The sequence below is a fragment of the Pseudomonas sp. 9.3L genome (assembly GCF_058536285.1).
Genome location: NZ_JBZUBK010000001.1, coordinates 4424616 through 4480004, shown reverse-complemented (window position 1 = coordinate 4480004; position 55389 = coordinate 4424616). Strand labels below are relative to the sequence as shown.

At 58.8% G+C, this 55389-nt stretch carries 56 protein-coding genes and 2 pseudogenes (1 of these 58 cut by a window edge); 20 read left to right on the top strand and 38 right to left on the bottom strand.

What is annotated here, in order from left to right; translation table 11 throughout:
- The first annotated feature begins 82 nt into the window (after window positions 1-82).
- Together AC4LE2_RS20815 and AC4LE2_RS20810 are read left to right on the top strand one after the other, a co-directional pair.
- Entirely contained in the window at window positions 83-994 is a 912-nt protein-coding gene (locus AC4LE2_RS20815; protein ID WP_491827949.1) for a response regulator, read from the top strand.
- 70 nt (window positions 995-1064) lie between these two features.
- Window positions 1065-1961: a peptidoglycan DD-metalloendopeptidase family protein gene (locus AC4LE2_RS20810; protein ID WP_491827948.1), complete on the top strand. Its 897-nt coding sequence runs from the start codon at window positions 1065-1067 to the stop codon at window positions 1959-1961.
- Window positions 1962-1964: 3 nt separating this feature from the next.
- Here AC4LE2_RS20810 and AC4LE2_RS20805 read toward each other — a convergent pair whose 3' ends face one another.
- The 5 genes from AC4LE2_RS20805 to AC4LE2_RS20785 all read right to left on the bottom strand — a co-directional run bounded on the left by AC4LE2_RS20805 (window position 1965) and on the right by AC4LE2_RS20785 (window position 7114).
- The gene (locus AC4LE2_RS20805; RefSeq protein ID WP_491827947.1) at window positions 1965-3305 is read right to left on the bottom strand and encodes a hemolysin family protein; all 1341 of its coding nucleotides are present in this window, start codon (window positions 3303-3305) and stop codon (window positions 1965-1967) included.
- Window positions 3306-3439: 134 nt separating this feature from the next.
- Window positions 3440-4753, bottom strand: coding sequence for a phosphate regulon sensor histidine kinase PhoR (phoR, locus tag AC4LE2_RS20800; protein ID WP_491827946.1), 1314 nt, complete (start codon window positions 4751-4753; stop codon window positions 3440-3442).
- Between the two features lie 31 nt (window positions 4754-4784).
- The gene (gene phoB / locus AC4LE2_RS20795) at window positions 4785-5474 is read right to left on the bottom strand and encodes a phosphate regulon transcriptional regulator PhoB (RefSeq protein WP_491827945.1); all 690 of its coding nucleotides are present in this window, start codon (window positions 5472-5474) and stop codon (window positions 4785-4787) included.
- Window positions 5475-5624: 150 nt separating this feature from the next.
- Window positions 5625-6515 (bottom strand): 4-hydroxybenzoate octaprenyltransferase, encoded by an 891-nt coding sequence (gene ubiA, locus AC4LE2_RS20790; RefSeq protein WP_491827944.1) that lies wholly within the window; start codon window positions 6513-6515, stop codon window positions 5625-5627.
- Window positions 6515-7114, bottom strand: coding sequence for a chorismate--pyruvate lyase family protein (locus tag AC4LE2_RS20785; protein WP_491827943.1), 600 nt, complete (start codon window positions 7112-7114; stop codon window positions 6515-6517). The genes ubiA and AC4LE2_RS20785 overlap by 1 nt, the downstream gene beginning before the upstream one ends.
- Window positions 7115-7169: 55 nt before the next feature.
- Between AC4LE2_RS20785 and AC4LE2_RS20780 the strand changes: the two genes are divergently transcribed.
- Together AC4LE2_RS20780 and AC4LE2_RS20775 are read left to right on the top strand one after the other, a co-directional pair.
- Entirely contained in the window at window positions 7170-7337 is a 168-nt protein-coding gene (locus AC4LE2_RS20780; protein WP_491827942.1) for a rubredoxin, read from the top strand.
- A 215-nt stretch (window positions 7338-7552) separates the two neighbouring features.
- Window positions 7553-7822, top strand: a complete 270-nt coding sequence (locus AC4LE2_RS20775; RefSeq protein ID WP_491827941.1) for an HU family DNA-binding protein — start codon at window positions 7553-7555, stop codon at window positions 7820-7822.
- Window positions 7823-7910: 88 nt separating this feature from the next.
- On the opposite strand, the gene AC4LE2_RS20770 is transcribed toward AC4LE2_RS20775, so the two are convergent.
- The 6 genes from AC4LE2_RS20770 to exbB all read right to left on the bottom strand — a co-directional run bounded on the left by AC4LE2_RS20770 (window position 7911) and on the right by exbB (window position 14560).
- Window positions 7911-9311, bottom strand: a complete 1401-nt coding sequence (locus AC4LE2_RS20770; protein WP_491827940.1) for an aminoacyl-tRNA deacylase and HDOD domain-containing protein — start codon at window positions 9309-9311, stop codon at window positions 7911-7913.
- 74 nt (window positions 9312-9385) lie between these two features.
- On the bottom strand, window positions 9386-11461 hold the full coding sequence (gene recG / locus AC4LE2_RS20765; RefSeq protein WP_491827939.1) for an ATP-dependent DNA helicase RecG: 2076 nt from the start codon (window positions 11459-11461) through the stop codon (window positions 9386-9388).
- Entirely contained in the window at window positions 11458-12393 is a 936-nt protein-coding gene (locus tag AC4LE2_RS20760) for a hydrogen peroxide-inducible genes activator (protein WP_491827938.1), read from the bottom strand. Before AC4LE2_RS20760 ends, recG begins: the two co-directional genes overlap by 4 nt.
- An 86-nt stretch (window positions 12394-12479) precedes the next feature.
- Entirely contained in the window at window positions 12480-13208 is a 729-nt protein-coding gene (locus tag AC4LE2_RS20755) for an energy transducer TonB (protein WP_491827937.1), read from the bottom strand.
- Complete coding sequence (exbD, locus tag AC4LE2_RS20750; protein WP_491827936.1) at window positions 13205-13630, bottom strand: TonB system transport protein ExbD; 426 nt, start codon at window positions 13628-13630, stop codon at window positions 13205-13207. Before exbD ends, AC4LE2_RS20755 begins: the two co-directional genes overlap by 4 nt.
- A 3-nt stretch (window positions 13631-13633) precedes the next feature.
- On the bottom strand, window positions 13634-14560 hold the full coding sequence (gene exbB, locus AC4LE2_RS20745; protein ID WP_491827935.1) for a tonB-system energizer ExbB: 927 nt from the start codon (window positions 14558-14560) through the stop codon (window positions 13634-13636).
- Between the two features lie 155 nt (window positions 14561-14715).
- On the opposite strand from exbB, the gene AC4LE2_RS20740 reads away from it, so the two are divergent.
- Entirely contained in the window at window positions 14716-15570 is an 855-nt protein-coding gene (locus AC4LE2_RS20740; protein ID WP_491827934.1) for an SDR family oxidoreductase, read from the top strand.
- Here AC4LE2_RS20740 and AC4LE2_RS20735 read toward each other — a convergent pair.
- The 6 genes from AC4LE2_RS20735 to AC4LE2_RS20710 all read right to left on the bottom strand — a co-directional run bounded on the left by AC4LE2_RS20735 (window position 15567) and on the right by AC4LE2_RS20710 (window position 20832).
- Entirely contained in the window at window positions 15567-16298 is a 732-nt protein-coding gene (locus tag AC4LE2_RS20735) for a hypothetical protein (RefSeq protein ID WP_491827933.1), read from the bottom strand. The genes AC4LE2_RS20740 and AC4LE2_RS20735 overlap by 4 nt on opposite strands.
- A gap of 51 nt (window positions 16299-16349) precedes the next feature.
- Window positions 16350-16730 (bottom strand): RidA family protein, encoded by a 381-nt coding sequence (locus tag AC4LE2_RS20730; RefSeq protein WP_491827932.1) that lies wholly within the window; start codon window positions 16728-16730, stop codon window positions 16350-16352.
- 32 nt (window positions 16731-16762) lie between these two features.
- Window positions 16763-18871, bottom strand: a complete 2109-nt coding sequence (gene spoT, locus AC4LE2_RS20725) for a bifunctional GTP diphosphokinase/guanosine-3',5'-bis pyrophosphate 3'-pyrophosphohydrolase (protein WP_491828196.1) — start codon at window positions 18869-18871, stop codon at window positions 16763-16765.
- Between the two features lie 57 nt (window positions 18872-18928).
- On the bottom strand, window positions 18929-19192 hold the full coding sequence (gene rpoZ, locus AC4LE2_RS20720) for a DNA-directed RNA polymerase subunit omega (protein ID WP_483832794.1): 264 nt from the start codon (window positions 19190-19192) through the stop codon (window positions 18929-18931).
- Between the two features lie 146 nt (window positions 19193-19338).
- Window positions 19339-19959, bottom strand: coding sequence for a guanylate kinase (gene gmk / locus AC4LE2_RS20715; RefSeq protein WP_491827931.1), 621 nt, complete (start codon window positions 19957-19959; stop codon window positions 19339-19341).
- A gap of 9 nt (window positions 19960-19968) precedes the next feature.
- Complete coding sequence (locus AC4LE2_RS20710; RefSeq protein WP_491827930.1) at window positions 19969-20832, bottom strand: YicC/YloC family endoribonuclease; 864 nt, start codon at window positions 20830-20832, stop codon at window positions 19969-19971.
- A 209-nt stretch (window positions 20833-21041) separates the two neighbouring features.
- Here AC4LE2_RS20710 and rph point away from each other — a divergent pair, with 209 nt between their 5' ends.
- Window positions 21042-21764, top strand: coding sequence for a ribonuclease PH (gene rph / locus AC4LE2_RS20705; RefSeq protein ID WP_491827929.1), 723 nt, complete (start codon window positions 21042-21044; stop codon window positions 21762-21764).
- Window positions 21765-21874: 110 nt separating this feature from the next.
- On the opposite strand, the gene crc is transcribed toward rph, so the two are convergent.
- Window positions 21875-22654: a catabolite repression control protein Crc gene (gene crc / locus AC4LE2_RS20700; protein WP_491827928.1), complete on the bottom strand. Its 780-nt coding sequence runs from the start codon at window positions 22652-22654 to the stop codon at window positions 21875-21877.
- An 81-nt stretch (window positions 22655-22735) separates the two neighbouring features.
- On the opposite strand from crc, the gene pyrE reads away from it, so the two are divergent.
- Window positions 22736-23377 carry an orotate phosphoribosyltransferase gene (pyrE, locus tag AC4LE2_RS20695; RefSeq protein ID WP_491827927.1) on the top strand — a complete coding sequence of 214 codons (642 nt, stop codon included), beginning with the start codon at window positions 22736-22738 and terminating at the stop codon, window positions 23375-23377.
- A gap of 2 nt (window positions 23378-23379) precedes the next feature.
- Window positions 23380-23973 (top strand): DUF4124 domain-containing protein, encoded by a 594-nt coding sequence (locus AC4LE2_RS20690; RefSeq protein WP_491827926.1) that lies wholly within the window; start codon window positions 23380-23382, stop codon window positions 23971-23973.
- Between the two features lie 146 nt (window positions 23974-24119).
- Here the strand turns inward: AC4LE2_RS20690 and argB are convergent, their stop codons facing one another.
- Genes argB through coaBC form a run of 4 tightly spaced genes read right to left on the bottom strand, consistent with a single transcriptional unit; the run spans window position 24120 to window position 29370 of the window.
- Window positions 24120-25016 (bottom strand): acetylglutamate kinase, encoded by an 897-nt coding sequence (gene argB / locus AC4LE2_RS20685; protein ID WP_491827925.1) that lies wholly within the window; start codon window positions 25014-25016, stop codon window positions 24120-24122.
- Between the two features lie 17 nt (window positions 25017-25033).
- Entirely contained in the window at window positions 25034-27658 is a 2625-nt protein-coding gene (locus AC4LE2_RS20680) for a phosphomannomutase/phosphoglucomutase (RefSeq protein WP_491827924.1), read from the bottom strand.
- Window positions 27659-27699: 41 nt separating this feature from the next.
- Window positions 27700-28155 carry a dUTP diphosphatase gene (gene dut, locus AC4LE2_RS20675; RefSeq protein WP_491827923.1) on the bottom strand — a complete coding sequence of 152 codons (456 nt, stop codon included), beginning with the start codon at window positions 28153-28155 and terminating at the stop codon, window positions 27700-27702.
- Window positions 28156-28161: 6 nt separating this feature from the next.
- A complete protein-coding gene (gene coaBC, locus AC4LE2_RS20670; RefSeq protein WP_491827922.1) occupies window positions 28162-29370 on the bottom strand; it encodes a bifunctional phosphopantothenoylcysteine decarboxylase/phosphopantothenate--cysteine ligase CoaBC in 1209 nt (402 codons plus the stop codon).
- 227 nt (window positions 29371-29597) lie between these two features.
- Between coaBC and radC the strand changes: the two genes are divergently transcribed.
- Window positions 29598-30272 (top strand): RadC family protein, encoded by a 675-nt coding sequence (radC, locus tag AC4LE2_RS20665; RefSeq protein WP_491827921.1) that lies wholly within the window; start codon window positions 29598-29600, stop codon window positions 30270-30272.
- Between the two features lie 62 nt (window positions 30273-30334).
- Here radC and AC4LE2_RS20660 read toward each other — a convergent pair whose 3' ends face one another.
- A complete protein-coding gene (locus AC4LE2_RS20660) occupies window positions 30335-31921 on the bottom strand; it encodes an ABC transporter substrate-binding protein (RefSeq protein WP_491827920.1) in 1587 nt (528 codons plus the stop codon).
- A gap of 377 nt (window positions 31922-32298) precedes the next feature.
- Here AC4LE2_RS20660 and rpmB point away from each other — a divergent pair, with 377 nt between their 5' ends.
- Together rpmB and rpmG are read left to right on the top strand one after the other, a co-directional pair.
- Window positions 32299-32535 carry a 50S ribosomal protein L28 gene (rpmB, locus tag AC4LE2_RS20655; RefSeq protein ID WP_168083421.1) on the top strand — a complete coding sequence of 79 codons (237 nt, stop codon included), beginning with the start codon at window positions 32299-32301 and terminating at the stop codon, window positions 32533-32535.
- A gap of 11 nt (window positions 32536-32546) precedes the next feature.
- Window positions 32547-32702: a 50S ribosomal protein L33 gene (gene rpmG / locus AC4LE2_RS20650; protein WP_003464575.1), complete on the top strand. Its 156-nt coding sequence runs from the start codon at window positions 32547-32549 to the stop codon at window positions 32700-32702.
- A 66-nt stretch (window positions 32703-32768) separates the two neighbouring features.
- On the opposite strand, the gene AC4LE2_RS20645 is transcribed toward rpmG, so the two are convergent.
- Both AC4LE2_RS20645 and AC4LE2_RS20640 read right to left on the bottom strand, forming a co-directional pair.
- Window positions 32769-32972 (bottom strand): hypothetical protein, encoded by a 204-nt coding sequence (locus AC4LE2_RS20645; RefSeq protein WP_491827919.1) that lies wholly within the window; start codon window positions 32970-32972, stop codon window positions 32769-32771.
- Window positions 32973-33047: 75 nt separating this feature from the next.
- Window positions 33048-33410, bottom strand: a complete 363-nt coding sequence (locus AC4LE2_RS20640) for a cupin domain-containing protein (RefSeq protein WP_491827918.1) — start codon at window positions 33408-33410, stop codon at window positions 33048-33050.
- A 178-nt stretch (window positions 33411-33588) separates the two neighbouring features.
- On the opposite strand from AC4LE2_RS20640, the gene AC4LE2_RS20635 reads away from it, so the two are divergent.
- Both AC4LE2_RS20635 and AC4LE2_RS20630 read left to right on the top strand, forming a co-directional pair.
- Window positions 33589-35085 carry an aldehyde dehydrogenase gene (locus tag AC4LE2_RS20635; RefSeq protein WP_491827917.1) on the top strand — a complete coding sequence of 499 codons (1497 nt, stop codon included), beginning with the start codon at window positions 33589-33591 and terminating at the stop codon, window positions 35083-35085.
- Window positions 35086-35157: 72 nt separating this feature from the next.
- Window positions 35158-35313 (top strand): annotated as a pseudogene (locus tag AC4LE2_RS20630) (MFS transporter); the annotation flags it as partial.
- Window positions 35314-35324: 11 nt separating this feature from the next.
- Here AC4LE2_RS20630 and AC4LE2_RS20625 read toward each other — a convergent pair.
- Window positions 35325-36878 carry a phospholipase D family protein gene (locus AC4LE2_RS20625; protein WP_491827916.1) on the bottom strand — a complete coding sequence of 518 codons (1554 nt, stop codon included), beginning with the start codon at window positions 36876-36878 and terminating at the stop codon, window positions 35325-35327.
- Between the two features lie 55 nt (window positions 36879-36933).
- Window positions 36934-38364: an aminotransferase-like domain-containing protein gene (locus AC4LE2_RS20620; protein WP_491827915.1), complete on the bottom strand. Its 1431-nt coding sequence runs from the start codon at window positions 38362-38364 to the stop codon at window positions 36934-36936.
- A gap of 184 nt (window positions 38365-38548) precedes the next feature.
- Between AC4LE2_RS20620 and AC4LE2_RS20615 the strand changes: the two genes are divergently transcribed.
- The gene (locus tag AC4LE2_RS20615; protein WP_491827914.1) at window positions 38549-38752 is read left to right on the top strand and encodes a DUF1127 domain-containing protein; all 204 of its coding nucleotides are present in this window, start codon (window positions 38549-38551) and stop codon (window positions 38750-38752) included.
- A gap of 41 nt (window positions 38753-38793) precedes the next feature.
- On the opposite strand, the gene AC4LE2_RS20610 is transcribed toward AC4LE2_RS20615, so the two are convergent.
- The gene (locus tag AC4LE2_RS20610) at window positions 38794-40107 is read right to left on the bottom strand and encodes an NAD(P)/FAD-dependent oxidoreductase (protein ID WP_491827913.1); all 1314 of its coding nucleotides are present in this window, start codon (window positions 40105-40107) and stop codon (window positions 38794-38796) included.
- A gap of 90 nt (window positions 40108-40197) precedes the next feature.
- Complete coding sequence (locus AC4LE2_RS20605) at window positions 40198-40686, bottom strand: Lrp/AsnC ligand binding domain-containing protein (protein WP_491827912.1); 489 nt, start codon at window positions 40684-40686, stop codon at window positions 40198-40200.
- Between the two features lie 154 nt (window positions 40687-40840).
- Here AC4LE2_RS20605 and dadA point away from each other — a divergent pair, with 154 nt between their 5' ends.
- The 5 genes and pseudogenes from dadA to AC4LE2_RS20580 form a co-directional block, all read left to right on the top strand.
- Window positions 40841-42142: a D-amino acid dehydrogenase gene (gene dadA / locus AC4LE2_RS20600; RefSeq protein ID WP_491827911.1), complete on the top strand. Its 1302-nt coding sequence runs from the start codon at window positions 40841-40843 to the stop codon at window positions 42140-42142.
- Window positions 42143-42222: 80 nt separating this feature from the next.
- Complete coding sequence (gene alr / locus AC4LE2_RS20595; RefSeq protein ID WP_491827910.1) at window positions 42223-43293, top strand: alanine racemase; 1071 nt, start codon at window positions 42223-42225, stop codon at window positions 43291-43293.
- 106 nt (window positions 43294-43399) lie between these two features.
- Window positions 43400-43948: a cupin domain-containing protein gene (locus AC4LE2_RS20590; protein ID WP_491827909.1), complete on the top strand. Its 549-nt coding sequence runs from the start codon at window positions 43400-43402 to the stop codon at window positions 43946-43948.
- Window positions 43949-44079: 131 nt separating this feature from the next.
- Complete coding sequence (locus AC4LE2_RS20585; RefSeq protein WP_491827908.1) at window positions 44080-45984, top strand: acetyl-CoA hydrolase/transferase C-terminal domain-containing protein; 1905 nt, start codon at window positions 44080-44082, stop codon at window positions 45982-45984.
- Window positions 45985-46022: 38 nt separating this feature from the next.
- Window positions 46023-46268: pseudogene (locus tag AC4LE2_RS20580) on the top strand (IS30 family transposase); the annotation flags it as partial.
- Window positions 46269-46308: 40 nt separating this feature from the next.
- On the opposite strand, the gene AC4LE2_RS20575 reads toward AC4LE2_RS20580, so the two are convergent.
- The 7 genes from AC4LE2_RS20575 to AC4LE2_RS20545 all read right to left on the bottom strand — a co-directional run bounded on the left by AC4LE2_RS20575 (window position 46309) and on the right by AC4LE2_RS20545 (window position 53466).
- Window positions 46309-48771 (bottom strand): type III effector HrpK domain-containing protein, encoded by a 2463-nt coding sequence (locus AC4LE2_RS20575; RefSeq protein WP_491827907.1) that lies wholly within the window; start codon window positions 48769-48771, stop codon window positions 46309-46311.
- 109 nt (window positions 48772-48880) lie between these two features.
- Window positions 48881-50011 carry a DUF1501 domain-containing protein gene (locus tag AC4LE2_RS20570; RefSeq protein WP_491827906.1) on the bottom strand — a complete coding sequence of 377 codons (1131 nt, stop codon included), beginning with the start codon at window positions 50009-50011 and terminating at the stop codon, window positions 48881-48883.
- Between the two features lie 14 nt (window positions 50012-50025).
- Window positions 50026-51330 (bottom strand): DUF1800 domain-containing protein, encoded by a 1305-nt coding sequence (locus tag AC4LE2_RS20565; RefSeq protein ID WP_491827905.1) that lies wholly within the window; start codon window positions 51328-51330, stop codon window positions 50026-50028.
- A gap of 319 nt (window positions 51331-51649) precedes the next feature.
- Entirely contained in the window at window positions 51650-52114 is a 465-nt protein-coding gene (locus AC4LE2_RS20560) for a periplasmic heavy metal sensor (RefSeq protein WP_491827904.1), read from the bottom strand.
- Complete coding sequence (locus tag AC4LE2_RS20555) at window positions 52111-52533, bottom strand: hypothetical protein (RefSeq protein ID WP_491827903.1); 423 nt, start codon at window positions 52531-52533, stop codon at window positions 52111-52113. The genes AC4LE2_RS20560 and AC4LE2_RS20555 overlap by 4 nt, the downstream gene beginning before the upstream one ends.
- On the bottom strand, window positions 52530-53105 hold the full coding sequence (locus tag AC4LE2_RS20550) for an RNA polymerase sigma factor (RefSeq protein ID WP_491828195.1): 576 nt from the start codon (window positions 53103-53105) through the stop codon (window positions 52530-52532). Before AC4LE2_RS20550 ends, AC4LE2_RS20555 begins: the two co-directional genes overlap by 4 nt.
- 73 nt (window positions 53106-53178) lie before the next feature.
- Complete coding sequence (locus tag AC4LE2_RS20545) at window positions 53179-53466, bottom strand: YXWGXW repeat-containing protein (protein ID WP_491827902.1); 288 nt, start codon at window positions 53464-53466, stop codon at window positions 53179-53181.
- Window positions 53467-53616: 150 nt separating this feature from the next.
- On the opposite strand from AC4LE2_RS20545, the gene AC4LE2_RS20540 reads away from it, so the two are divergent.
- Window positions 53617-53952 carry a DUF2845 domain-containing protein gene (locus tag AC4LE2_RS20540; protein WP_491827901.1) on the top strand — a complete coding sequence of 112 codons (336 nt, stop codon included), beginning with the start codon at window positions 53617-53619 and terminating at the stop codon, window positions 53950-53952.
- A 39-nt stretch (window positions 53953-53991) separates the two neighbouring features.
- Here AC4LE2_RS20540 and AC4LE2_RS20535 read toward each other — a convergent pair whose 3' ends face one another.
- Window positions 53992-54567 (bottom strand): xanthine phosphoribosyltransferase, encoded by a 576-nt coding sequence (locus tag AC4LE2_RS20535; RefSeq protein WP_491827900.1) that lies wholly within the window; start codon window positions 54565-54567, stop codon window positions 53992-53994.
- A gap of 14 nt (window positions 54568-54581) precedes the next feature.
- Window positions 54582-55389: the end of a DNA helicase Rep gene (gene rep / locus AC4LE2_RS20530; protein WP_491828194.1), read on the bottom strand. 1202 nt of this gene lie beyond the right edge of the window; the window shows 808 of its 2010 coding nt (coding positions 1203-2010); its start codon lies off the right edge, out of view; the stop codon is at window positions 54582-54584.

The following is a 55389-nucleotide window of genomic DNA, read 5'->3' as shown; positions in this document are numbered from 1 at the left end:
GCCGTACAGCGGTTGCAGCGTTTGGAGCGCATGGCAGCGCTGACGCAGGCTATGCTGTCCAAACGAATTTCAGGAGTCCTTAATGGCCAAGGTCAGTGTTCTGGTAGTGGATGACGCGCCTTTCATCCGCGACCTGGTTAAAAAATGTTTGCGTAACGCTTTCCCTGGAATGCAGATCGAGGACGCCGTTCATGGCCGCAAGGCGCAGGCCATGTTGGAAAAGGACTCCTTCGACCTGATCCTGTGCGACTGGGAAATGCCTGAAATGACAGGCCTGGAATTACTTACCTGGTGCCGTGAGCAAGAACGCACCAAGACCGTGCCATTCATCATGGTTACCAGCCGTGGCGATAAGGAAAACGTTATCCAGGCCATCCAGGCGGGTGTCTCCGATTACATTGGCAAGCCCTTCACCAACGAGCAGTTGCTTACCAAGGTCAAGAAAGCCTTGCACCGGGCGGGCAAGCTGGAGTCGCTGATGAGCGGCCCAGGCTCGCGCCCCAATGCCTCGGCCTTCGCCAACGACTCCTTGGCGGCGCTTACAGGCAGCCGGCCAGAAAGCGTCCCTACGCCCTCCGCTGCACCCGTGGCGCGGCCAGCACCAAGTCCCGCATTGAGCACCGCCCCCACTCCACGTGCGCCTGCTGCATCTACTGGAGGCCGTGGTCAGGGGCAGTTGCGCCTGGCGGGCGGCGGCAACATGGCATGCGTTATCAAGGCGCTAAGCCTTAAAGAAGCATTGGTGGTGGTCAAGCGTAACGACTCGCTGCCTCAGGTGCTGGAACAAGCCGTGCTGGACCTTGAACAAGGTGACAGCGAGGTGGCACGCCTTAATGGCTACCTGCACGCTGTGGTGGCCGTAGAGGCCAAGCCAGATAGCGAATGGTTGCAGCTCACGTTCCGTTTCGTTGATCAAGATGCGCAAAAGCTTGATTACATTTCGCGGCTGATTGCCCGCGGGACCACCCAGAAGCATTTCGTTCCAGGCGCGTAACCGCCCAAAGCGGCGCAGCTTGGCATTGGCTGCTAGGCTAGGCCGCTGTAATGGTACGAGTAGCTTCGCGATGCGCTGGCGTTATGTTCTGCTTGCCCTCACGGCCATGGCTTGTAATCAGGGCCAAGCTGCTGCGATCTACCGGTTCGTAGATGGCAATGGTGTGGTTAATTACACAGACCGGGTCACGCCTGGGGCGCAGCGTGTGGTATTCGAAGACCGCATGGTGGAGTCACTGGCCGCCCAGGTGCGCTTGAATACACGCCGGTCAGGCAGCACGGTGGCGTACGAGGCCCGTAACGACCTCTATGCACCGGTACAGGTGGAGCTACGGCTGGCGGGTCTGCGTCATGTGGCCGGTACGCCGGTCAGTAGGATCAGCCGGACGCTGCCCCCTCGCTCTACCGTCACCCTGATTATTCTGAAGGCGGCAAAACCCAGCCAGCCGATCTCCGGTGTGCCTGTATTCAACTACGCTTTGGGTGATCCTGCGATCAGCCCGAATGCTTATCGCTACCCGTTTCCCTGGAAAGGCGGGCCTTTCAGGATAAGCCAGGGCGCCAATGGCAGCTTTAGCCACACTGGGCCCAAAGGTCGATATGCCATTGATATCGTAATGCCGGAAGGTACGCCAATCGTGGCGGCGCGCGCAGGTGTCGTCGTTAAAACCGAAAATAGTCAGGAGGCGGGCGGGGCGCAGCCCTCGGGCAACTTCGTACGCGTTTTGCACGAAGACGGCACCATGGGCGTGTACTTGCACCTGATGCGCGGCTCGCTTGTGGTGAAAGAAGGTGACCGCGTAACGGTTGGCGCACCACTGGGCCGCTCCGGCAACACCGGCCATAGCACCGGCCCGCATTTACATTTTGTGGTGCAGCGCAATACCGCCCAAGGGTTGGAGTCCATTCCGTATCAGTTCGACAAGCCATTACAGCGCTTGCCGGACTTCGCCGTTGGCAGGCGTTAAGGGTTAGCTTAGCTTCAATACCTTGGCCAAGACGATCTTGGGGCCTTTCATCTTCTTGATGATGATGCGCAGGCCTTCCACTTCGAGCACTTCTTCATCTTCGGGCACCCGATTAAGCGTGTCGTACACCAGCCCTGCCAGGGTTTCTGCCTCGATGTGGTCCAGGTCTACGCCTAGCAGGCGTTCTACCTTGAACAGCGGAGTGTCACCGCGTACCAGCAACTTACCGGGCTGATAGGCCAGCACACCTCGCTCGGTCTTACGGTGTTCGTCCTGGATGTCACCTACCAGCACCTCCAACACGTCTTCCATGGTGAGGTAGCCGATCACCTTGCCGTCCGCTTCCTCGACCAACGCAAAGTGTGCGGCACCTGTCCGGAACTGCTCCAGCAGCTCGGCCAACGGCATGTGACGCGAAACGCGCTCCAACGGGCGAGTGAGCTCGGCCAGGTTGAAGGACTCAGGCACATGGTCCAGCGCAGCCAGCTCCAACAAAAGGTCCTTGATATGAAGCAAGCCGACGAACTCGCCGCGCTCGCTGTCGTACACCGGATAACGGCTGTACTTGTGGCGACGGAAGATCGCCAGGATTTCCTTGAGTGGCGCGTTGAACTCAAGTACTACCAAGTCTTCCCGGGAGTTGGCCCAATCCACCACTTCCAGCTCACCCATTTCAACCGCCGAGGCCAGTACGCGCATGCCTTGGTCGCTGGGGTCATGACCACGGCTTGAGTGCAGGATCAGCTTCAACTCGTCACGGCTGTAATGGTGCTCATGGTGAGCACCAGGCTCGCCCTGACCTGCAATACGCAGAATGCCGTTGGCGCTGGCGTTGAGTACCCAGATGGCGGGGTACATGAGCCAGTAGAAGATATACAGCGGTACAGCCGTCCACAGGGACAGCAGCTCGGGCTTGCGAATGGCCCAGGACTTGGGCGCCAACTCTCCGACCACGATGTGCAGGTACGAGATAACGAAGAATGCGGTGAAGAAGGACGCGCCTCGGATGACTTCCGCTGACTGAACGCCCGCCGCTTCCAGCAGCGGCTCCAGCAGGTGCGCGAATGCGGGTTCACCGACCCAGCCTAAGCCCAGGGATGCCAGCGTGATGCCCAACTGGCACGCCGACAGGTACGCATCCAGCTGGCTGTGAACCGTGCGGAGGATCTTGCCGCGCCAGCCATGTTGCTCGGCGATGGACTCTACCCGGGTAGAGCGCAGCTTGACCATGGCGAACTCTGCCGCAACGAAAAAACCGTTGAGCAAAACCAGGACAAGTGCGAAGAGGATCATGCCGAAGTCGGCGAAGAGGGCGGACAGCGATAAAGCAGGGGAAGGGTCCATTGGGAGTGTTGTGAAATCCGTGCTGGGAAAAGGGGGGCGCGTCATCGTTGACGCGGACTAGCAATTTAGCGACTGGCGTGAGGATTGACTAGTCTTAAACCTCAGCAATTTCCTACACGGCATTACACGAAGGGTTAGTCGTCGTCGTAGGCCAACGCTAATGGTGACAGGGGAAAGTGGCACGCGAAGGTGCTGCCCTTGCCCGGTACGCTGATGATTTCCAGCCGACCTTTGTGGCGTAGCAGCACATGCTTAACGATGGCCAGGCCAAGGCCTGTGCCGCCAGTGCTGGAGCTGCGGCTGGAATCTACCCGGTAGAAGCGTTCGGTCAAACGTGAAATATGACGGGGTTCGATACCAATCCCCGAATCTTGCACGCTCATGTGCACGCCTGTTTCGTCCTGCCACCAGCGTATATGCACCTGCCCGTTGTCAGGGGTGTACTTCACCGCGTTGAAAACCAGGTTGGAAAATGCGCTGCGCAGTTCCGGCTCGCTGCCTTTCATGAGCAGCTCGGGGGCGGCGGTGAGGCTTAACTGGTGATGACGCTCCCCCGACAAAGCGGTTGCGTCATTGACGATACTTTGCAGCATACCGGTGACATTCACTGGATGATTATCGGAGGGGTAATCCGTTGCTTCAAGCTTTGCCAGCAGTAGCAAGTCATTGAGCAGGGTTTGCATACGGCTGCCTTGTTGCTGCATCTGTTGCAGTGCCCTGAGCCAGCGTGGGTTCAAGTGGCCGGCGTTATCCAGAAGCGTTTCCAGGTAGCCCGTTATCACGGTCAAAGGCGTGCGCAGCTCATGGGAAACGTTGGCGATGAAATCCTTGCGCATCTGCTCCAGCTGGTGAATACGCGTGACATCGCGCACCACCATCAGGTGTTCATTATTGCCGTACCGCGTAATCATGAACTGCAACCTGAGCCGATCATTAAGCGGTGAGGGCATTTCGAGGGGTTCGGCATACTGACCTGCTTCGAAGTAGTCCTTGAAGCGGGGGTGGCGGACCAGATTGGTAATGGGCTGCCCGCCGTCCTGGGGCATCTTCAGGCCAAGCAGGGTTTCTGCAGCACGGTTCCACCACTCCAGGTTGCCTTCGCTATCGAGCATGATGACCGCGTCACGCAGGGCCGCGGTAGATTCCTGCACACGGTCGATCACGCCTTGTAGCCGTGCTTTTATACGGCTGTCTCTTCGCTGCAGGTTGTAGATATTGTCAAAGACATCCCCCCACAGGCCATGCCCTTCGGGTGGGGGTTCGTCCATTTGCTGATGACGAAGCCAATGCTGCAGACGAAGCAGGTGACGCAACGTATTGGCCAGATAAGCACCCAGCCCCAGAGCCAGCCATAGCCCGTAGTAGCCTGTAAGCATCCCCAGCAGCAGGCAGGCGCCAATCAACAGCAGTAGATGACGAAGCAGAACGCCGTGCCAGTTGCGGTTCAATTAGCGGTCAATCCTTGGAAAGTGGCGGGGCTCAGGCTTTGGTGGAAAAACGATAACCCGTTCCCCGTACGGTCTGCACAAGGTTTTCGTAGACTTCGCCCAACGCTTTACGCAGGCGGCGGATATGCACGTCTACGGTGCGTTCTTCTACATATACGTTGCCGCCCCAGACCTGATCCAGCAACTGGCCACGTGTGTAGGCACGCTCTTGGTGAGTCATGAAAAACTGCAACAGGCGGTATTCGGTAGGGCCCATGTCTGCCGGGCGGCCATCGATGGTGACGCGGTGGCTGATAGGGTCCAGCAGCAAACCGCCCACTTCGATAGGCGTTTCGGTGTCCGTCGCCCCTGCTCGACGGAGCACTGCCTTGAGGCGTGCTACCAGTTCGCGCGGAGAAAAAGGTTTGGTGATGTAATCGTCGGCGCCCACTTCAAGGCCCTGGATCTTGTTGTCTTCCTCGCCCTTGGCCGTGAGCATGATGATCGGCGTAGCGGCCGTTAGCTCATCGCGCTTGAGCCGGCGAGCCAGTTCAATCCCGGACGTGCCCGGGAGCATCCAGTCCAGCAGAATCAAGTCCGGCTTGCGGTCCACGATAACCGCATGGGCCTGTTGGCTGTTTTCTGCCTCCAGGCAATCATAGCCGGCCATTTCCAGCGCGACGGCGATCATCTCGCGAATGGGCGCTTCGTCATCGACGATGAGAATGCATTTGCCAACCATGGTGTACCCTCAAGCCTGTCCTAGGTGTTGCGCTGCATTAGATAACGGAAATATTGCAGTCACATGACAGTCACGGGAAGGGTAGCAAGTTCTGCCTGCCACCCAAGGCAATTCAATGCCTGAAAAAGCCTGAAAACACTCTATATCCCCTCAGCCCACAGCGTAACTGAGCACAATTCCTAAGAAAATTGCCAAGCCTGCCCAATGGTTATGCAAAAACGCCTCGAAGCAGGCCATGCGCTCACGATGCCGAGCATGCCAGCTTTGCCAGACAAAGCAGCCTACCGCCACCGCCAGCCCTGCATGGAACCACCCACCGAGGTTGAAACGGATGCCGGCCAACAACAAGCACACGATAGCCAGGCTTTGAAGGATGCCGATGATCAAACGGTCTGAATTGCCGAAGAGAATCGCGGTGGACTTCACGCCAATACGCAGGTCATCGTCACGGTCGGTCATGGCGTAGTAAGTGTCATAGGCCACCGTCCATAACAGGTTGGCTGCGTACAACCACCAGGCGGCAGCCGGAACGTGGCCGATCTCGGCAGTAAAGGCCATGGGCATGCCCCAAGAGAACGCTGCACCCAGCACCACCTGTGGGTAATAGGTATAGCGCTTCATGAAAGGGTAGCTGGCGGCCAACGCCAGCCCGCCCAGCGAGAGCCAGACCGTGGCCGCGTTGGTGCACAGCACCAGCAAAAAGCTCAGCGTGACCAGTACGGCGAAGAACACCAAGGCTTCACGGCCCCGAACCTTGCCACTCACCAGGGGCCGCTGCTCGGTACGCTTGACGTGACCATCGACATGGCGATCGGCAAAATCGTTAACCACGCAGCCCGCGGCGCGCATGAGCACTACGCCGAGCACGAAGATCACTACATTGGCTACCGAGGGTTTGCCTTCCCCTGCGATCCATAGCGCCCATAACGTAGGCCAGAGCAGCAGGTACATGCCTATGGGTTTGTCTACCCGGCTTAACTGAATGAAGTCCCAGGCTCTGGGGTGAAGGCGGTTGAGGGCGCGAAGCAGGTCCAGGTACATCAGGGCATCTCCGTCGATGGATGGGGCAGGATGGCCCAGAATTCAGGCAGGAACACTTCCGTGACCAGGATGCCTAGCCCGCCGCGATCAAACCGTGATCGCCGTGCGACGGGCGTGACCAAGGGGCGCGGCTGAGGCAACCAGTGCACCGGGTAATGGCTAACGTAGAGGGGGCCTCGGCTGAAACCACCGTCTACGAATAGCAACTCACCCAGGGAGCGGGCCCCAAGTGTCGCCAACGAGAAGCCATCGTCGTGCAAGGCTTGCTGGCCCGCTACGCTGCGAGCAAATACCCATGGCTGGTCAGCACCGCGCAGGTATACCTCTCTCACCCAGCCAGCCGCACCTACGCTCAGGCCCAGCGCAGTGCACTCATCCGCACGCAGCGCACCCCAGCCTTCGCTGATGGGCTGCACGGTGAAGCGGTCATTGGAAAGCGCAATCAAGCGACGGGTGAGCGACCCTGTGTCGAACAGCCAGTCTTGGCGCAGGACATCCGGGGTGTGAAGGTGGTCCTTCCAGGAAGGCTCGGTCAAAACGGGGCTGTGGTGCGGCACGGTAAGTGAGCATGGCGGATGGCAGGCTTTAGAGCTTAGCATGAAAGGCCGTGGGCTTTAGCTGGCCTGGTGAACAGGCGTTATAAAGGTGAGTGGAATGAAAAAGTGGCAGTGTGTGGTATGTGGTTTCATCTACGACGAAGTCTCCGGATGCCCGGAAGAGGGGCTGTTGGCAGGGACACGCTGGGAGGATGTACCCGAGGATTGGCTATGCCCAGACTGTGGTGTAGGCAAAAACGACTTTGAAATGATTGAGATCGTTTGATGTGAGTGAGGCGTACCGCCCACGCGTACCCTCAGGGCAACCGGTCGGAATCGCCTCGAAATAAGCGAGGTAAAGCCCCCTGTGCCTCTGGCGCAGGGGCGTGGAGCGTGCCATCCTCGTCACGTCCGCACGGACAGAGGCCGCAGCCACATGGCGGTCAGCTCGGGCTCACCTGGTCGGACATAAAAACAATAAATGACGAAGAGGCAACCTTCATGCGCAAACCTGAACTCGCTAATGCTATAGCTGATCGGGCCGACCTTACCCAAAAGGAGGCCGGGCGTGTACTCGATGCTCTACTGGAGCAAATCACCAAAGCGGTTGAAAAGCAGAATGTCACGCTGGTCGGTTTTGGCACGTTTGAAAAGCGCCATCGCGGGGCGCGTATGGGCAAGAATCCACAAACGGGCGAGCCGGTGAAGATCAGAGCAAGCAATACCGTAGCGTTCAAGCCGGGCAAAAGCCTGCGCGAAAGTATCAGCTGAGCGGCGTACCTCGTGGGTAAGGTTGCTCGGCAACCCTGCCCACGGGGCGGTGCACCTTAGCGGCTTGCCATTGGCTAGGGTATACGCCTTAAGCCTGACCGAATTGCTGCGCCAGCTCGCGCAGCAGCTGCTCGGCGTCCAGGACTTTTGTCACTACCTCGTTGGCTTTTTCGCGCGTGAGGCCCACACGTTTGAGCAAGTCGTCCGGGATATCTTCCTCGGCTTCGAAGCCCTTGCCACGGGTCCGCAACAAGCGAACGGCCAGGCACACCAGGTTGGCGTAAATGGCGTTCTCGCCATCGTAGCTGGCGTCATTCTGATACTGCAGTGCAGTGACTAACTCTGCTGGCATGTCCCAATGGGTCATTAGCCATGCGCCGACCTGCTCACGGCTGATGCCGAGCAGGTATTGCTCAACATTGGCATGAGGCAAATGCGGATTCACTTCAAGATGACGGCACACCAACGAGAAGTGTGGCGGGAACACATGAGCCAGAAGCAAGTAGCCAAAGTTATGCAGCAACCCTGACAGGTAGGTAAGCCCAGCCTCTGGCCGCTGCGCACGTGGGATGGCGCGCGTCAGGCCTTCGACCACCGCAGCGGTGTAGAGCGATTGCTGCCAGTAAGGCGTAGCGTGTTGAGGGTTGTCCTTGGGCAGCGTCAGGGTCTTGCCCAAGGCAAGCCCGAGGGCAAGGTTGATGACGAGGTCAAAACCCAGCACGCGGACGATTGCATCCTCTACCGAACGGATCTTGCCGGCCGAACCGTAATAGGGAGAGGCGGCCCAACTGACCACTTGAGCGGCGAGCGCCGGGTCGGTTTCGACCACACCCGTTACGTCGTCGGTGCTGGCATCCGGGTCGACCCGCAGTTTGATGATCTTCTGCGCGGTACTGGCCAGAGGTGGTATCTCGACCATGTCCTCAAGGCGCTGCTGAATACGCCGAGCCGTGAAGGCCTGTACGCCTTTGGAAATCGTCGTAAGTGAACCCGAGAGGGCCTGTGCAACCGGTTTGGGGGCATCTTCGCCAAAACGGGCTGAGCTGGCGTTGGCCAAGACTTTGCGGAACTGGTTTTGATCCGTGGAGATTTCCAGCAGCACGCCAGGGCGCCCCGACGCCACGAGTACGTACTCTTTGTCCAGCAGGCGTTCGTCATACACGCAGGGCACGGTGAACGCCAATGGGATGCCTGGCAACTCGGCCAAGTGCAGAGGGTCGAGCAAGCGCCTTAGCTTTTCGAGCGGCACGGCAGTGAGTGTACGGCCGGATATCTCTGCCAGCCGGTTGAGGTCGAGCAGTTGATCCTTGCGCAGCAGCACCAGGAGATTGCCTACCGCATCGCCTAACAGGACGGCTTGTACCTGCCGCGCTGGGCTGAGCGTAGGCTGCTCCAGCACTTCGGTGTAGCGAATTTCGTGAGCCCGCAATAGCTGCTCAATGGCATCGGGTACATGCGGTGTGGCTACTTCCAGGGCGACTTCAGTCATGGCTGCATCCGAACGTTTACGAGGCGCCAGTATACTTGTCAGGGTAATTTGGCGGGAATATTAGGAACGATGCCTTACACCTGCCCATATTGTTGCCCATGGCGCAGCCAACGCTCCAACAGAGGCGTTACATGGCTTGGCCACTGGGCCAAGAGCTGTTGCGCGGCATCTCGTACAGAGGGTAACAGGTGGGCATCGCGCATCAGGTCCGCTACCTTGAACTGTAGCAGGCCGGTTTGACGGGTACCGAGCATTTCTCCAGGGCCGCGCAGCGCCAAGTCTTTTTCGGCAATGACAAAGCCGTCGTTGGTTTCGCGCATGATGCCCAGGCGCTCCCTGCCAATGAACGACAACGGCGGGTGGTAGAGCAGCACGCAGTGGCTGGCAGTGATTCCTCGACCAACGCGGCCGCGCAACTGGTGAAGTTGAGCAAGCCCCAGCCGTTCCGGATTCTCGATGATCATGAGGCTGGCATTGGGTACGTCTACGCCTACCTCAATCACCGTGGTGGCGACCAGCAACTGTAATTCGCCCTGCTTGAAGCTGGCCATGACGCTGGCTTTTTCCGCCGGTTTCATACGCCCGTGGACCAGGCCAACCCGCAGCTCGGCCAACGCGCTGGTCAGCTCCTCGAACGTGGTTTCAGCCGCCTGGCAGGTAAGCTCTTCGGACTCTTCGATCAAGGTACACACCCAATATGCCTGGCGCCCCTGCGCACAGGCGGCGCGTACTCGTTCGATTACGTCAATACGGCGGCTGTCGGCCACCAATACCGTGTTGACCGGGGTACGGCCAGGAGGCAGTTCATCGAGGACGGAGGTGTCCAGATCGGCATAGGCACTCATAGCCAGCGTTCGAGGGATGGGGGTAGCGGTCATGATCAGCTGATGTGGGCAGAGCCGGCCGTCCACGCCTTTTTGGCGGAGGGCCAGGCGCTGTTGCACGCCAAAGCGGTGCTGCTCGTCGATGATCGCAAGGGCCAGCCGATGGAAGCGTACCTCTGGCTGAAAGAGCGCATGCGTGCCCACCACCATCAGGGCCCCACCTGCAATCCGCTCTAGTGCAGCCTGCCGAACCTTGCCTTTTAGCTTGCCGGCGAGCCAGGCGACTTCGATGCCCAGCGGTTCAAACCAGCGCTGAAAGTTGATGAAGTGTTGCTCGGCGAGGATCTCGGTAGGCGCCATTAGTGCCACTTGATAGCCGGCTTCGATGGCTTGCAACGCGGCCAGGGCCGCCACGACGGTTTTGCCAGCGCCTACGTCGCCCTGCACCAGCCGGAGCATGGGTGCATCCTGGCTCAGGTCGTAGGTGATTTCTGCGCCTACGCGACGCTGTGCCCCAGTGGGCGCGAAGCCGAGGTTGGCCAGGTATTTTTGCGGCAGCTTACGCGGTTCGGGCAGTGCCGGTGCACGTTGCGCGCGCAGGCTTTCCCGCAACCGTTGCTGTGACAGTTGGTGGGTTAGCAGCTCTTCGAAAACCAGCCGCTCCTGTGCCCAGTGATGGCCCAGTGCGAGTTCGTCTACGTCCGCGTCGGCGGGAGGCTGGTGCAGGTAGCGAATCGCATCGCCCAACCCGGCCAAGCGGTACTCGCGGGCCAGTTCGTCAGGGAGCCAATCCGGCAGGCTGCTCGGGCCCAGCATGGCCAGGCTCTGTTTGCACAGCTGCCGCAATCGTTGCTGGGTAAGGCCTTCGGTGAGCGGGTAAATAGGGGTAAGCGTTTGCTCGACGGGCGCGGATTCCTCACCCGTGAGCACGCGGTACTCGGGGTGGTAAATCTCAAGGCCAGAGGCGCCAGGCCGTGCTTCGCCATAACAGCGTAACTGGGTGCCACGTTTGAGGGCGTCTTTCTGGGCGTTGCTGAAGTGGTAGAAGCGCAGGCTGACCACACCGCTGCCATCACCCAGCCGCACTAACAAACTGCGCCGCTTGCCCATGACAATGTCCGCGCCGCTGACCACGCCCTCTATAACGGCATCTTGCCCAGGCCTGAGACTGCCAATGGGTATGACGCGGGTGCGGTCCTGATAGCGCAGCGGCAAGTGAAATAGCACGTCTTGCAACGTCTCAAGGCCTACCCTGGCGAGTTTTTCCGCCATGGCCTCGCCCACGCCTTTGAGCGCCGTGACCGGCACGCTCGCCAGTTCAGTCATACCGCAGCTTTACCTGCAGAGGACGGTGCTTTGACCACCGAGCACAGGCGGATCGAGTCAGCCAGAATTTCAATGGCCTTGGGCCTTGGGAAGCTGGCTCGCCACGCAATGGCCACGGTACGGAACGGTGCCGGTGGTGTCATCGGGCGCACTTCGATCACGCCCGGTGCATAGTGATGGCTGTGTACGGCAGAGAGCGGAAGCACCGAAACGCCGAGGCCGGATGCAACCATGTGGCGAATCGTTTCCAGCGAGCTGGATTCGACAGTTGTGTGTTTGGCCGCTTCCGAACCCTTGCCCAGGGTCGGGCAGGCTTCGAGTACCTGGTCACGGAAACAGTGGCCTTCGCCAAGCAGCAGCAGGCTTTTGTCGTTTAGCAGGGCAGAGTCGATGGTTTGCTTGCGGGTCCACGGGTGGTCGCTGGGCATCAGTACCTGAAACGGCTCGTCGTACAGCGGCAGAGTCAGTACATCGGCTTCATTGAACGGCAACGCCACGATTACGGCATCCAACTCCCCGTTACGCAGCTTGTCGCGTAACAAATGAGTGAAGTTTTCTTCGATATACAGCGGCATTTGCGGCGCTACCCGATGCAGCTGAGGAATCAGGTGGGGGAACAGGTACGGGCCAACCGTATAGATAGCACCCACCTTCAGGGGGGCGGTTAGTTGATTCTTGCCGGCTTGCGCCAGCTCACGGATGCCCTGGGCCTGCTCAAGGACTTTCTGAGCCTGGGCCACAATGCTTTCGCCTACAGGCGTGAGGCGAACGGCGCTTTTGCTGCGCTCGAAGATCAGTACGCCAAGTTCGTCTTCAAGTTTTTTTACCCCAACCGACAGCGTAGGCTGGCTCACATGGCAGCGTTCAGCCGCGTGGCCGAAGTGCTGCTCTTGGGCAAGGGTGACGATGTAGCGTAGTTCTGTGAGGGTCATAACGGGCGTCCATGAGGTTGCGGCTCCAGCATAGCGGCTGCCGCTCATAGACGCACGTTATCGATCACACGACCTTGTCAGGCCCCTTAACCTTTGGTGAGGTTAAAGGTAAACGGCGCACGAAGGTCGATCGTGCCGTTACGCAACCGGTCTGCCGGCGGGACCGGTAAAGGTTGTGCTTCGCGAACGGCTGCCAGCGCTGCGCGGTCGAGCAGGCTGCTCCCTGAACTGTTGGCCACACTAGCCTCTAGTACGCGCCCTTGGGCATTGAGGGTAAACGCAATGACGACCTGGCCTTGAGTACCCCGGCTACGCGCGGCTTGCGGGTACTTCTTGAACCTCGCCAGGCGGCCCAGCACTTCACTTTCCCAGCTGGGCGCAATGCTGGCGGCAGGGGCCGGAGGTGGCGCGGGGGCCTTGGGCGGTTCTACCTGGCGAACGACTGGGGTCGGCTCCTGGACAGGCATTTCCTTCACGGGCTCGGGCGTGGGCTGCGGTTTGGGCGGCTGGGGTTTCGGCTTGGGTTTCGGCTTGGGCACTTCGATCACAGGCTTGGGCGCCTCTACCACCTTTGGCAGCGGAGGCTCTTCCACAGGCTTGGGCGGCTGCGCGACTGGCGGGGGAGGCAGGGGTTCTGGCTCGGGCTCGGGAAGGGGGGCCAGCTCCATGATCATCGCAGGAGGCGGCAGCGGTTCAGGCTGTGCACTTTTCCAGTTCAGTGCGACCAGGATAGCCACGGCGTGCACTGCCAGCACGACAGCAAGGCTAGTGCCGTACCGGGCCACCGTCGGTAGAGGACGGCTCGCTGCGATCATTGCTTACCTGCCGTCTCAAGCCCAACCAAGCCAACCTTTAGGTACCCAGCGCCTCGTAGGGCGTCCATGACCTCCATCAAGTCACCGTAATCCACCCCTTTATCCGCCTGGAAAAAGATGGTGGTGTCTTTCTTGGCGTGGGTACGTGCATCCAGTACCTGGCCCAGGGTGGCACGGTCGATGGGGTCATCGCCCAGAAAGAGGCTTTTATCGGCCTTGACGCTGAGAAACACGGGCTTCTCTGGCCGAGGCGCTGGTTTGGCGGTGGAGGCGGGCAGGTCGACCTTGATGTCTACCGTGGCCAAGGGGGCTGCCACCATAAAAATGATGAGCAAGACCAACATGACGTCAATGAAGGGCGTCACGTTGATTTCGTGGTTTTCGGCGAGCTCGTCCGCGCCTTCTTTAAGATGCAGGCCCAAGGGTTAACCCACCTTGACCATGTGTGGCTGGGCAGCACGCTCGCCTGGCTGGTGATCCAGGTCACGGCTGACCAGCAACAGTACCTGGGCACTCGCATCAGCCACCTGAGCTTTGTAGCCGGTGATGGAGCGGGCGAATACGTTGTAGATCACCACCGCCGGAATGGCCGCAACCAGACCGAGGGCGGTTGCCAGCAAGGCCTCGGCAATACCCGGTGCCACTACCGCCAGGTTGGTGGTCTGGGTTTTGGCAATACCGATGAAGCTGTTCATGATGCCCCAGACGGTGCCAAACAGCCCTACGAACGGCGCGGTAGAGCCGATGGTTGCCAGTATGCCTGTACCGCTGCTCATTTTGCGGCCGCACGCCGCTACGAGGCGCTCCAGGCGGAAACTCACACGCTCCTTGATACCGTCCCGGTCGCGGGCATTAGCCGACAGCTGTAGCTCTTCCAGTGCATCCTGCACCAAAAGGTGCGCCAGGGTGCCAGGTTGGTTGGTGGCCTCGCTGGCTGCCTTGAGGGTCGTGGAGCGCTTGAGAAGCACCATTTCACGGCGCAACCGACGCTTGGCACCCAGCACTTCGAGACCTTTGGCAATCCATAGCGTCCAGGTAACGATGGAGGCGATGGCCAAGCCGATCATCACAGCCTTTACCACTACGTCGGCATTTTGGTACATGCCCCACGGCGACAGGTCATGACCCAGGCCCAGTGTGGTATCGGCTGGCGACGTGGCCTCAATTGCGCCAGGCTCGCCAGCCGGTTCGCTAGCGGGTGCAGTGACGGTCGGCGTGCCGGCCACCGGTGCAGTGTCCGCCAGGGAAAACTGCGGGGCCATCAGGCTCAGCAGAAACACGGCTATGGCGCACCAGGCGCGTGGCAGGAGGCGAGGCGAGGTAAGCGAAGAGTGAAGCTGAGTAGAATTCATGCTGGCCGAACCTGAATAATGGGGGCGGCGGCCCATGCAGGCTGATGGACGCCGGGACAAAAGGTTGCTCATTATTGCAAGTAATTCTTAATAGCAGAAGCGATTGCGTCGGATTTCTTCACGAGGCCCGCGCTGCGATGCAAACGAGGAGAGGTATGACAGTTCCAAACGTCGTAATTGCAGGGTGTGGGGATATAGGCAGCCGGCTTGCGCAGCAACTGCAGGCGGTGGGCTGGTCAGTCACTGGGGTGCGAAGAAACCCCGCTCGCCTACCTGCAGGCCTTCCTGGTGTGGCTGCAGATTTCAATCAGGTAATTGCTCCGCCAGGATGGGAGGCGCTGGTGCCGGACTATCTAGTCTACGCAGTGGCCGCCGATCAGCATGACGAGGCGGGCTACCGGCGTGCGTATCTGGACGGCCTGCGCAATGTGATGGGCTGGCTAACACAGCATGGCCAAGTGCCTAGGCGTTTGCTTTTCGTGTCCAGCAGCAGTGTCTATGGCCAAACCGAAGGTGAATGGGTAGACGAAGCCTCCCCCACACAGCCGTCGGGCTATGCCGGAAAGGTTATGTTGGAAGCCGAAGCGCTGGCGCACTCAAGTGCCATCCCTGCCACGGTCATCCGGCTGACGGGTATCTATGGGCCAGGGCGAGAACGCCTGATCAACCAGGCCAGGCAAGGCTATTACGCACAAGCGCAACCTCCGCAGTACGGTAACCGTATACAGGCAGATGACGCCGCCGGGCTGATGGCCCATGTGCTGAAAACCGCATGGGCGAATGAGGCGCTGGCTGATTGTTATCTGGGGGTGGATGACATGCCTGCGCCATTGCACGAGGTGCTTACGTGGATGAGGGAGCGTCTGCAGGTGACAGAGGCCCCCCTGCAAGCCCCCTTGCGACGTACCGGCAGCAAGCGTTGCAGCAATGCAAGAGCACGCAGCCTTGGCTGGGCCCCGCGTTACTCCACCTTCAAAGAAGGTTATGCCGCGTTGATCGACCGCCTTTAGCGGCTTAGGTGCCAGGCCACCGCGCCAGGCCGCAGGCTAGGCATTTCGCCCTCTGCGGCCTGGTTGACCGCGGTGAATATATCCAGCTGATCCTTGTTTCGCTGCAGGATATACGCGGCCCCTTGAGTACCGCTCTGTAGCCAGATGCTGTCGAACGCACCACTCATGGCTGCGCAGTCACCACCCAGGCATAACGCATAGCGGTCTACGCCTGGCAGGCCCTCAACGCGCCCATCGGGCAAGAAACGAACCTTGCCCCCCCTACCTTGCCCTTCGCTGACAGCCCACTCACCGCCCATATACGCTTCGTACAGGCGGTGCTCGAAGGTGCTGCCGGGCGCAGGAGGAGACGGCCCTGGTGCAGTGCGCTGGAAGCTCTGCTCACCCGCACTGTCGCTGGCGGCCTGCACCAGGTTATCACCCTCCATGGAAAGGCTTTCCGAGCCATTGCCGTAGAAATCGACCTGCCACTGCCCTTTGTCTTTGGGCACAAGGCGGCCCTCTGCCACTTCAAAGCCGTTGCTCGATGTGGCTTTGTTTGCAGAGGGGTCAATCTGCCATTCCAGGGTTGGGCCCATACCTAGCAAGGCTTGGCGTAAGTTGCCGCCCTTGGCCGCGGCCTGGATGGCGTTTTCGTTTATCCAGACACCGCTGACATTGGCCGGCTGGCTGGCGCATCCGCCGACAAGTACGGCCAGGACGGGCATGGCCCAAAACAAGGTGCGCATGGAAATTCCTTGAAGATAGAAGCAGCGCGCCGATGGGGCGCCGCTACAAACTCATTCCAGAACCAGAATGGCGTCCATTTCAACCTGCGAGCCTTTGGGCAGCGCAGCAACGCCAATAGCCGCACGGGCAGGGTAGGGCTGTTGGAAATACCGACCCATGACTTCATTGACGGTTGCAAAGTTACTGAGGTCTGTCAGGAAGATGTTCAACTTGACGATGTCGCTGAAGGAGCCGCCAGCTGCTTCTGCCACGGACTTCAGGTTCTCGAACACTTGCACTGTCTGGGCTTCGAAGCCCTCAACCAGTTCCATGGTGGTGGGGTCGAGTGGGATCTGCCCTGACATGTACACCGTATTGCCAGCTTTGATTGCCTGGGAGTAGGTACCGATCGCTGCCGGGGCCTTGTCGCTGTGGATGACGCTTTTGGTCATGAAGCACTCCTTGATAGAAAGGCGCACCGGGCTTACGCCCGCATGCGAGTAATGCGAATGATACCGGCGAGCCCCCTCAGCTTGCGGATGACGCGGGCCAAATGGACCCGGTCATGAACGCTGACGACTACTTGCACGACGCTGGTTCGGCCGTCGCGCTCGTCCATGCTGATCTTCTCGATGTTACCGTCCGCGGCATTCACGCTGCTGGCCAAGAGGGCGATCAGGCCGCGTTGGTGTTCCAGCTCTACCCGAAGCTCGACATTGAATTCGCCACTGACATCTTTCGCCCACGCCAGCTGGATGCACTTTTCTGGATTGTGCCGTACTTCGCTGATGTTCCGGCAGCTCTCCAGGTGCACGACCATGCCTTTACCCGCAGACAGGTGGCCAACGATAGGGTCGCCAGGAATAGGCGTACAGCACTTGGCGTAACTGAGCACCAGCCCTTCCGTGCCTCGGATGGCCAAGGGGCTTTCGCGGCTAGGCGAAGCCTGGCCTTCCGAGGTCAGCAGGCGGCGGGCAACGACATAGGCCATGCGGTTGCCCAGGCCAATGTCTTCGAGCAAGTCTTCAATGACTTCCTGGCGATACTCGGTCAGCAGAGGCTGGATGCGCTCTGCCTTGATGTGCTCCAGGGAGGTATCGAAGCCATTGAGCACCTTGTTGAGCAGTCGCTCACCCAACGCCACGGATTCGGAGCGCCGCTGCAGCTTGAGCGCATGGCGGATATGGGTTCGGGCCTTGCCTGTTACTACAAAGTTGAGCCACGCCGGGTTGGGTCGAGCGCCGGGCGCACTGACGATTTCGACCGTGGAGCCACTTTGCAGCGGCTCTGACAGCGGGGCCAGGCGGCGGTTGATGCGGCAGGCAATGCAGCTATTGCCGACGTCTGTGTGCACTGCATAGGCGAAGTCCACCGCCGTGGAGCCTTTGGGCAGCTCCATGATCTTGCCCTTGGGCGTGAATACATAGACCTCGTCCGGGAAGAGGTCGATCTTGACGCTTTCTATGAACTCCAGCGAGTTACCCGCGCGCTGCTGAAGCTCCAGCACGCCTTTGACCCACTGACGGGCCCGTGCATGCGTACTGCGAGGGGCTTCGTCGTTGTTGGATTTGTACAGCCAATGAGCCGCGATACCGTTGTTGGCCATTTCTTCCATTTCGCGCGTGCGAATCTGGATTTCTATGGGCACCCCGTGCATACCAAACAAGGTGGTATGCAGCGACTGGTAACCGTTGGCTTTGGGGATAGCGATGTAATCCTTGAAGCGCCCTGGCAATGGCTTATAGAGGTTATGCACCGCCCCGAGTACGCGGTAGCAGGTGTCTACCTTGTCTACTACGATACGAAACGCGTACACATCCATGATTTCATTGAAGGCACGCCGCTTGCCCCGCATCTTTTTGTAGATGCCGTACAAGTGCTTCTGGCGACCACTCACATCGCCCTGGATGCCATCCACCGTCAGGCAATTGGCAAGCGAGTGTTCGATCTTGGCGACCAGCTCCTTGCGATTGCCACGAGCGCGCTTCACCGCTTGGTGGATGCGCTCGGATCGCATGGGGTGCATGGCCTTGAAGCCTAAATCTTCAAATTCAACGCGCACGTTGTGCATGCCCAGTCGATTGGCGATGGGTGCGTAGATTTCCAGGGTTTCTTTGGCAATGCGTCGCCGCTTTTCACCCGACAGCACTTCAAGCGTGCGCATGTTGTGAAGCCGGTCGGCAAGCTTGACCAGAATGACGCGTATATCCCGGGCCATGGCCATGGCCATTTTCTGGAAGTTCTCAGCCTGGGCTTCCGCCTTGGTTTCGAAGTTCATCTGTGTCAGCTTGCTGACGCCATCCACCAGTTCAGCAACCGTCTCGCCAAACTGGGCGCACAGGGCCTCTTTCGCGATTCCAGTGTCTTCGATCACATCATGCAGCATGGCCGCCATCAGGCTTTGATGGTCCATGTGCATGTCGGCAAGGATGTTCGCTACTGCAAGGGGGTGGGTAACGTAGGGTTCCCCACTGCGACGGCGCTGGCCGTCGTGAGCTTGTTCTGCGTAATAGTACGCCCGGCGAACCAGGTTGACCTGGTCGTCGCCCAGGTAGGTCGACAGGCGCTCGGCGAGGACGTCTATGCCTGGCAAGGAGAAACCTCCTGCCACGTAAGCGCCTTCGCCGTGATGGGTCGACAGGGCATGTGCTTAGACGGCCTCGTTGGCCTCGTCTTCGAATGCAGTGAACAGTGGCTCTTCATCGACAATTTCAGCCTCAGCGATTACATCGTAATCGACCAGACCAGCCGCGATTTCGCGCAGGGCTACCACGGTAGGCTTGTCGTTTTCCCAACCCACTTTGGGCTCTTTGCCACCGGTTGCCAGCTGGCGAGAACGTTTGGTGGCGAGCATGACCAGCTCGAAGCGATTATCAACATGATCCAGGCAGTCTTCAACGGTCACGCGAGCCATGGTGTTCCTCGTACAAAAACAGTGAGCGCCCGCCTTGGGCGGGGTAGCGGACTGAGCAGTTTAAAAAATCACCAGCCTGAATGGAAGGCCTACCGTTACGTAAGCAGAATATTCCAGTGCCGCCGGTCTGGCGAGTCGACTACAGATTAGCCCAACAGGCCGCTGAGCAATGCTTCATGACGGTGCTGCTGTACCCCTTGGCATAAACGGTTTGCCCGGAAAATGGCGCGCAGGTCGACCAAGGCCGTAGCGAAGTCGTCGTTGACCACCAGGTAATCATATTCAACGTAGTGACGCATTTCATTGACCGCTTCACGCATCCGGCCATCAATGATCTCCTCGCTGTCTTGGCCACGGTTGGTCAAGCGTTGGCGTAGAGCCTGCAACGAAGGGGGCAGAATGAAGATGGAGCGTGTACCCGGAATCAGGTTGCGAACCTGCTCGCCGCCCTGCCAGTCAATTTCAAGGATGAGGTCATCGCCCGCGTCCAGAACCTGTCGCAGGCTGGTCTTGGACGTGCCGTAAAGATTGCCGAAAACCTCGGCCTGCTCCAGGAAATCGCCATGCTCGATCATGGCCATGAACTGGGCGCGGTCCACGAAATGGTAATTCACGCCGTCGGTTTCGCCAGGCCGCATGGCGCGGGTTGTGTGGGACACTGACACGCGAATGCCGGACTCGGCGTCCATCAGTGCCTTGACCAGGCTGGTTTTGCCAGCGCCCGAAGGCGCAGAAACGATGTACAGGGTGCCAGGGGTCGGTTTCATGAAGTTGCCTTACTCAATGTTTTGCACTTGTTCGCGCATTTGTTCGATCAACACCTTCAGGCTGATGGCTGCCTGGGTGCTGCGGGTGTCGAAAGCCTTCGAGCCCAATGTGTTGGCTTCGCGATTGAGCTCCTGCATGAGGAAATCAAGGCGACGACCCGCTGCGCCAGGGCTGGCCAGCACGCGCCGCGCTTCATGTACGTGGGTGGTCAAGCGGTCCAGCTCTTCGGCGACGTCGCTTTTCTGGGCCAGCAGCACCATCTCTTGCTCTAACCGTTGAGGGTCCAGCTCAGCGCGTACTTCGGCGAAGCGGTCGAGGATCTTCTGGCGGTGCGTTGCCAACATGTGCGGCACCTGCTCGCGCAACGAGGCAATGTCATGCGCCATGGCATCCAGCCGCTCGTTGATCAACCTGGACAGCTCCACGCCTTCTCGGGCCCTGCCGGCCTTTAGATCGTCAAGGGCCTCTGTGAACAGTGCCAGGGCACTGGCGTGCAAGACCTGCGTGTCTATCCCCTCGCTGACCATTACCCCTGGCCACGCCATCACCTTAAGGGGGTCGATAGGGGCAGGCTGGGCAATTAGCGCGGTAACCGCCTCGGCAGCCTGGATGAGTTCATCCGCGCGCGCCAAGTCTAGCCTGGGCGTCTGGGTATTGGCCTCTTCGCTCAGGCGGAGGGTGCACTCGACTTTCCCTCGAGAAAGGCTAGACCGCAATGCGTCGCGCACAGCGCTTTCCAGCTCGCGAAAAGCGTCAGGCAGGCGAAGGAGGGGCTCAAGGTAGCGATGGTTGACCGAGCGCAGCTCCCAGGAAAGGGTGCCATGCGCCTCAGCTCGTTCAGCCCGGGCAAAGGCAGTCATGCTGTGAACCATGGGGGGCAGACCTCGTAGAGGGCGCGATTGCAGCGCCGGGGCAGCTATAAAGGCGCAAGAGTGTACCTTAATGGGGTGTAGGCCCCAAGGCGCGGCGGCGATTGGCGGGGCTGTGAGCGGTTATAGAATGTCTCGGCTATTTAAATACCTGTATGACCTGCACGGCCTTATACTGTCGGGCAGTTTTTCAATAGGTACAGGTAACCCAGATGAAACGTCCAAGTGGTCGCGCTGCCGATCAGCTTCGCCCGATCCGTATCACCCGCAACTACACCCGGCATGCCGAAGGCTCGGTGCTGGTCGAATTCGGCGATACCCGGGTAATCTGCACCGTCAGTGTCGAAAGCGGCGTACCGCGTTTCCTCAAGGGTCAAGGCCAGGGTTGGCTGACCGCTGAATACGGCATGCTGCCGCGTGCTACCGGCGAGCGTAACCAGCGCGAGGCCAGCCGCGGCAAGCAAGGCGGGCGCACGCTGGAAATCCAGCGGCTGATTGGCCGTTCGCTGCGCGCAGCACTGGACATGTCCAAACTCGGTGATATCACCCTGTATGTAGATTGCGATGTCATTCAGGCCGATGGTGGTACCCGCACAGCGTCCATCACCGGTGCCATGGTCGCATTGGTGGATGCCCTTAAGGTCATTAAAAAGCGTGGGGGCCTGAAGGCAGGCGACCCGGTCAAGCAGATGATCGCTGCCGTTTCCGTAGGTATGTACCAGGGTGAACCGGTGCTAGACCTTGATTACCCGGAAGACTCCGCAGCTGAAACCGACCTGAACGTGGTAATGACCAGCACGGGCGGCTTCATCGAAGTGCAAGGTACCGCAGAAGGCGCGCCGTTCCAGCCAGAAGAACTCAATGCAATGCTGGCCCTGGCCAACAAGGGCATGGCTGAGTTGTTTGCCATCCAGAAAGCCGCCTTGGCCGACTGAACAGGTTCGCCAACTGACGCTGGCTCCTCCTACGAGTGCTTGAGGGCAAATGATGTAGGAGCGGGCGCCAGCTCGCGCTGGCTTCTAAAGGCTCTAGAACGCTACCTGGCTTAGATTGTCAGCGTCCAGTCGTAGTCGACGATGAAGGGTGCGTGCTGAGAAAACCTGGGCTGGCGAGGCAGGCGGGCACTGCGCACGAAGCGTCGGAGCCCAGGTGTGAGCAACTGATAGTCGAAACGCCAACCCAGGTTGAGCATCTCGGCTTGCTCGCTGTCAGGCCACCAGCTGTACTGGTCACCTTCACGGCTGACCTCTCGCAAGGCATCTACATACCCCATGTTGCCAACGATCTCGTCCATCCAGGCCCGCTCAGGCGCAAGGAAGCCGGGCGACTGCTGGCTGTCGCGCCAGTTCTTGATGTCCAGTTTTTGCTGCGCCACGTACAAGGAGCCGCAATAGATGTATTCGCGACGCTTGCGGCGCTGTTTATCCAAGTAACGGGCAAAGTCGTCCATCAACTTGAATTTCTGGTTCAGCTCTTCATCACCGCCGCGCCCGGAAGGGAATAGCAGGGTAGCGATGCTAACCTTGTCGAAGTCCGCCTGCAGGTAACGGCCGAAACGATCGGACGTTTCGAACCCCAGCCCGCTGATGACCGCCTTGGGCTGCAACCGCGAGTACAGCGCGACACCGCCCTGCGCTGGCACTTCTGCATCTGCCGCGTACAGGAAGTAGCCATCGAGCTGGTAGGCGGAATCGTCCAGTTCGAACGCCGAAGCACGGGTATCCTGCAAGCAGATCACGTCGGCATTCTGGGCCTGCAGCCAGCTGAGCAAGCCTCGCTCCACAGCTGCCTGAATCCCATTGACGTTCACACTGATGATCCGCATAAATGGCCCCAAAAATCTCGTGGGTGTATGATACCCGAGGTCAAGTTATTTAGCTAAATCCGTGGTATTCAGGACGTTTACATGCAAGCCTACCAGCGTGACTTCATTCGTTTTGCCATCGAGCGGGGCGTACTGCGCTTCGGCGAGTTCACCTTGAAGTCCGGGCGCACCAGTCCTTACTTCTTCAATGCCGGGTTATTCAATACAGGGTCTGCGCTAGCGCAGTTGGGCCAGTGTTATGCCTCGGCCATCGTTGATAGCAACCTCAGCTTCGACGTGCTGTTTGGCCCTGCATACAAGGGCATTCCCCTTGCCTCGGCTACGGCCGTGGCGCTGGCTGACAAGCATGGAAGGGACGTGCCCTGGTGCTTCAACCGTAAGGAAGCCAAAGACCACGGTGAAGGCGGTAGCCTGGTAGGTGCCCCCTTGCAGGGCAATGTGCTGATCATTGATGACGTCATTACCGCAGGCACGGCCATTCGTGAAGTGATGGCAATCATCCAGGCTGAAAAAGCCCAGGCTGCGGCCGTGCTGATCGCATTGAACCGCCAAGAGCGGGGCAAGGGTGAGTTGTCTGCCATTCAGGAAGTCGAGCGTGATTACGGCATTCCAGTGGTGAGCATCGTGTCGCTGGATCAAGTGCTGCAATACCTTGCAGAGGATAGCCAGCTCAAGCAGCACCTTCCGGCTGTCGAAGCCTACCGTGCTCTGTACGGTATTTGAGGATGTGGCGCAGCGTTGCAGGTGCAGTGGGCGTGTGTATCCCGCTTAGCCTGCTGGCTGCGCCTGCTACCCAGCCCCTGCAGCTCTATCGCTACCTGGACGACCATGGTGCCGTCGTGCTGGACCGCCAGGGTGTGCCGCCCGAGTTCGTTTCGAAAGGTTATCAAGTACTCAATGCCCAGGGCCGGGTGTTGCAGACCGTTCCGCCTGCGCTCAGCCCCGAACAGGCGCAAGCCAATGCCGCTCAGCGTGCCCAGGCGGATGCAGACGCGCGGCTACGCACGCGGTACACAAGCGTTGAAGACCTTGAGCGCACGCGTCAGCGACAGCTGACTGAAATAGACGGGTTAGTGGCATTAACGCGGGGGGATTTGCAGAACCTGCAAGCGCAACAGGCTTCCTTGCAAGGGGAGGCAGCTAATCAAGAGCGTAATGGTCAGCCCATTTCACCCAGTGTATTGGACCAGCTTGAGGCGGTGCGCCAGCGCCGGGCGGAGCTTAACGCTCAGGTCGAACGCTACCAGAAAATGCGCCAGGACGCGGACCACGCTTTTGACGTGGACCGCGCTCGGCTTCAGCAGTTAAAGGCACCGTAAACCTGTGCTAGCAGCTTTCCCACCTCGTAGCCAACGTAGTTGGCGAAAGGCTTTTAGCGAAAGGTTTTGGCTTCTGCCCTCAGCCTTCGCCAACGGCCGTTGGCTCTTACACCCGCGAGGCCCGACTGATTGTTAAATCAAAAGCCTTAACCGTTGGTGATTAAGGTACCCACGCCGCTGTCAGTGAAAATTTCCAACAGTACGGCGTTAGGCACTCGACCATCGATGATATGAGCGCTGCTCACGCCACCTTGCACGGCTTCAAGCGCGCAGCGGATTTTCGGTAGCATGCCGCCGTAGATGGTCCCGTCTGCAATCAGCTCGTCCACTTGCTCGGTAGTCAGGCCGGTCAGCACCTTGCCTTCCTTGTTCATCAAGCCGGGGATGTTGGTCAACAGCATCAGCTTTTCAGCCTGCAAGGCTTCGGCGACCTTGCCGGCCACCAAGTCGGCATTGATGTTGTAAGACTCCCCATCGGCACCTACGCCAATAGGCGCGATCACCGGAATGAAGTCGCCTTTGACCAGCATGTCCAGCAAGCCTGTGTTAACGCCGCTGACTTCACCTACCAAACCGATATCGATGATTTCGGCTTTGTCCATCCCTGGAGTCTGGCGGGTCACCTTAAGCTTGCGGGCGCGAATCAGCTCGGCGTCCTTGCCGGTCAGGCCAATGGCACTACCACCGTGGCGGTTGATCAGATTGACGATGCTTTTGTTGACCTGCCCCCCCAAGACCATCTCGACCACATCCATGGTCTGCGCGTCGGTAACGCGCATGCCATCGATGAAGTGGCTTTCGATGTTCAAGCGCTTGAGCAAGTCGCCGATCTGCGGCCCGCCCCCATGCACGACCACCGGATTGATGCCTACGGCTTTCATCAGCACCACGTCGCGGGCAAACCCGGTTTTCAATTCCTCGCTTTCCATAGCGTTGCCGCCGTACTTGATCACCAGCGTCTTACCAACGAAGCGTCGGATATACGGCAAGGCTTCGGACAGTACCTTGGCGACGTTGGTGGCGGCATCACGGTCGAGGGTCATGCAGGGCTCCTGATGGGTTAGAAGGGAATCTTAAGGTCGGGGGCAACTCGCTTGAGCTGATCACGGAACACGGCCTTGATGCGTTCCAGTTCGGCTTCGTCTTCGGCTTCGAAACGCAGTACCAGCACTGGCGTGGTGTTGGAGGCACGTACCAGGCCCCAGCCATTGCGGTAGTCCACTCGAACGCCGTCGATCTTGTTCAGGCTGGCATCGCCCCACTGTGCATCGCTGACCAAGGCTTCAATGATGCTGAACTTGGTTTCTTCAGTCACCTTGATGTTGATTTCGGGCGTTGACACGTCGTTAGGGAACTCGGCGAAAATCTTTTCAGCGGTTTCGGTTTCGCTCTTTTGGCTGAGGATCTCGAGTAGGCGGGCTGCGCCGTAGATGCCGTCGTCAAAACCGAACCAGCGTTCTTTGAAGAACACGTGGCCGCTCATCTCGCCTGCGAGCAGGGCACCGGTTTCCTTCATCTTTTTCTTGATCAAGGAGTGGCCGGTTTTGTACATGACCGGGCGGCCTTTATGGTCCTCGATCAGCTTCTTCAAGTTACGGCTGCATTTGACGTCGTAAATGATATCGGCGCCAGGGTTACGGCTTAGCACGTCTTGCGCGAACAGCATCAGCAGGCGGTCAGGGAACACCACGTTGCCTTCGTTGGTTACCACGCCAACGCGGTCAGCGTCGCCGTCGAAAGCCAAGCCCAGATCGGCGCTGGTTTCTTTTACCTTGGCGATCAGGTCTTCCAGGTTTTCCAGCTTACCCGGATCCGGGTGATGGTTAGGGAAGTTGCCGTCGACCTCACAGAACAGCGGAATCACTTCGCAATTGAGATCTTTGATCAACTCAGGCGCGATAACTCCGCCTACGCCATTACCGCAGTCCACCACCACTTTCAGCCTGCGTAGCACAGCGATATCTTTTTGGATGTAAGCTTTGTACTGCGTAAGGATGCCGACCTTTTTGATCGAGCCCTGGCCGCTGGCCAAGTCGTTGTCACGAATGCGCTCGTACAGCTTCTGGATCTGCTCATTGGCCAGGGTGTCGCCAGCGATGATGATTTTGAAACCGTTGTAGTGGGCCGGGTTGTGGCTGCCGGTAAGCATTACGCCTGATCCGGGCCGAGCCTGGATTTCGCCATCCAAATGGTCGAGATCGATGGCGGCAGCGAAATACAGGGCCCCAGTAGGCACCATGCCCACGTCAGTGACCTGGCAGCCACTGTCGGCGACACCTTGGATCAGCCGCTCGACCAGCTCGGGACCAGACAGGCGGCCGTCGCGACCTACAGACACATGAGGCTCACCTTGAGCCAGGCTCTGGCTGCCAATGGCGCGGCCGATCCAGTAAGCGGTTTCGGCGTTGAGAAGATCAGGCACGGTGCCGCGGATGTCATAGGCGCGGAAAATGCTGGCGGGAACTTGAGGGGCGACTTGTGCATTGCTGTTCATAACGGGGGAACGCTCCATTCGCAGGGAATCCTGGTCGGCGTCGAGTATTCCGACACCGAATACGTCAGTCTCTTGAAAAGGCGGCCGAGCACGCTCGAGCTCGTGTGAGCGAGCAGTGTCGACATCCGGGGCACTGCGAGTCGTAATGCCGGTTGATCCGGGTGCCTTGGGGGCACCTGGGCTTGTCTGGCGATCTCGTAGAGATAAACGTGCAAGCGCCTGGGCCAGCCCGTTCAGCTCTGTAAGGCTCAAACTGAACGCTTTGACGGTTTTTCCGCCGGAGAGTTCTTCGACCAGTTGGTTCAATTGTTCGGCATCGCCGCGCAGGCGCGCCCGCAGGCTACGTACAACGGTAAGCATAGCCACCCAGAACGCCCCCGCGGCAATCAGCGCGGCGGCCAATGCCAGGGCTATGGCCACCCACGGCATAGGTGCGTCGTAGGCGCTGCCCGGCGTGAATTGCAATGCCCAGTGGGGGTTGTCAATGTCTAGCGAATAAGGTCGTGCCGAGCCGGGCGTGCCAGCGCGATACAGCACCTGTACCGGGCCGTCCCCGAAGCGTTGCTGGAGGGTCAACTCGCCCGCTTCAGCAGGTAAGTCGGGCAGGCCGCTCAGGGCACGCTTGAGGGTCACGGCCAGCAGCACGGTGCCGACTACTTGCTGACTGCCGGGCGCATGCACGGCCGCCACACTGTAGAGCACCCAACTTTGCCCAAAGCGCTGCGCCTCGATAGGCGCGGGCTTGCCTGCCTCGCTGCGGCGTAGCAAGTCGAGCGCGGCGAAGGTAAAAGGCGCTGCCCGCCCATCGGTGGGCTCCCCTTGGCCTGCAGGGGTCAGAAACGCATCGACAACCCCATCGCGGTAGCGCAGGCCTGCTTCAGCGTTGCGCAACCGGGCGCTGTCACCGCTTTGCAAGGCAGCCACCAAGGCCGGGTCATTGGCCGCCGCTTGCGTATCAGCAGTGATTTGCGCAAAGGCTTGGCGAAGGGTGGCTGCTTGCGCCGAGGCTGCCGCCTGCGCCAATTGCCATCGCCAGGCCTGCTGAGACGGCCCCGGCTGGGCCATCCATAGCAGCAAGGCCGCCACTAGCAGGCCCAGCGCTGCGATGACTAACCCAGGGCGCACCAGCTGCTGGTCGGTGGCACCGCTTTCACGGCTCAAGGTTTTAGCGGCTTGCTCGTCGATGCCCATTACGACCACTCCTTGCGTTGCCCTGAAAAACCTTTCGCCACTCAGTGGCTGCCTGAGTGCCCAAAGCCACCTGCGCCGCGTTGGCTTTGGTCGAAGGCTTCGACCACTTCGAAGCGTGCTTGTACTACGGGTACCAGCACCAGTTGAGCGATACGTTCACCTATTTTGATTTCAAACGCAGTATCGCCGCGGTTCCAGCACGATACCATCAGCTCGCCCTGGTAGTCGGAGTCAATCAGGCCAACCAGGTTACCCAGCACGATTCCATGCTTATGGCCCAGGCCAGAGCGGGGTAGCACCAGCGCGGCAAGGCCGGGGTCTGCAATGAATACGGAGAGCCCCGTAGGGATCAAGAGTGTCTGGCCCGGCGCCAAGGTGGTGTCGGCAGGCAGCATGGCCCGTAGGTCCAGGCCGGCCGAACCAGGCGTAGCGTAGTCGGGCAAGGGGAAATCGGTACCCAGGCGCGGGTCGAGGATACGAGCTTGTAGAGCGTGCATGGTGAATTAAGCCTGCTGGATGCGAGTGGCAATAAGCGCGATCAGCTGTCGCGCGATCTTGCCTTTGCTGGTCTGCGCGAGCAGCGTTTCATGAAGTTGGCGGTCGATTACGCTGCAGGCGTTCTCTTCGCTGTTAAACCCAATGGAAGGGTTGGCGACGTCGTTGGCTACGATCAGGTCGAGGTTTTTGTCTTTTAGCTTGCGGGCAGCGTAATCAAGCAGGTTCTCGGTCTCAGCCGCGAAGCCTACGCTAAAGGGGCGATCCGCCCGGCCTGAGAGCGTAGCCAGGATGTCAGGGTTACGGACCATCCGCAGCAGCATGCCATCCCCCGTGGAAGGGTCCTTCTTGAGTTTCTGGGGGGCTACGACTTCAGGACGGTAATCAGCGACAGCCGCCGAGGCGATCAAGATGTCACACGGCATGGCGGCTTCGCAGGCCGCCAGCATGTCCCGAGCGCTGACCACATCGATGCGCTCAACCCGGTCAGGGGTCGGCAGGTGCACTGGCCCAGTCACCAAGGTCACTCGTGCACCGGCCTCTACCGCAGCTTCTGCCAATGCAAAGCCCATCTTGCCCGAGCTGTGGTTGGTGATATAGCGCACTGGGTCGATGTTTTCCTGGGTAGGGCCTGCCGTAATCACGACATGCTGCCCAGTCAGCACCTGGCGTTGGAAGCATTCTGCCGCCAGATAGGCAAGGTCGGTGGGTTCGAGCATTCGCCCTAGCCCGATATCGCCACACGCCTGGCTCCCCGATCCGGGCCCCAATACTTTCAATCCGCGCGCGCGGACGGTTGCCAGGTTGGCCTCTGTGGCCGGGTCGCGCCACATGGCCTGATTCATGGCCGGTGCCAAGGCGACCGTGGCGTCGGTGGCCAATACCAATGTGGTCAACAGATCGTTGGCGAGCCCTTGGGCCAGCCGCGCGATGAGGTCGGCGGTGGCGGGCGCTATCAGCACAAGGTCGGCCCAGCGCGCCAGTTCGATATGCCCCATCGCAGCTTCAGCAGCCGGGTCGAGCAGGTCCAGGTGCACGGGGTGCCCTGAGAGCGCCTGCATGGTTAGCGGCGTGATGAATTCAGCGCCCCCTCGGGTCATGACCACACGCACGTCTGCGCCTTGCTCCAAGAGCCGACGTACCAGCTCAGCGCTTTTGTAAGCGGCAATGCCGCCGCCTACGCCGAGAACGATGCGTTTTCGATACAGCCGCTGCATTAGCCCTGCCTTTGTTCACGTGTAGTTACGATCAGAAACGATCTGATGCACAAGGCCATTCCAGACCCAAGCCTCGGCATACGGGGGCGCCAGGCCTGTGCCATAGGCCGTCGCTGCTGCACAAGCTAAGAGAAATAATCTGGCCAGCCGTCGCACAAAAAAGTTGGGCTAAGATAGCACAGCGCCTGCGACGGAACAGCGGCGCCCGTGGCTGACAAGGAGGAAACATGGCCATTCGAGACTGGCCCGAGGCCGAGCGCCCCCGGGAAAAACTATTGAGCCGAGGCGCGCAAACGCTCTCCGACGCTGAGCTGCTGGCTATTTTCCTGCGTACTGGGGTGAAAGGGCTTAGCGCCGTGGACCTTGCCCGTCAACTGCTCGATGACATGGGCGGGCTGCGTGGCTTACTGCGCGCCGACCTGCCTACGTTCAGCGCGCACTTGGGGTTGGGGGCGGCTAAATACGCCCAACTGCAGGCGGTATTGGAGATTGCCCGGCGGCACCTGGCCGAGCAGCTCAGCCGCGATTCGGCACTGGAAAACACTTCAGCAGTACGGGACTACCTGAAGGCCATGTTGCGGCACGAACCCCACGAGGTCTTTGCCTGCCTGTACCTGGATTCCCGCCACCGCGTGTTGGGGTTCGAGCCATTGTTTCAGGGCTCCATCGACAGTGCGTGCGTGTACCCCAGGCAGGTGGTAAAGCGGGCCCTGGCGCACAACGCCGCAGCGTTGATCCTGTGCCATAACCACCCTTCCGGCGTCACCGACCCCAGCGTTGCCGACCAGCGCCTGACCCAGCGTATAAAGGAAGCGCTGGCCTACATTGATGTGCGGGTGCTGGACCACTTCATCATCGGCGAAGGTGAGCCCTTGTCCATGGCTGAACTAGGGCTTATGTGAGCACGGCCACCGCAACGCACAGCGCGTTTCGGCGGCCTATTAGCGTGATGACCGTCTGCCGATCAGTTAACACTCACCCGTGCAAAGTCCTGCCGGCCGAAGGGGCTAGGCGCGTAGCCTTTGAGGCCTTTGGTCGTGAGCACAGTCACCTGAGGGTGCGCCAGCGGCACCCAAAGTGCCTGCTGCTGTATCAAGGTCTGTGCCTGGCGATACAGCTCGCTGCGTTTAGCCTCCACGGTAGTGGCCTTGGCCTTGGTGATAAGCCCATCGAGGGTGGGGTCGCAATAGCGCGCAAAGTTGGTGCCTGACTTGACTGCCGCACAGGAGAATTGCGGGGTGAGGAAGTTATCAGGGTCGCCGTTGTCACCGGCCCAGCCCATGAATAGCAGGTCATGCTCACCCGCCTTGGCGCGGCGGATCAACTCGCCCCATTCAATGGTTCGGATTTCAGCTTTGATGCCTACCTTCGCCAGGTCTGCCTGAAGCATCTGGGCGCCTGTAGTGGGGTTCGGGTTAAGCAGGCTGCCGCTTGGGCGGGTCCAGAGGGTAGTGGTGAAGCCTTCTTTCACACCCGCATCGGCCAGCAACTGACGGGCTTTATCTGGGTTGTAATCGTAGGGTTGCGTGTTGCCAGCCTGGGCTGAGTCGGCAGCAGGGTATACCCCATTGGCAGGCGCCGCCGTGCCTTCGAATACCGCTTTAAGATAGTTGGCCTTATCAAAAGCCAGGTTGATGGCCTGGCGCACGGCAGGCTTGTCCAGCGGCGGGTGCTGGCTGTTGATGGCCACGAAGGCCGTCATGAACGCAGGCGTTTCCAGTACCTGTAGTTTTCCATCCTCTTTGGCTGAGGCGATGTCTTGCGGCTTGGGCGACAGTGCCACCTGGCACTCGCCTGCCTTGAGCCGCTGCATTCGTACGCTGGGGTCTGGGCTGATGGCATAGATCAGAGGGTCTACGGCAGGCTTGCCTGCGAAGTAATCAGGGTTGGCCTTGTAGCGAACCTGGGCGTCTTTCTGGTAACGCACAAAAATAAACGGCCCTGTGCCAATGGGCTGGCTGTTCAGCTTTTCGGGCGTGCCGGCGGTCATCAACTGGTCGGCGTACTCTTTGGAATAAATAGACGCAAAGCCCATGCTCAGGGTGGCCAGGAACGTAGAGTCTGGGTGATCCAGTACAAAGCGCACGGTCGAAGGTGATGGCGCATCTACCTGCTTGACAAAGCTTGGCAACTGCATGGACTGTGCATGTGGGAAGCCGCTTTGAGCCACCTTGTGCCACGGATTGGCGGGGTCGAGCATACGCTTGAAGCTGAAGACTACATCGTCGGCCGACAGCGCCCGTGAAGGTTTGAAGTATTCCGTACCGTGGAATCGCACGCCTTTGCGCAAGGTAAAGGTGTAGGTCAGCCCGTCATCGCTGACGGCCCATTGTTCTGCCAGGCTAGGCACTACTTTGCCTGCCTTGGCATCGAAATCCACGAGCCTGTTCATCAACACGTCAGCCGACGCATTGGTAGTGGTCAAGGAGTTGTACTGCACCACGTCAAAGCCCTCGGGGCTGGCTTCGGTGCAGACAGCAAGCGGCTTGGCATGGGCCGTGGCACAGGCGCCAAGCAGGGCGAGCAGTAGCGGGGTCAAGGCAAGACGCATGGTCGTTTCCTTCATCAAAGGTGGCCCATCTGCCAATGCAGTCTGGAAAATCCTACCGTAGAGATCCCATTGGCGTTTGGCCATTCAAATTTTCGCTGCGGGTCGACGAATGGCGCATGCGCTAGGGCCGTTTTGCGCCGACCGCTTCAGAGGTTGAGACGAGTGCCTTGCGTTGCTGCCTGTTGTTGCGGCGGCGCGTTTCTGGTATAAAGCAGCGCTCTTTTCTAGGGGTAGGGCGTTTAGCTCAACGGGCCTTGCCCGCCTGCTCCTGCGAAACACGGTGTTTGAATGGCTCCAAAGCCATCACGCCAATTTTGACTGAGAGATAAAGCGGCCAACCCATGCCGGGTTGGGCATGTGGTTTAGAGGGCTGAGGCATGTCGAGAGTCTGTCAAGTTACCGGTAAGGGTCCGGTAACCGGGAATAACATTTCCCACGCGAACAACAAAACCCGTCGTCGTTTCCTGCCGAACCTGCAGCACCATCGCTTCTGGGTCGAGTCTGAGAAGCGTTTCGTGCGCCTGCGCGTTTCCGCCAAAGGCATGCGTATCATCGACAAGCGTGGTATTGACGCCGTTCTGGTCGATATCCGCCGCGATGGCATCAAGGTTTAAGGGAGAAAGTCATGCGTGAATTGATCCGTTTGGTGTCGAGTGCCGGTACTGGCCATTTCTACACCACCGACAAGAACAAACGTACCACCCCCGATAAGATCGAGATCAAGAAATTTGATCCGGTGGTTCGCAAGCACGTGATGTACAAGGAAGCCAAGATCAAGTAATTGATCTGCGCTGACAAAAAAACCCGCACTTTTAAGGAGTGCGGGTTTTTTTATGTCGGAACGGGCTCAGCCAAAGCTGAAGCCGATAATGACATTGGCGCTGTCAGCACGCACGTGTACGCGCTGCAGGTCGTATTCCAGCGTGGTAATTTCGTTTGGGCCAACCACCCGCGCCCGGCCTGTGGTTTCAGTAATGTACGCCTTCAGGGCAGTGGTGTACTGCGTGCCGATCAGGTGCTTGAGTGTGCATTCGATTTGTTCATTCGTCATGGGTAAGGCCTCATAAGTTATGCCCCCGGATGTGGAGGCGGCCCTATGTTCCTAAGTCATGGCTACTGGAATGCACTACTTATGTGCTTCATATATGACGTAAATTTTCCGGCACGGCTCCAACACTTCCCACGTGCCTTGAAAGCCTGCCGGGATTACAAACCGATCGCCTGCCCGCACGGTGCGTGCATTGCCAGCCTCGTCACGCAGTACTGAAACGCCCTGCACGATTTCGCAGTACTCATGTTCGGTGTAATTCACCGCCCACTGCCCAACATCGCCTTCCCATACGCCTGCGGAGAAGTGCTCATCTGGGCTACTGTAATGGTTGTACACGGTTTGAGCGGGATCGCCAGCGATGACCTTCGCGTCATCAGGCCGATAGCGGGTGGGGGTAGGCGTGCTAACCGCAAAATCGACAATCTGTTCTATAGGCACCAAAACCCCCTGGAATGTTTAATAAATCAGACATAAGTCCGCCCATTTGTCATGAATGTCAAATATATTGAAAGCTGTTCGGCAGTGGTTTAGGGTGAGCGTTTTAGCCTTCATGTGGGCACGGCAGGTGGCAACACGCAGCCTGCCAGGTGCCTGAATCTACAATAGGAGTTTCGTTATGCCTACTACCTTGACCCTGGCTAACTGGCAACAGCGCGCACAAGCGCTGAAGGTCGAAGGCCGTGCGTTTATCAATGGCGAGTACATCGACGCTGCTTCGGATGCGACCTTCGAATGTGTAAGCCCTGTGGATGGGCGACTGTTGGGGTTGGTAGCCAGCTGTGACGAAGCCGATGCCGCCCTGGCCGTAGCCAATGCTCGCGCGGTATTCGACGCAGGCACCTGGTCACGCTTGGCACCGGCAAAGCGCAAGGCCGTCATGATTCGTTTTGCCGCGCTGCTAAAAGACAATGCCGAAGAGCTGGCATTGCTGGAAACCCTGGACATGGGTAAGCCCATCAGCGATTCGTTGTCCGTGGACGTCCCAGGCGCTGCCAATGCCCTGGCATGGAGCGGCGAGGCCATTGACAAAATTTACGACGAAGTGGCCGCAACCCCCCATGACCAATTGGGCTTGGTCACACGCGAGCCTGTAGGCGTAGTGGCTGCAATCGTGCCGTGGAATTTCCCCTTGATGATGGCTTGCTGGAAGTTGGGCCCTGCGCTCTCTACCGGCAACTCGGTAGTGCTCAAGCCGTCTGAAAAGTCCCCGCTGACTGCAATTCGTATCGCGCAGCTGGCCATTGAGGCAGGTCTTCCGGCAGGTGTATTGAACGTGCTGCCTGGCTATGGCCATACCGTTGGCAAAGCGTTGGCACTGCACATGGATGTCGACACCGTGGTTTTCACCGGCTCTACCCGCATTGCCAAGCAATTGATGGTCTATGCCGGCGAGTCCAACATGAAGCGGGTGTGGCTGGAGGCGGGCGGCAAGAGCCCAAATATCGTCTTTGCCGATGCCCCCGATTTGAACGCTGCCGCCCAGTCCGCCGCCAGTGCCATCGCCTTCAACCAGGGTGAGGTGTGTACCGCAGGCTCGCGCCTGCTGGTCGAGCGGTCTATCAAGGAGCGTTTCCTGCCCCTGGTCGTTGAAGCGCTCAAGGGGTGGAAGCCCGGCAACCCGCTTGACCCTGCTACCAACGTCGGCGCGCTGGTGGATACCCAGCAAATGAATACGGTGCTGAGCTACATTGAGGCCGGCCACAACGATGGCGCGACTTTGCTCACAGGCGGTAAGCGGATCATGGAGGACACCGGCGGCACTTACGTGGAGCCCACGATCTTCGATGGCGTAAGCAACGCCATGCGGATTGCCCAGGAAGAAATCTTCGGGCCAGTACTGTCTGTGATTACCTTTGACTCCGCTGAAGAGGCCGTGGCCATCGCCAACGATACCCAGTATGGCCTGGCGGCGGGTATCTGGACGGCAGACCTGTCCAAAGCCCACAAAACCGCCCGGGCCCTGCGTGCCGGGAGCGTCTGGATTAATCAGTACGACGGCGGCGACATGACCGCGCCCTTTGGTGGCTTCAAGCAGTCGGGTAATGGCCGTGACAAGTCTTTGCATGCCTTCGACAAGTACACCGAACTCAAGGCAACCTGGATCAAGTTGTAAGCCAGTCTCAAACCGCCCGGTCGGTTAGGGCTGGGCGCTCTGTAGTTGTTGGCGAGCCGCCAGGAGCGCTCAATGCCGTGGGTAACCTATTTCGCCGTGTTGTCCTCGGTGCTGAGTGTAGGCTTGGCGCTTGGCATGAGTATGCCGCTAGTGTCGCTGCGGCTTGAGGGGTGGGGGTATGGCAATTTTGCTATTGGCGTAATGTCAGCCATGCCGGCCATTGGCGTATTTGCTCAGGGCTAAAGCATTTTCTCCAGGCCGATGCGTTCACTCACCCATGCATTGAATCGACGCCACCAATCGCCTGGTTCTCGGTGCAGTACGTGAAGCTGGTGGTCGTCTTCAGTCACCCATTCCAGCTCCTCGTTGGTCAGGCGTACCTGATAGCTCAACGCAGGGGACATACCTTGTGACGCCAGCTCACGGGTATAGGCTGCCAGCGCAGGGCTGTCTACCAGTACGCCTACCTCGGTGTTCCACAGCACCGACCTGGGGTCGAAATTAAACGAGCCAATGAACACCTTGCGCTCATCGAACACCATGGCCTTGCTGTGCAAGCTTGAGGCCGAGCTGCCGTGCAGCCGGTAGGAAAACCCAGCGTCGTCGCCGGGCTGACGGCGCAACTCGTACAGCTTCACGCCGTGCTCCAGTAGGGCCTTGCGATAAGGCGCGTAGCCGCCATGAACGGCCGGTACATCGGTGGCTTCAAGGGAATTAGTGAGCAAAGATACGGCCACTCCTTGATCCGCCCGGCCGGTCAAATACAGCAAGCCTGGGTCCCGAGGTACGAAGTAGGCGGAAATCAGCAGCAGCTCCTGATGGACCGCAAGCAACTCAGGGGCCAACTGGGTGGTGAGCAGCAAGTGCGGGTCTGGTTCACCCTGAGCCAGTACCTTGGCGGGGGCGTCCCACATGACGGTGCTGGGCGCCCAGATAAGCTCCTGGCGCCACTGCGCTAAACGCGGTGCAGAGCGGTAACTCATCAAGCTGTCGTACAGCGGTTGTTGTTTCACACTGGCGGTGCGCAGTGCCTGCTCAAGCTTTTCGCGAAAGGCAGGCAGTGCTTTGCGGGCCTCAGGCACGTCATAGAGTTCGCGTAACGGCCGGCTGAGCCGGTGATTCCAATATTGGTCAAAGCTGTAGCCCAGGTCTCGGGCTACAGGGCCCAGCCCAAGCAGGTCAATGTCAGTGAAATTCAGGTTAGGCTCAGCGTCGAAGTACTCATCGCCAAGGTTGCGACCTCCCACGATGGCTGCGCTGTCATCGGCAATCCAGACCTTGTTGTGCATACGCCTGTGTTGCTGTGACAAGTGCAGCAGGCGGCCCACACTGCGGGTGACCCCCGTGGCTCGACCCAAGTGGGTGGGGTTAAACAGCCGCACCTTGATGTTTGGATGGCTGGCCACAGTGCCTAGCAAAGACTCGATGTCATCGCTGGTGGTGTCGTCCAACAAAATGCGTACACGCACGCCACGGTCCGCTGCATCCAGCACTTCACGCATCAATGCGCGGGTGCTAAGCCCGTCGTGGACGATGTAGTACTGCACATCCAGGCTGGTACGAGCATTGCGAATCAGCTCAGCCCGTGCGCGAAAGGCTTCGCCGCTATTGGGCAACAGGCGAAACCCTGACGAACCAGGGTGCGCCTTGGCCTGTTCGAGTACCGAGCGGCCAAAGGCTGATTCAGCGGCAGGGATACGCTCGCTGGCAACCGGTTTTACGGGCTGGCTACCGCAGCCGCCAAGGGCGATGGCCAGTAGTAGCGTAGCCAACAGGCGAGCGGACAAGGCCATGGAAGGTCTCGTGGCAGTTAATGGTGGGCATGTGACAGCCGCTGCGCTTGGAAAGTTACGCGTACGTCGCTTGCGCGGCATCCAGCAACAGGCTAGCCGTTTCACCCACTCGACGCACGGCCGCCTCGATAACAGGCGTAGGGCGTGCCGAAAAGTTCATGCGCAGGCAGTTACGAAACTTGCCCGAGGCCGAAAAAATGCTACCTACGGCAATCTGTACCCCTTGGGCAAGCAAGGCGTTGTTCAGCAAAAGAGTATCGAAGCCTTCAGGCAGCTCTACCCACAACATAAACCCACCCTGGGGCCGGCTAACGCGCGTACCTGCGGGGAAGTAGCGGCGCACCCACTCCGTCATCTGGTCACGACCGCGCTGGTACTGCGCACGCATTTTGCGTAAGTGGGATTCGAAGTGGCCCGCTTCGATAAAGTCCGCGATTGCCAGTTGAGGCTGCGGCGCGGTGCTGCCTGTTCCGATGTACTTCATGTGCAGCACCCGCTCCAGGTAACGGCCGGGCGCTACCCAGCCAACCCGCAGGCCTGGGGCGAGGCTTTTGGAAAAAGAGCTGCACAGGAGCACCCGGCCGTCCACGTCAAACGACTTGATCGTACGTGGGCGAGGGTAGGTGTAGGCCACGTCGCCATACACATCGTCTTCGATAATGGCCACGTCGAAGCGCTGGGCCAGGGTCAGCAACTGACGTTTGCGTGCCTCGGGCATGATGTAGCCAAGTGGATTATTGCAGTTGGGCGTGAGTTGAATCACCTTGATGGGCCATTGCTCCAGCGCCAACTCCAGCGCCTCCAGGCTGATGCCGGTGACCGGGTCGGTAGGGATTTCCAGGGCTTTCATTCCCAGGCCTTTCAAGGTTTGCATAGCGCCGAAAAAGCTTGGGGAGTCCACTGCTACGATATCCCCAGGCTCACACGTGGCGCGAACGCTGCTGGACAAGGCTTCATGACAGCCGGTGGTCACCACCAAGTCCACGGCACTGAGCCGGCAGCCAGAGTCCACCAACAGGCGGGCAATCTGCTCACGGAGCGCCTCGGTACCGTAAATCGTATCGTAGTACAGGCCCGGCAGGTCTTGCCGGCGGCTGAGTTGGGCCAGGCTACGTAGCAACGGCTTGAGAGTAGGACTGGTGACGTCCGGCATGCCACGGCCCAGTTGCACGATGTCCTTGCGCGGCGCGCTGCGTACTAACTCGACCACCTGGTCCCATTGGGAGATTTCTACCGGCCGTTGGGCGGGCCGACTAATTACCGGGAGCGCAGGAAGCGTTTTGCTGGACACGAAGTACCCTGACTTGGGCCGTGGTGAGGCCAAGCCGTTGTCCTCCAGCAGCCGGTAGGCTTGCTGCACGGTACTCAGGCTTACACCGTGTTCCGTGCTAAGGGCGCGTACCGAGGGCAATCGATCCCCCGGGCGGTACAAGCCTTGCTCTATACGGTCTTCGAGCAGGCGGGCAAGGTTCATATACAGCGTCATGGGCAGCGTCCAGAGGGGTGCAACGTGGGCTCAAGTATCGCAAGCAGTACAGATTTGGCGATTAAACGCCATTCAGCTGCTTTTTAGTAGCGTCTGTATGGAAAATTAATCGGTTTTTTGAGTCTGTAATGGTCGTGCTTTCTTCGCCATGCTTTAAGCTTGGATGCAAACGAGGAGGTGCGTCATGAATAGCTTCACGCAGGTAGGCCTACAGTCGCGGCAACAGCCGGCGTCGATACTGAGTGCGTCGATACGGCGGTGGGCACTATGGCGCCACCGCTGGCACACGCGGCAGCAGTTGTTGGCGCTCACGCCTGCGGAGCTGGCAGATGTGGGCTTATCTGCGCGCCAGCAACGTGAAGAAGGCATGAAGTGGTTTTGGCGTTAGCCGTCAGCTCGCGTAGGGGCTAGGCCAAGGCTAGGCCAAGGCTAGGCCAAGGCTTTCAACCGATGCCACAGCATGCCCAAGGCTAATAAGGGGGAGCGCAAGTGTTTGCCGCCGGGGAAGGTGAGGTGGGGTACCTCGGCGAACAACTCAAAGCCGCCGCCCACTTGGCCGCAAATGCCCTCCGCCAAGAGCTTGCCCGCAAGGTGGGTGGCATTGAGGCCATGGCCCGCATAAGCCTGGGCATAAAACACATTGGGATGGCTGGCCAGCCTGCCGATTTGCGGCAATCGATTGGCCCCAATACCGATCATGCCCGCCCATTGGAAGTCGATGCGCACGTCCCTTAGCTGAGGGAACACCTTGAGCATTTTTGGGCGCATGTAGGCAGCGATGTCGCTAGGGTCGCGCCCGGAATAATGGCAAGCGCCCCCAAACAGTAGCCGCTTATCTGCAGACAGCCTGAAGTAGTCCACGGTAACGCGCTGGTCGCAGGCCGCCAGGTTACGCGGCAGTAACTCGCGAGCCAGTGGTTCAGGCAAGGGCTCGGTGGCGATGATATAGCTGCCCGCAGGCAGCACCTTGCCGCCCAGTTCAGTGTTCAGGCCCTTGAGGTAGGCGTTACAGGCTAATACCAGGGTGGGCGCCTCTACCACGCCGGAAGTGGTATGCACCTTGACCTGGCTACCGTAATCAATGCGTGTAACCGCTGATTGCTCGAACAGGCGCACGCCCAACTGCTGGGCAACGCTGGCCTCCCCAAGGGCAAGGTCAAGGGGGTGCAAATGGCCGGAGCCCATATCCACCAATGCCCCTGCATAGCGGTCAGAGCCAATGACTGTGTGCAATTGTGCGGGGGTAACCAGCTCCAGGGCGTGACGATAGCCAAGGCCGCGCAGTTCAGCGATGTCTGCCGCGAAAGCTTCAAACTGCGCAGGCTTGTTGGCCAAGTCGCAATACCCCCACGTGAGGTCGCAGGCCAGGCTGTATTTTTCTACGCGCTGACGCACGATCTCCACGGCCTCTAAGGCCATTTGCTTGAGCTGGCGCACGCCTTCATGCCCCACTACCGATTGAAACTGGTCTACATCATGCCCTACGCCGCGAATAAGCTGCCCGCCGTTACGGCCCGACGCGCCCCACCCGATGCGGTGCGCTTCGAGCAGCGCTACGCTCAGCCCGCGCTCGGCCAATTCGATGGCGGTATTGAGCCCGCTGAAGCCGCCACCTACGATGCACACATCCACCTTGAGCGAGCCCTCCAAAGGCGGGTGATCAGGGCGCGGTGTACAGCTTGCTTCGTAATAGGAAGCCGGAAGCGAATCGGGTAACGGGAACCGTGAGGTGGTGGCAACCATGACAATGTCCTGGGCTAACGAGGCGGCGGTGCGCACCACTGACGTGCGCGCACCCTTAGGCGGTATTCAACAGTGGATGGCTAACCTGTATCAATCGGGGATGGGCAGGGTAAGGCTTTCTTTCACTTCTTCCATCACGATGTAGCTCTTCGACTCTCTAACATGGGGCAGCTTGAGCAGGATGTCCCCCAGTAGCTTGCGGTACGAGGCCATCTCAGAAATCCGGGCTTTCACCAAGTAGTCAAAATGCCCTGAAACCAAATGGCACTCCAGCACATGGGGCAGCTTGAGCACTGCGCGGCGGAACTCCTCGAAGGTGTCACCCGACTTGTAATCCAGGCTGATCTCGACGAACACCAACAGGCTGCCATTCAAGTGCTGTGGGTTGAGCCGGGCGTGATACCCCATGATGATGCCCTCTCGCTCAAGGCGACGGACCCGTTCGGTACAGGGCGTAGTAGACAAGCCTACTTTCTCGCCCAGTTCGGTAAACGACATGCGGCCGTCACCCTGCAATAGACGCAAGATAGTGCGGTCAATCTTATCGAGGCCACGTTTTGTCTGATGCTGGGTGCGCACAGGCGATGCCCCTCCGAAAAAGCCAATGCAGGCGGGAATTGTCGCCAAATATAGCCTTACATACAGTGAAAGACACTGGTTTACACGCCTTATACTGCCGCGAAGTGCGTCATAGACATTTACGCCGCGGCGCGGCCGCGTCAAGGGGTTGAACATGCGAGTCCTGGTCCTGGGCGGTGGTGTAATCGGTACCACCTCTGCGTATTACCTTGCCCGCCAGGGCTTTGAGGTGGTGGTGGTGGACCGTCAGCCGGCCGTTGCCATGGAAACCAGCTTCGCCAACGCAGGCCAGGTGTCCCCAGGCTATGCCTCACCCTGGGCCGCGCCGGGTGTGCCGCTCAAGGCACTCACCTGGCTGATGCAGCGCCACGCCCCGCTGGCCATCAAGGCCACTGCCAGTGTGGATCAGTACCTGTGGATGGCCCAGATGCTGCGCAACTGCACGGCTAGCCGTTATGCCATCAACAAAGAGCGGATGGTGCGGTTGTCGGAGTACAGCCGTGACTGCTTGGACGAATTGCGCGCCGACACTGGCCTTTCCTATGAAGGCCGCACGCTGGGCACTACCCAGGTGTTCCGCACGCAGGCGCAATTGGAAAACGCCGCTAAAGACATCGCCGTGCTGGAGCAGTCCGGCGTGCCTTACGAAGTGCTGGACCGTGCCGGCATCGCCCGAGTGGAGCCGGCACTGGCGGCTACCGGTGACTTATTGGTTGGCGCGCTTCGGCTGCCTAACGACCAGACCGGCGATTGCCAGATGTTCACCACACGCTTGGCGGAAATGGCGCGTGAGTTGGGCGTGGAGTTCCGTTTCGGGCAAACGATCGACCGTCTGGATTTCACTGGCGACCGCGTGAACGGCGTGTACATCAACGGCAAGCTGGAAACCGCAGACCGCTATGTACTCGCACTGGGTAGCTATTCGCCTCAGTTGCTCAAGCCACTGGGTATCAAAGCACCTGTTTACCCGCTCAAGGGCTATTCGTTGACGGTGCCTATTACCAATGCCGCCATGGCGCCGGTGTCGACTATTCTGGATGAGACCTACAAGGTTGCGATCACGCGCTTTGACAACCGTATCCGGGTGGGTGGCATGGCCGAAATTGCAGGTTTTGATCTTTCATTGAACTCTAGGCGGCGCGAAACCCTGGAGATGATCGTCAATGACCTCTATCCCCAAGGTGGTGATCTGGGCCAGGCCAGCTTCTGGACAGGCCTGCGCCCGACTACGCCTGACGGTACCCCTATCGTAGGCGGCACTGCCATGAAGAACCTGTTCCTCAATACCGGCCACGGCACCCTCGGGTGGACGATGGCATGTGGCTCGGGGCGCTTGCTTGCAGACCTGATGGCACGCAAAACGCCACAGATCAGCGCCGAGGGGCTGGATATTTCCCGCTATGACGCCACGCATGCGAAAACCAGGCAAGGCGCGGCTGCGCCAGTGCACCCGTAAGGGGTATTCTATTCCTCACCCAGCGCGCCTTCGGGCCGCTGGGTTTTTTCTACCTGCATTTCATTTCAAAGAGCACTTTCATGCGCCCCGCTCGTGCCCTGATTGACCTCCATGCCCTGCGTCATAACTATTGCCTTGCCCGTGAACTGTCCAATGCCCGCGCACTTGCTGTGGTCAAGGCCGATGCCTACGGGCATGGCGCGGTCCAGTGCGCCGAGGCGTTGGCCGAATTGGCTGACGGCTTTGCCGTGGCCTGCATTGAAGAGGCACTAGCGCTGCGTCAGGCAGGTGTACAGGCGCCTATCCTGCTACTTGAAGGCTTTTTCGAGGCCGCCGAACTAGACCTCATTGTTGAGCACAACCTGTGGTGCGTCGTACATGCGCCGTGGCAGTTGGAGGCCATCGAGCGCACCCCGGTGGGGGCGCCTATCACCGTATGGCTAAAGCTGGATTCGGGTATGCATCGAGTGGGGATCGACCCTGACGCATACGTCCAGGCCTATCACCGGCTATTGGCCAGCGGCAAGGTCGGCAAGGTTGTGTTGATGAGCCACTTTTCCAGTGCTGATGAACTGGACAACCCGCGTACCCAAGAGCAATTGAAGCAGTTCGCGTCTGTCAGTGAAGGCTTGAACGCCGAGGTGAGCCTGCGCAACTCTCCGGCCGTTCTGGCCTGGCCGGGTATTGCCAGCGATTGGGTACGCCCTGGCATCCTGGTGTATGGCGCCACGCCATTCGAGCAGCCACACCCCCAGGCTGATCGTTTGCAGCCAGTGATGACACTGGAATCGCAAGTCATCAGCGTGCGCGAGCTGCCCGCTGGGGAGCCTGTCGGCTATGGCCAACACTTTGTGACCGACCGCCCGATGCGGGTGGGGGTAGTGGCTATGGGGTACGCCGACGGCTACCCCCGGCACGCGCCAACCGGTACCCCCGTAGTGGTAGCCGGTAAGCGCAGCCGGCTGTTGGGGCGCGTCTCCATGGACATGCTGTGCATCGACCTCACTGATGTGCCAGAGGCTGCCGTGGGGAGCCCGGTGGAGTTGTGGGGGCGTCAGGTGCTGGCTAGCGAAGTGGCGCACTGGGCACAAACGATTCCGTACCAACTGTTTTGCAACCTCAAGCGTGTGCCTCGTCACTACAGAAGCTAGGCCGGATTGGGTTATCCCAAGGCGGGCGGGTTGTTGTAAATATTGAACGCTGTTGCCATCATGCCGTTCATATTCACGACCGTTACCCCCTAGGAGGACGCCCCCATTGGACGTCGGTGAACGATTGCAAACTATCCGCAAGCTCAAGGGCCTGTCTCAGCGTGAACTGGCCAAACGCGCGGGGGTGACCAACAGCACCATCTCGATGATCGAGAAAAACAGCGTAAGCCCGTCGATCAGCTCTTTGCGTAAGGTACTGAGCGGCATCCCCATGTCCATGGTGGAGTTCTTTTCAGAAGAGTTGGCCCCTCAAAGTACAGCGCAGGTGGTGTACAAGGCCAACGAGCTGATCGACATCTCCGATGGTGCCGTTACGATGAAGCTGGTGGGGCGCGGGCATACCAGCCGTGCCATCGCCTTTCTCACCGAGATTTACCCGCCGGGCGCCGATACCGGCGAGGAAATGCTCACCCACGAGGGTGAAGAAACCGGCATTCTCATTGAGGGCCGGCTAGAGCTGGTAGTAGGGCTGGACACCTTCGTACTGGAAGCAGGCGACAGCTACTACTTCGAAAGCACGCGGCCGCACCGCTTTCGCAACCCCTACGATGCCCCGGCCAGGCTAATCAGCGCAGCGACGCCGGCCAATTTCTAATAGCGGAGAGAGCCTCTAGCGCTAACGAAACAAGGCTAACAGTGGTGTGGAGTAAAGGGAGGCCACGCCGTGCGAAACATTAGCCCTTACCTGCGGGTCTAGTGCGCAGAACATCCGAAGGAGAGGTTGTGATGACCCAAGCGCTGAGCCTGGAACGGGCAGTCGATGCAGTATTGGCGCAGTTGCCTGCGCATATCCGACTCGGCCTGCCGCTGGGGTTGGGCAAGCCCAATCGATTCGCCAACGCGCTCTATGCCCGGGTTAAAACCCTGCCAGAGCGGCAACTGACCCTCTACACCGCGCTGTGCCTGGCCCGCCCGCCCTTGGGCGATGGCCTCCAGCGTCGGTTTCTTGAACCGTTCGTAGAGCAAGTCTACGCCGACTATCCTGACCTGGATTTCCTGGCTGACCTGGCCGCCGATACCCTTCCCGATAATATCCGCGTAGAGCAGTTCTTTATGCAGCCCGGTGCCTTGGGCGGCAGCCAGCAGGCACAACAAGGTTACGTCAGCAGCAATTACAGCCATGCGGCCAGGGACATCAACGCTCAAGGTATCAACCTGGTGGCCCAACTGGTGGCTGAAGACCCTGAGCGCCCGGGCTTACTGAGCCTGAGCTGTAATTCGGACATCACCCTGGACTTGCTGCCCCTGCTGGAGGCGCGCCGCGAGCAGGGCGAAACCATCCTGGTAGTGGGCCATGTACATACACAGTTGCCTTACATGCCGGGGGCTGCCGAAGTACCTAAGGCGTGTTTTGACCTGTTGATCGATACACCCGAGCGCAGCCAACTGTTCTCCACGCCCAACCAGCCGGTTGGCACCCAAGAGCACTTCATCGGGTTGCACGCCAGCACCCTGGTGCGAGACGGCGGTACGCTGCAAATCGGCATCGGTGCCCTGGGCGACGCGATCACTGCCGCGCTGTTGTCTCGTCAGGCCGATAACGACGGCTATCGGGCACTGGTACAGGACGCACAGGCACAGCAATGGGCTGCGCTGATCGATAGGGAAGGGGGCGTTGCACCCTTTGCCGAAGGCCTCTATGGCTGTAGCGAAATGTTCGTAAACGGTTTGCTGGTACTGGCGGATGCCGGGGTGCTACGGCGCCGTGTGCAAGGCGGGCCACAAGGCCCTGGCCCGGTGTTGGATGACGAAGGCGCGGTGTTGCACGGTGGGTTTTTCCTCGGGCCCGAAGCGTTTTATGCACGGCTGCGCGAAATGCCCTTAAGTGTTCGCGCACGCTTTGCCATGACCGCCATCGGCTACGTTAACCGTCTTTATGGAGACGAGGCCCTCAAGCGGACCCAGCGTGCCCACGCGCGATTCATCAATACCGCCCTGAATGTCACCTTGATGGGCGCTGCGGCCTCCGACCAGCTGGAAGACGGGCGGGTGCTCAGCGGCGTAGGCGGACAGTTTGATTTTGTAGTGCAGGGGCACGAGTTGGACGGGGCACGCTCCATCCTGCTGGTGCGAAGCTGGCGCGAGAGCGGTGGTGTGGTCAGTTCCAATATCCTGTGGGACCACAACCAGTGCACGGTGCCACGGCACCTGCGCGACATCGTTATCACGGAGTACGGCATTGCAGACCTGCGCGGAAAAAGCGACGCCAAGGTCATCGAAGCGCTGCTCAATATCAGCGACTCACGGTTTCAGCCGACGTTACTGGACCAGGCCCAATTGGCAGGCAAGCTGCCTCGGGATTTCCGTATTGCGCCCCCGTTCACTGACAACACACCGCACCGGCTGGAGGCTATCCGTAGCCGACACACGCGTTTGTTCCCGGAGTACCCGCTGGGCAGCGACTTCTCATCCGTTGAAAAAGACCTGCTTCGTGCGCTGAACTGGCTCAAGAGTAAGTTCCACCTCACGGAGTTGCTCGACCTTGGCCGCGCCGCCCTGGATGCACCTGAGCCAGGTGTCTATCAGGAACACTTGGAGCGTATGCGCCTGGCCCACCCCAATGGGCTACGAGAGCAGTTGGACCAGCGTTTCTTGTTGACCGGTTTGCATGCAACTCGGGTGGTTGCGTAGGGGGCCGCGAGTGGTCAAACAGGACCCAGAAGACCTAAGTGGCGATTTACTTCTGTGATCCGCATAGCCCATGGCAGCGCGACAGTAACGAGAATATCAATGGCCTGATTGGTCAGTACCTGCCCAAGGGCACGGATTTGCCGAAACACAGCCAGCAGGACCTCGACGCTATTGCATATCGCCTGAACATCCGCCCTCGCAAGCGCTTCGATTTCAAATGTCCGATTGAAGTCATTACCGAGATAATAGGCATGTACCATGATTCGCCTACTTTAATTCAGTAATGGTGTTGCACTTAGACCTTGAAACCGTCAACTATAAAATTCAATGTGCTTTAGGGATCCCAAACTGCTCTAGGGTAGGATCTATATTATTGTCGAACGTTTCTTGCTTCTGATGTTTTTTTATTGCATCAATAATAGCCTTGATACCGAAGCCAATTCCAAGTGCAGCGTCGATTGCCCATCCAATGGGCCCAGCAGTCGCGCCAATGCTTGCAGCAACTGCTGCACCAGCAGCCTCACCTGCTACCATACCAACGACGCGGCCGGCCACCGCCCCGGCCATACGTCCAAGGCCAGCGGAGGCATCTGTCCCCATGGCTTTTGCGGCAACGTTGTAGCCTAACTTCCCAAATTCAGCCGAGCCTCGGACGCCATCGTAAATCGCTTTGGCCGCGTTAGCCTTATCTCCATTTTTGAGATATGCCGAAACTGTTAATAAATTCGCCACGCTCAGCCCCGCATGCCCTACAGCAGCGATCTTGCCAAGACTACTTAGCCCGCTACCTGATGTTTTTTTCTCAATATTGTCACGCAGTTGAGTATACATTTGCTTACCAGTCATTTTGTTTACGTCGGAATTCTTAGGAAGTGTTCCGGCGGATTTTAATGATTTTAGTACGTCCATACCTTGATCAGTTGCAGTTAACGCTTTCAAAGTAGCGGCAGCATAGTCTTCTCTTGCCCCTGCTGTAGCCATATGTGGGATGGCTTCTGCGTAAGCGGACATTTTACTATCTACCTTAGACAAAACATTCTTTACATCTGAATCTTGATTTGCCAGCAACGAACTTCTTGCCATCTCCCCGTCTAGAAAGTTTTTTTGGAAAGATTTTTCGATTTGGCTTTTTAACTCAGGCCTAGAATTGACAATATCCGAAATGCTAGGTACATTTTTGGTGCCCTGTAAGTCACGGTGCATTTGCAACTCAGCACTTAGCTTCCCAATAGCTTTACTATAATCCACTGGCTGCCATTCTCTGGGTGGTAAACCTTCATTTTTCTTGGCCGCGTGAACTCGAGCAGCTTGCATATCTGCGATCAATGATTCGCCTGATGCCACTTCTTTATAATGTTGATTTACTGCATTTTTTAGGTTTGGATCGCTGGCAATCATTAATTGCTCTTGCTGAGGAACAGATTTATCCAGATAAGTTTTAACTTCCGGATCGGCTTGCAGTTGAGAAATTCGTGCTTGCAAAGCTTTGGCAGTATCGTCAATGTCGCGCAGGTCGCTACCGCCTTCTACTTGCTCTAAAGTTTCCTGAAGTTTTATCATTACTGCGGCTTTTTGTTCCCCGCTATATTGGTTAGGGTTTTTGAAGACATTTTCATTAAGCTTGCTAATATCAACATGCGCTACTGCGTTGCGTGTGGCTGCATCGCTCATCATCGAAGAAAATTCTGGTCCATTCCTAGGTGCCTGAGTCTTGATCCACTCATCAATATTATTGGTACTGATGTTTTCGTCTGCGTTGTGCAATGCAAGCTCCTCACCTTCAAAACCGCCTTGATCAAGCATGTGCAAAAAGCCAGGTTGGGCAAAAGTCTTGGCGCTTTGTGTCAAAGCCGGTGATAAGCCTGGATTTCCTAAACTCAATCCTTCCAGCGCATCGCCGGTTATATATTTATCTACTTCTCCATCCTCATTCAAAGCCCCAGCTTTTGCCAAAGGTTCATTAGCTCGCAACAGAGCAGCAGAGCGGACCATTGCTAACGACTGTTCATCTGCCCCTGGGTTTTCTTCTTTGTAATCTTCAATATCATTACTTGCTGACTCTGCTGCATTTTTCATATTATTCACAAATGCATCGTAGTCGCCATCGGAAATGTTTCCGTCTGGTTTGCCGCCATGCAACCCAGTATCCAACGCTCTTTTTAAAGCAGGATTGTCATCGATGAATTTTTTCGCTTTTTGCGCGTTAGCCCCACCGTCTGCAGCCATTTGCGCCGCCGCCACTGGCCGATTTAGTTCTTTTGCAGCCTGTTCGCGCTTATCTACAGGTAAGTCTGCTACCAATGCATCGTATTTTTCCAATTCTTCAGGGGAAGAGTATTTGGAGTTATCTAGGAAATCCGTTTTTGAGCTTTTGCTTTTATCGGAAGCTTCAATTGGCTTATGTGTGGCGAAGCTTTTAGGTGTTTCATGGGTTTTCACAGGGTTTGAATTTTCGGCGTCATTCAGACTTGAAGCTTTCTGCGATTTTGGGGCGCCTGAGGCTTTTGAACTTTCATCGATAAAATCTTGAAGTTTTGCTATTAGGGCCTCTAATAGCCCTTGTAGTTTAGAATCGGACGTTGTGAGGCCTGAATGATCCCCTTTGTTTTTGGGTTGTACGGCGGGGCTGTGACTATTTGTGAGGTCTCCGAACCTTATATTATTTCCTGGAGAGTTTTTAATATTTTCTTTTTCAAAATTAGGCTTTAAGTTTTCTGGTGGAATGAAACAGCTATTGTTTTCAAAAAAATTGCTATTTAGCTCTCGACCGGTATTTTTTATTTTCATTATGTAACTCCTGGTTTTTTGGAAATAAGTAAATCGGTAACTAATCAATCCATAGGCGTATTTAATAATGCATCGCCTGATAGGTTCTTGCCGGATGTGATGGCTCTATTCAGGCCCTCCCGAATAGCCGCCCATAGCCAGACGGCTCCGCCGTGCCTGGAAGTACACGCTCGGCCACCACGTTGTTGTTTAGACCCAAGTGTTGAGTCAGTACTGCACTGCACAATGCACGCAGGTCGTTGGCAGGGTAGAGATCACGGTCCTGATATAGCCTGGCCAAGGTTGGCCAATCCCCAAGCCAACGGCTGCCTTTGAGGTTACCGCTGGCTAATAACGCAAGGCTGCCGGTGCCATGGTCAGTACCGCCACTGCCGTTGTGGCGAACGGTGCGACCGAACTCGGTCACCACCAGTAATGCAGTGTTGCGCCACTGCTCAGCGAGGGTTTCGCGCAGGGAAACAATGCCTTGGGCTAGGATCTCCAACTGCGTTCCCAGCCGACCGCGCTCTGCGCCCTGGCCTACATGGGTATCCCAACCGTCGAGTTCGAGGCTGGCCAGACGCGCCTCGCCGCGCAGGAACACACCTGCTTGCCGGCATAACGCAGTGAACGCTTGTGCGCCACGACTGTTCACTTGAGCCCCACGAGTTGCGTGGTCAAGACTGCCCGCCAGTAAAGCGTCGTTGGCGTACATTCTCGCGACCCTGGCGAGGAAGTCTTGGTTAGCTTGAGGCAAGGTACTGGGCGACCATGATTCGCTGTGCAGCGGTCCCCGCAGGATAAACGGCACGCTGTCGCCGATAGCCATCGCCTTTGCGCCTGGCAGGGCCGCCAAGGTTCTATTGAGCCAGCCACTCTCTAGCCCGTGCGGTTGGGTCGCGCCACTCTCAAGTACGTCTTGTGCATCAAAATGTGATCGCTCTCGATAGGGGGTAGCGCAGGCTGGCAATAACACCAATTCACCGTTTTGCCACAGTGACAGCAACGGTTGCAGTGCGGGATGCAGGCCGAAGGTGTCATCCAGCTGTAAGGTAGCGTCGGGTTGAAGGGCCAGATCACCGCGTAACGCGGCGTAACGCGGATCGGTGTAGGGCACTAGCACGCCCAGGCTGTCCATGCCGCCACGGAGTACGATCACCATCAGACGCTTATCGCCAGCGGCCATTGCCAGCCTTAGCGGTAGCAGACTAGTGGCCCCTAGCAGCGCACTACCTAGCATGAAACGGCGTCTATTGAGCATAGTCGAGTCCTCAATCAGCGGCGTTGAACCGCAGGGCTGGCAAGCAGGAGGCCCATGGCGTCCTTCCCACTTTCAGCGCCGCCAATGGTTTGATGGGCATGCTCGTCCAGTAGCGGACCAAGCGCACGCTCGGCCAATGCCAGCAGTCGCTCAAGCGCGGGCAAGCGTTGGGCCAGGCGGTAGGCCCAGTCGACCCGCCTGGTTATGGCGTCAGAGCTACTCCACGCGAAGGTGTTGTCTTCCTCACCAGCCGGCGAAGGTGCCTGAAAGGGCAGGGCATCCAGAGCCTTGAGCCATTGCAGAAGTTGCGACAATGGTGGCTCGAAATTTGTTAAACGCAGGCTGGCCACGACGAACTCATAGGGCGGACGAAACTTTTTCAGTGTGGGTGTCCAGGCGTCGTCGGCCTCGATCAGTGTGCGGGTGACTACCTGCAGGTCGCCCTCGCTGTCACGCCAGGCACGGGTTAGCCGTTGCACCAACGCTGGAGGTGGTTGGTCGGCCACAAAATAAGTAGCCAGCTTGGTACATAGGTGCTGGGCTGTGGCCGGATGGTGGGCAAGCAGTCGCAGCGCTTGGACGCCCTCGGCTTCGCCTGCTTCGGGGACAAGCATCCCGAGCAGCGTCTTGGGGCCAGGTTGATGCAGGGCAGGTATAAAGGAAAAGCTACCCGACGCGCTGCCGCGGCGTTGCAGTGACCAGCCTGTGAGTATCTGGGCCAGGGCAATGACGTCGTCTTGGCTATAGCCACCCTTCACCCCAAGGGTGTGCAGTTCCAGCAGTTCACGGCCGTAGTTCTCATTCAGACCTTTGCCGCGACGACGTCCAGCAGGTGAGCGGTCGCCGAGGGAACGCGCGTTGTCCAGGTATATCAACATGGCAGGGTGGCGCGCGCTGGCCAGCAGCATCTCTTCGAATCGGCCGGTGAGGTGCGGGCGCACCGCTTCTACTTCATAGCGGTTGACCAGCCCAGGCAGAGCAGGGCGGCCCTTAACCGATACACAGAAGTGGTTGCTCCAGAACAACAGCAGGCGTTCGATCAAAGGCGTTTCACTGCGAACCTGAACCAAGCAACGGGTGGCAGATTGCTCGCGATATAAGGCGAACTGTGCCTGATGCTCAGCCTTGCGCTGGGCAAGGTCCACGCTTGGAGGTGCTGGCCAGGGGTGTTCCGCGAAAGCAGCCAGGGGCGCTGGCACCGTTTGCGCGAGAAGTTGTGCTAACAGCCAGCCACGAGGGTCATTCGCAACGCCAGATGGCACCGTACTGCGAGGGCCGAGGCCAAAACGCTGTTGGGCAAGGTAAGAAGCAGTGATCATTGAATTGATAATCTCCTGGCCTCAATACACCCGCCAATGTCCGGGCATCCACACCCATTGGCCGCCGCGCCACCGATAGTCGCCACGCGCCCAGTGGTAGCCAGGGGCTGGTACCGCTGGCGTTACCTCTACCAATGGCGGTGGGCGTCTCGGGCGAGCCGGTGCAACTACGCAGGCAGAAAGAGACAGTGCGATTAGGGTGCTGGCAAACGCCGCCTTGACGGGTGAAATCATAGAGCGGTCCTCAGGGCGCCAAGCGCCTCAGTCAGGAAGTACCTGTTTGAACGCGCTTAAATAGGAAAACCCGTCGTGCCGCTTGTCAGTTCCGTCCTTCTTGCAGGCCTGGCCGCTTTGGGCCAAGGGTGGCGGCTATAGAGCGTCGCTCGTCTTCGGCCAGACCGCCAAGAAATGCTGCCAGGGTGGCCTCTACTTGAGCGCGCAAAGCGATGTCGGCATCACGGGCCTTTGCCATGCTGGATGCCAATGCGGTGTTGTCGAGCTGGGGGGCGCGCAGTTCAAGCATTACCTCACGTCGCGCCTGGCGTCCTGCGACGATCAGTTCGTTGTTGGCATGCCGTGTCTGCGCCAATCGCGTCTGCAGGTTAGCGCGCTGAGTGGGCGGCAAGCGCTCTATTAGCCGGTGCAGGCCTGGGCGGCTGGGCGGCATGGCATGGGTCTGCTGATGCCACGCGTAGCCCGCCCCGGCGATACCCCCGATGAGAAACACGTTAACTAGCAGCGACGTGATCAACAGCGCCCTGGGCCGGTGGGCAAGTATGCTCATGGGACAGGCGACTCCTTGGGCAGGTCGAAAACGGTATCATTGCCATCAAATACACTTGGCAAACCGTCGTTAGGTATCGACGGGGCGTTAGCGCACACCAGCATGCCGGCCATCACGCCGGCCAGTGCGGCGCCAACGAATCCAGCGGAAGACCACCAATGGCCCAAATGGCCCCACCAGGGGCGTAGGTGCTGCCCGCCCGCTGATTGTGCAATACGCCGCGCCACAGCCGGGGCTACGGTCGGCACCGGATGCTGGTCCAACTGCTGATCGAGCCAGGCAGCATCCGCCAGGGCTGCATGGAGGTGGACATCGCCAAGGGCTAGCAGCGCCTCGGCAGCGGTCCGTTCAGCGTCAGGCCACCGCTGTGGGTCAGCGCCATAGGCACTGATGAGCTGGGCAAAACGGTCTGGCGTCATGGCAACTCACCTCGCTGTTCAGGAGCGACATCAATACTGACTAGCACTCCTCGCATGTTACGTCGTGCACGGGCCAACAGGCTTTCGAGAGCCTCGACCCCAATGCCCATCAGCGCTGCCGCCTCGCGGTTGGTCAGCCCCTGATAGTACTGCAGCACTAAGGCTTCGCGTTGCCGTGGCGGCAGTGCCGCCAGGGCGCGCGTCATTACATGACGCTTGTGGTTATCCGCCAGGGCGCGCTCTGGGGTGGCGGCATCATCGGCCAGTGTCAGGTGCTCATTGAGCAATGGCTGTTCTCGGCGTCGACGCAGGCGGTCATGGCACAGGTTCAGCGCTACCCGATGCAACCAGGTATCGAAGCGGGCCTCCCCCGTGCGCCAGCCGGCTGCGTGTTTCCAAACTCGCAAGAAGCTCTCTTGGGCGACGTCTTCGGCTTCATGCATATCGCCCAGCAGCCTGTTAGCCAAGGACAGCAGGCGCGGCAGCTTGCGCGCAACCATCTGTTCGACGGCCCTCGGATTGTTATCTGCCACCTGACGAAGCAACTCAAGGTCTGGATCCTGGTCGCTCACAGTGCCTGCCTTGGTAATATCCGCCATCGCGTATCAACGGGACATGAGATCAGACTACCGGCCATGGATTGGTTCAACCCCGCCAATGGCCTGGCATCCACCGCCAACTGGGGCCGCGGGCTCGCCAGTGACCTGGCACCCAGACCGCACCAGGACGGCTTATTACCCAACGGCCCCCGACCCACAGGTAGCGCCGGCCGTCCCAGGTCCAGTGGCCACGGTCCCAGGCATAGCCCATGCGAGGCGGGGGTGGTGCTTCAAAACGCAATGGCGGCGGCGCCTGTTCGATTATCACGGTAGCATGGGCGTGGCTGGACACGCTGGACAGCAACAGCAGCAGTAGCCAGAGGCGTGAACGCATAAGGTCTCCTTCAGGGCGTCGACAATGCACGGGTCGTTCAATTGAACGGCGCTGGGAAGAAAATCCGTCGCAGATATATTTGGTATGGATCAAGGCCTATCGAGCCATGTTTACTGCTTGGGAACAGGTAAGCCTTGAGGCCTACCAAAAATGACGGGGCGAACCATAAATCTTCCGGCTATGTCTCTAAAAACACTAGGATTTTTCCTCGCTGTCCTTGCCTTGGCGGGCGTCCACAGCCCTTCGTATGCGGCGATGCGCTGCGGAACCGCCTTGGTTTCAGAAGGCAGCTCTACCTACAAGGTGGAGCAGGCCTGCGGTACACCTGCACACCGGGAGGTCCTTCCCGCGGTTCAACGCCAACCTCGGGCCAAGCACAATCATGCCGCTGCGATCGAGCGGTGGGTATACGGGCCAAGAAATGGCGCTACCTATGAGCTTAAGTTCATTGATGGAAAACTGGTCAACATAAAGTCATCGCGCTAATAGCGCGCCGCACCTCTAGTGGGCCGCCCTGTGCAGCCCTTACTCCTGCAAAAAAGCCACCTCACCGCCTGCCAGCGATGCCACCCGCGCCAAGGACTCAACCCGGTAACCCTGCTCATCGAGCTGGGCGCGGCCGCTCTGAAAGGATTTTTCGATCACAATGCCGATGCCTACCACGGCCGCGTTGGCTTGGTGAATGATAGAGATCAGTGCCTGGGAGGCACGCCCGTTGGCCAGGAAGTCATCGATGATCAGCACACGATCATCCTGGTTCAGGTGACGAGGCGAGACGGCCACGGTGCTTTCGGTCTGCTTGGTGAACGAGTACACCGAAGCCGTTAGCAGGTGCTCGGTCAGGGTGAGGGACGCGTGCTTGCGCGCGAAGATCACAGGCACCCCCAGGCAGAGGCCTGTCATGACTGCCGGGGCGATACCTGAGGCTTCCAGCGTGACGATCTTGGTGATACCCAGGCCCTCAAAACGGCGGGCGAACTCTTCGCCAATGGCGTGCATCAGGGCAGGGTCGATCTGGTGGTTGAGGAAGGCATCTACCTTCAGTACCTGATCGGACAGCACGATCCCTTCTTCTCGAATCTTGGCATGCAAGGCTTGCACAGGGGTTCCTCGTCTCAACGCTTGAGCATGGCGCGGATATCGGCCAGTGCATGGTTACCCCGGGCGGCTTTAACCTCCACGGGGGTGTCTTGCAAACCTTCCCACGCCAGGTCGTCGGGGGGCAGTTCGTCCAGAAAGCGGCTAGGCGAGCAGTCGATGATTTCACCGTATTGCTTGCGTTTGGCCGCGAAGGTAAAGGCCAGGGTTTGGCGGGCGCGGGTAATACCAACGTACGCCAGGCGCCGCTCCTCTTCGATAGTGTCGGCCTCGATGCTGGAGCGGTGGGGCAGGATTTCTTCTTCCATGCCCATGATGAACACATACGGGAACTCCAGCCCCTTGGACGCGTGCAAGGTCATCATTTGCACGCCATCGGCGCCTTCTTCTTCCTCTTGCTGACGCTCCAGCATGTCGCGCAGCACTAACTTGCCGATGGCGTCCTCAATGGTCATGTCGCCGTCCTCGTCTTTTTCGAGGGTGTTTTTCAGCGCTTCGATTAAAAACCAGACGTTACCGATCCGGTACTCAGCGGCTTTGTCACTGGAGCTGTTCTGGCGTATCCAGTTTTCGTAATCGATGTCTGTCACCATCGTACGCAGCGCCGCAATAGGGTCGCTTTGCGTCACGTTGTGGCGTACGCCATCCATCCAGCGCTTGAAGCGCTGCAGCCGGTCAACGAAGCGAGTGTCGAGGTGTTCGCCCAGGCCTAGCTCGGCGCTGGCGGTGTACATGGACACGCGCCGCTCGGTGGCATAATTGCCGAGTTTTTCCAGGGTAGTGGAGCCGATCTCCCGCCGGGGTACGTTAATCACCCGCAGGTAG

Bases quoted from the DNA above. Each gene is read 5' to 3' on its own strand.
- AC4LE2_RS20815 (WP_491827949.1), top strand. From the start codon at position 83: ATGGCCAAGGTCAGTGTTCTGGTAGTGGATGACGCGCCTTTCATCCGC.
- AC4LE2_RS20810 (WP_491827948.1), top strand. From the start codon at position 1,065: ATGCGCTGGCGTTATGTTCTGCTTGCCCTCACGGCCATGGCTTGTAAT.
- AC4LE2_RS20805 (WP_491827947.1), bottom strand. From the start codon at position 3,305: ATGGACCCTTCCCCTGCTTTATCGCTGTCCGCCCTCTTCGCCGACTTC.
- phoB (WP_491827945.1), bottom strand. From the start codon at position 5,474: ATGGTTGGCAAATGCATTCTCATCGTCGATGACGAAGCGCCCATTCGC.
- ubiA (WP_491827944.1), bottom strand. From the start codon at position 6,515: ATGTACCTGGACCTGCTTCGCGCCCTCAACCGCCTTCACCCCAGAGCC.
- AC4LE2_RS20785 (WP_491827943.1), bottom strand. From the start codon at position 7,114: ATGCTAAGCTCTAAAGCCTGCCATCCGCCATGCTCACTTACCGTGCCG.
- AC4LE2_RS20780 (WP_491827942.1), top strand. From the start codon at position 7,170: ATGAAAAAGTGGCAGTGTGTGGTATGTGGTTTCATCTACGACGAAGTC.
- AC4LE2_RS20775 (WP_491827941.1), top strand. From the start codon at position 7,553: ATGCGCAAACCTGAACTCGCTAATGCTATAGCTGATCGGGCCGACCTT.
- AC4LE2_RS20770 (WP_491827940.1), bottom strand. From the start codon at position 9,311: ATGACTGAAGTCGCCCTGGAAGTAGCCACACCGCATGTACCCGATGCC.
- recG (WP_491827939.1), bottom strand. From the start codon at position 11,461: ATGACTGAACTGGCGAGCGTGCCGGTCACGGCGCTCAAAGGCGTGGGC.
- AC4LE2_RS20760 (WP_491827938.1), bottom strand. From the start codon at position 12,393: ATGACCCTCACAGAACTACGCTACATCGTCACCCTTGCCCAAGAGCAG.
- AC4LE2_RS20755 (WP_491827937.1), bottom strand. From the start codon at position 13,208: ATGATCGCAGCGAGCCGTCCTCTACCGACGGTGGCCCGGTACGGCACT.
- exbB (WP_491827935.1), bottom strand. From the start codon at position 14,560: ATGAATTCTACTCAGCTTCACTCTTCGCTTACCTCGCCTCGCCTCCTG.
- AC4LE2_RS20740 (WP_491827934.1), top strand. From the start codon at position 14,716: ATGACAGTTCCAAACGTCGTAATTGCAGGGTGTGGGGATATAGGCAGC.
- AC4LE2_RS20735 (WP_491827933.1), bottom strand. From the start codon at position 16,298: ATGCGCACCTTGTTTTGGGCCATGCCCGTCCTGGCCGTACTTGTCGGC.
- AC4LE2_RS20730 (WP_491827932.1), bottom strand. From the start codon at position 16,730: ATGACCAAAAGCGTCATCCACAGCGACAAGGCCCCGGCAGCGATCGGT.
- rpoZ (WP_483832794.1), bottom strand. From the start codon at position 19,192: ATGGCTCGCGTGACCGTTGAAGACTGCCTGGATCATGTTGATAATCGC.
- gmk (WP_491827931.1), bottom strand. From the start codon at position 19,959: ATGAAACCGACCCCTGGCACCCTGTACATCGTTTCTGCGCCTTCGGGC.
- AC4LE2_RS20710 (WP_491827930.1), bottom strand. From the start codon at position 20,832: ATGGTTCACAGCATGACTGCCTTTGCCCGGGCTGAACGAGCTGAGGCG.
- rph (WP_491827929.1), top strand. From the start codon at position 21,042: ATGAAACGTCCAAGTGGTCGCGCTGCCGATCAGCTTCGCCCGATCCGT.
- crc (WP_491827928.1), bottom strand. From the start codon at position 22,654: ATGCGGATCATCAGTGTGAACGTCAATGGGATTCAGGCAGCTGTGGAG.
- pyrE (WP_491827927.1), top strand. From the start codon at position 22,736: ATGCAAGCCTACCAGCGTGACTTCATTCGTTTTGCCATCGAGCGGGGC.
- AC4LE2_RS20690 (WP_491827926.1), top strand. From the start codon at position 23,380: ATGTGGCGCAGCGTTGCAGGTGCAGTGGGCGTGTGTATCCCGCTTAGC.
- argB (WP_491827925.1), bottom strand. From the start codon at position 25,016: ATGACCCTCGACCGTGATGCCGCCACCAACGTCGCCAAGGTACTGTCC.
- AC4LE2_RS20680 (WP_491827924.1), bottom strand. From the start codon at position 27,658: ATGGGCATCGACGAGCAAGCCGCTAAAACCTTGAGCCGTGAAAGCGGT.
- dut (WP_491827923.1), bottom strand. From the start codon at position 28,155: ATGCACGCTCTACAAGCTCGTATCCTCGACCCGCGCCTGGGTACCGAT.
- coaBC (WP_491827922.1), bottom strand. From the start codon at position 29,370: ATGCAGCGGCTGTATCGAAAACGCATCGTTCTCGGCGTAGGCGGCGGC.
- radC (WP_491827921.1), top strand. From the start codon at position 29,598: ATGGCCATTCGAGACTGGCCCGAGGCCGAGCGCCCCCGGGAAAAACTA.
- AC4LE2_RS20660 (WP_491827920.1), bottom strand. From the start codon at position 31,921: ATGCGTCTTGCCTTGACCCCGCTACTGCTCGCCCTGCTTGGCGCCTGT.
- rpmB (WP_168083421.1), top strand. From the start codon at position 32,299: ATGTCGAGAGTCTGTCAAGTTACCGGTAAGGGTCCGGTAACCGGGAAT.
- rpmG (WP_003464575.1), top strand. From the start codon at position 32,547: ATGCGTGAATTGATCCGTTTGGTGTCGAGTGCCGGTACTGGCCATTTC.
- AC4LE2_RS20645 (WP_491827919.1), bottom strand. From the start codon at position 32,972: ATGACGAATGAACAAATCGAATGCACACTCAAGCACCTGATCGGCACG.
- AC4LE2_RS20635 (WP_491827917.1), top strand. From the start codon at position 33,589: ATGCCTACTACCTTGACCCTGGCTAACTGGCAACAGCGCGCACAAGCG.
- AC4LE2_RS20625 (WP_491827916.1), bottom strand. From the start codon at position 36,878: ATGGCCTTGTCCGCTCGCCTGTTGGCTACGCTACTACTGGCCATCGCC.
- AC4LE2_RS20620 (WP_491827915.1), bottom strand. From the start codon at position 38,364: ATGACGCTGTATATGAACCTTGCCCGCCTGCTCGAAGACCGTATAGAG.
- AC4LE2_RS20615 (WP_491827914.1), top strand. From the start codon at position 38,549: ATGAATAGCTTCACGCAGGTAGGCCTACAGTCGCGGCAACAGCCGGCG.
- AC4LE2_RS20610 (WP_491827913.1), bottom strand. From the start codon at position 40,107: ATGGTTGCCACCACCTCACGGTTCCCGTTACCCGATTCGCTTCCGGCT.
- dadA (WP_491827911.1), top strand. From the start codon at position 40,841: ATGCGAGTCCTGGTCCTGGGCGGTGGTGTAATCGGTACCACCTCTGCG.
- alr (WP_491827910.1), top strand. From the start codon at position 42,223: ATGCGCCCCGCTCGTGCCCTGATTGACCTCCATGCCCTGCGTCATAAC.
- AC4LE2_RS20585 (WP_491827908.1), top strand. From the start codon at position 44,080: ATGACCCAAGCGCTGAGCCTGGAACGGGCAGTCGATGCAGTATTGGCG.
- AC4LE2_RS20575 (WP_491827907.1), bottom strand. From the start codon at position 48,771: ATGAAAATAAAAAATACCGGTCGAGAGCTAAATAGCAATTTTTTTGAA.
- AC4LE2_RS20570 (WP_491827906.1), bottom strand. From the start codon at position 50,011: ATGCTCAATAGACGCCGTTTCATGCTAGGTAGTGCGCTGCTAGGGGCC.
- AC4LE2_RS20565 (WP_491827905.1), bottom strand. From the start codon at position 51,330: ATGATCACTGCTTCTTACCTTGCCCAACAGCGTTTTGGCCTCGGCCCT.
- AC4LE2_RS20560 (WP_491827904.1), bottom strand. From the start codon at position 52,114: ATGAGCATACTTGCCCACCGGCCCAGGGCGCTGTTGATCACGTCGCTG.
- AC4LE2_RS20555 (WP_491827903.1), bottom strand. From the start codon at position 52,533: ATGACGCCAGACCGTTTTGCCCAGCTCATCAGTGCCTATGGCGCTGAC.
- AC4LE2_RS20545 (WP_491827902.1), bottom strand. From the start codon at position 53,466: ATGCGTTCACGCCTCTGGCTACTGCTGCTGTTGCTGTCCAGCGTGTCC.
- AC4LE2_RS20540 (WP_491827901.1), top strand. From the start codon at position 53,617: ATGACGGGGCGAACCATAAATCTTCCGGCTATGTCTCTAAAAACACTA.